This window comes from Rhodococcus rhodnii NBRC 100604 (genome assembly GCF_001894925.1).
Taxonomy (GTDB): domain Bacteria; phylum Actinomycetota; class Actinomycetes; order Mycobacteriales; family Mycobacteriaceae; genus Rhodococcus_F; species Rhodococcus_F rhodnii.
The window spans coordinates 1-44,905 of record NZ_BCXD01000029.1; the positions used below are offsets into that span (position 1 = coordinate 1).

The window sequence follows — 44,905 nt, forward strand, 5'->3', positions numbered from 1 at the left end:
GTTACCCAACTGGCCCTCGATCGACGCCAACGACGACAACTTGAACAGATTCCGCACACCCGTCGCGTTCTCCGCGACCATCGTCATGTGCGTGTACGCACCACTACCCGACACATCGTCCGACTTCTGCCCCGGATCACCCCACTTGACCCGCTTCGACGAGAACCGCGACTCCGGCGCCACATACGCCTCGATCCCGATGATCGGCTTGATCCCGTGCTTCGTCGCGACGTTGTAGAACTCGCTCGCCCCGTACATGTTGCCGTGATCGGTCATCCCGACCGCCGACATCCCCAACCGCTCCGCCTCCGCGAACAACGGCCCCACCTTCGCCGCACCATCGAGCATCGAATACTCGGTGTGATTGTGAAGATGCACGAACGATGCCGGTGTCATCACCATCACCCACCTCTGAAGTCGCCATCGGTTGTCCCATCGAGCTCCGGTCCGGTACGTATACGAGCAGCTGAAGTGGCCTCCAGTCGAACAAACGACACGGCGGCCACGACAACCAACAGATGTCGGTGGAGGTAGTCGTAGTGGATCTCGATCTGTCTGCGGTACGTGCGATGGTCGCCGTCAGCGACGAGGGGCAATTCGGGCTGGCGGCCGAAGCACTCGGAGTCAGCCAGCAGGCCGTCTCCAAGCGGATCTCGAAGCTGGAAAGCCAGCTCGGTTCTCGGCTCTTCGAGAGAGGGGTGGGCGCAAGCGTCGTCACTCCACACGGCGCACGGTTCTTGCCTCACGCACGCTCGCTGCTCGCGACTGCGGACGCCGCCGTCGACGCGGTGCGCGATTCTCGAACACTCCGGGTTGCGGTCCACGGTAACCAGATCGCCGATGCGAATCTGATGCGGTTCTACGTGGACAAGCACCCGGACGCCGAGGTCGAGCTCGTCATGATGGGTCCCACGAGAACGTCGAGGAATGCAGTGATCGAGGGGCGGATCGAGGTCGCGTTCGCACGTGCGAGTTGGCCCGCCCATCCGCTACCTACCGATGTCGTCGCCGTACCCGCATACCTCGACGCATTGCATCTCCTGGTGGGGGAAGGCAATCCTCTGGCGCGCCGCGATCACGTCGGTATGCACGAGCTCGCCGGTCTCACGGCATGGGTTCCGGGAGCGGGATTCGACTCCGAGGTGGCCGACTTCTACGAGCGGCTCAGCGCTGATTGGGGGATCACCATCACGATCGAACGTCCCCCCGGCGGAATCGGTTTCGCAAGCATCGTCGATCGCATCGCCGCCTCGACTTCGCTGGTTACGTTCGGAGGCGAGGGGACCACGACGCCGTGGCACCCGCGGCTTCGCCGTGTTCCCGTCGTCGATCCGACTCCCGCCTATCCGATGGCGCTGCTGTGGCGAGAGTCGATCGGCGATCATGGCCAGCTCGACCGTCTCGTCGACTTCGTCACCGCCGGCTACGAGCAGCGCCCCGCCGCCTCGATGTGGATACCGGAACCGGATCGAATCCTGTTCCACGAGTAGCCACGACACTCTCGCTCGGCAACGGTGGACTGCGGACGATCGCCGTGGTTCCAGCCGCCGCGTCTGGACGTCCGACCGCACTCACCCCACGGTGTTGCGTTCGGCGAGCACGGCACGGACGGGGTCGTCCGGGCCGATGTCGTAGGTGCACTCGAGCGGCCGCGGATCGGGGACGAAGGCCCACAGCAGTGCGCCGGCCGCGCCCGCCGCACGCTGGCCGTCGATCTTGGCGGCGATGTCGGCAGCACGTTGCTCGGCCGTGCCGCACGGCCCGCCCGCGTATTGGCCGATCTCCGCCACCAGCAACGGCTTTCCCACTGCACGCGCCTGCTCGAGCCGGACGGCGAGGCCGTCGAACTCGTTGCCGGGCAGCGGGATTCCGTCGGCGCCGTAGTCGTGGTACTGCAGGACGTCGAGATACGGAGACTCGGCGAGGCGACGGAACTCGGGCCCGGCCGTCCCGCACTGCCCGCCGCCGATCGTGCCGAGCGACAACGGATGCACCGGATCGATCCCGCGCGCGAGGGCGCCGACGTCGTCGGCGAAGCGGCGCAACACCGTCGCCGCATCACGGGGACACGTGCCGCCGAGTCCGCCGACGAGGGGCTCGGGTTCGCCCAGTAGATCCCACATCGCGAGGGCGGGCGAGTCCTTCCACCGCGTGAGCGCGGTCTCGAGCCACGCTGCGTAACTCGGCATCTCGGTGACGACGGTCTCTCCGGCGGGAGGGGGTGACGGCCGCCGCCAGCCGTCGGCGTACCACGAGTACTCCTTGAACACCTCGTCCTCGCACGCGCCGTCGAACGAGGACAGGACCGGCATGACGAACTGGCCGTGCCGTTCGGCCGCCGCGAACACCGCGTCGATCGGCCGGAAGTCGCGCGCGCCCGTGACGCGGTCGGTCGCGAGCGTCGCGAAGGCGTTGAATCGCGTGAGCGAGTTCGGCGGGAGGGATGCGAAGAAGGCGTCGAGATCGACCTCGGCCCCGCAACCCGAGTTGATCGACCAGTCGGTCGCGAGCTGATAGGCGTCGAGTCCGGCGGGCCACCAGCGCCGTCCGTCGAGCGTCAGCGACTCGCCGTCCGTCGCGACGCGCGGGTGTGCGCTCGCCGGTGTCACGTTGGCAACCAGCGTCAGAACTGCGGCCGTCGCCACCATCCAGGACAGCTTCCGTCGTGATCGCATGGCACGAGCGTGCCAGTATTGCGCGCGGCGGCGCAGCACTTCCTCGATTCCCGCTCCGTTCCGATTGTCCGAAAACGGTACTCGGACAATTCAGATGTAACGAAACTCATTCCAGCACAATAGGTTCGGTTTTCGGTAGCGTTACGACATGCGATCCTCATCGCATCCGGGCTTCGCCGAGTGAAATCCACTGAGCGCCATGCTTTACTCGTCCCACGGCATCCGGCCGGAGCAGTCGGACGCTGGGCCGCAGCGACATCCGCTCGGCCACCGCGGTGCCCCGGCCGTTCCCCCTCATCGGGCCGGGGCACCGCTCCTTCGTGTCGAGCACATCCACCTCGACGAACCACCTCGGCGAATCACCCGAGCATCATCCCCGCTCGGGCGACCCCGCAGTGTCCCAGGAGAACGAACGCATGAAGATCCCGCGCCGCGTCGGCTCGTACGCACTCGTGGCCGTCGCGCTGACGCTCGTGGTGGGTGCCGCGTCCGGACGGCTGTTCGCGAGCATCGACGCCCACGGCGACGCGCCGGCCGAGCCGTACCCGCTCGTGGCGTGCGCGACCCGGTTCACGCTGGCAGAGGAGTTGTTGTGCGTCCCGGGCGTGGGCGAGGCGGCCGTTTTCGCGCCCGCGGTGCCCGCCGACGCCGTGGTCGACCCCGGCCCACCCGTCGCCGTCACCTACCGGATCGGCGAGACGTGGCTGTCGTCCCATCTGGTGACGTACACGACGCCCGCGAGCGGTCTCGTTCCCGCGGCACGACACACTCACGTCCTCACGACGAATCTCGCTACGGGACACCGACTGTCGGATGTTCCCGTATCGCCCGAAGCCACCGCCCTCGTGCCCGCACCCGACGTCGGGCTCGTGCTCGCCGGAGCGACGCCGGAGCACACCGCTCTCGGCGACGGCGGCGCGCCGGACACCGTCGCGATCGATCCGCTCACGTCCGACGTCCGCTGGGTCGCGGCGGGAACGTCTCTTCCGGCGACGGGCACGGCCGCATTCGCCGCACCGACGGGGACGACGGGCGTCGCGCTCACCGCTCCGCCGGAGAGCGGCGGCAAGGGATGCACCGTGCGCGCCCTCGACCTGGCGACCGGCACCGAACTCTGGCGCACCTCGCTCGCGGCCCTCGCCACTCCCGGGGAGTGCGACGTGCTGCTGCATGCGGCGCCGGGATCGCCGCTCGTCGGTGTGACGGAACCCGGCGACCGGCCGAGCGCCTTCCTCACCCTCGATGCCGAGACGGGCGACCGGCTCGACGGGTCGCTCGCGTCGAGCCCCGTGCTGGCCGTGCGCAGCGATTCGTCGAGCGACGAGACGCTCGTGACGGTCCGCTCGGGACGCGACGATCGCCGGCACGTCGTCGTGCGCCCCGATCTGTCGGTGGTATTCGACCTCGATCAGGCGCAGCTGGACGCCGTGGGCGCCCGCGTCGAGGCGTTCGAGGGGTCCCGCATCTACGCGAGCGGTCCCACCGGGTACTTCTCGCTCGATCCGCATTCGCCGGCGCTCACGAGCGAACCCGCGATCGGATACCCGGTGCGCTCCGTCAACGGGTGGACGCTGTGGAACGGTGAGACCGCCCGCTACGTCCGCGAGTAGTCAGGACGGCACCGCCTCGCCGCCGAACGCCCGCTCGAGCGCGGCCTGATCGAGCCGCTTCATCGTCATCATGGCCGCGGTCATCCGGTTCACGGCGTCGCGGTCGGGCATCCGCATGAGCTCGTAGAGGCGTTCGGGCACGACCTGCCACGACACTCCCCAGCGATCCTTCAGCCAGCCGCACTGGGATTCGACGCCGCCGCCGGCGAGGAACGCGTCCCAGTAGCGGTCGACCTCGGCCTGGCCGTCGCACAGGATCTCGAAGGACACCGCCTCCGAGAACGTGAACGCCGGTCCGCCGTTGAGGCCGATGAAGGGACTCCCACGCAGCTCGAACGACACCGTCATCACCTCCCCCTCGGCGCCGCCGGGAGTGCCCGAGGGGTAGCGGTCGACGTGGGTGATCCACGAGTCGTCGAACAGGTCGGTGTAGAAGGTGGCCGCGGCCTCGGCGTCGCCGTCGAACCACAGGCACGGGGTGATCGGTTTCATGATGGGCCTCCCTCTCGGAATGTGTCCGGTCGAGGTGTCGACCGTCCGGGCGCGCGGAAGTCACCGCTCACCACCGAGTTCGGCGGGTTTCGCCGACGCCGCCCGATTTGCGGTACTTCGTGTTCTGATGAACGGCATACCCCGCGGGATGTTCCCGCATGCGCAGAGGCGACAACCGGAGGCGCACCACATGACCTTGGCACCCGACCGACCCGACGGCGTGCACGACGAACCACCCGGCGGCTCGGCACCGGACGCTCCGGTCTCCGTCACCGCACGCGCGGTCGCGATCCTCGCGGCGGCCCGCCGCGAATCCGCCGATCAGGCGTTCGACGCTCTGCTCGATCTCTCGATCCGCCACCAGGTGGACCTCCAGCGGATCGGCGCCGCACTGTGCGCGCTCGTCGAGGGGCGTGGAGCGGGGACGTCGCGCGCGGATCGCGTCGTCGCCGGGCTGTGGGGCTCGGTCGTCCGGAGGTCGCGGTAGATTTCTCGCGGCGAGCAATCGACGTGCAGAAAGGCCAGCAGTGCCCTCATCAGGACCTCGAGCGGCCCGGCACCGGCATGTCGCGGCGCGGATTCGGCAGCGCATCATGGACGGCACGTACGGGGTCGGCACGTCGCTGCCCAGCGAGAGCGCGCTGTGCACGGAGTTCGACGTCTCGCGCGGGCCCGTCCGGCAGGCGCTCGCCACGTTGCGTACCGAAGGTCTGATCGTGCTGTCGCAAGGGCGCCCCGCGACCGTCCGCAGCCGTGACGTCGCGCAGACGCTCGACACCTTCACGCCGTTCTCGCAGTGGGCGCAGCGCACGGGGCGCACGCCGGGCAGTCGCACGATCGAGATCGCGCGCCGCCGCGCGTCCGGTGCCGCCGCCGACGCGCTCGGCCTCTCACCCGACGACCACGTCGTCCAGATCCTGCGCGTGCGCTTTCTCGACGACGAGCCGACGATGATCGAGCGCAGCACCTACATCGACGAGGTCGGATCGCTGCTGTTCGGTTTCGACACCGACTCCGGGTCGATGACGGACTACCTGACGTCGCGGGGAGTGAAGTTCGACGCGATGGAACACGTGCTCGACGCCGTCGCCGCGGACGCCACCGACGCCGACGCCCTCGCGATCGCGCAGGGCGCACCGCTGCTGCGCGAGCGCCGGACGTCGCGCACCGACGCGGGCGAGCCGTTCGAGTACGCGGACGATCGGTATCGTCCCGATCTCGTGACGTTCTCGATCGTCAACTCCCGCACGGCGGAGCCGCGAACCCTAGCGTGAGCCGTCCTCAGCGCGGCGCCGCCGGTGTGGGTGAGCCGGGCCCGGCGCCGAGCGGACGCTGCATCCATTCGACGTCGCGCCACTCGCCGTGCTTGAACCCGATGCGGCGGAACGTCCCGACGGGCTCGAACCCGAGCGCGGTGTGCAGCCCGATGCTCGGCTCGTTGGGGACGGTGATCACGGCGACGGCGACGAGGAAGCCGCGCTCCTCGAGCCGAGCGAAGAGCGCCTCGTACAGCGCGCGGCCCGCACCCGTCCGCCGCAGTCCGCGTTCGAGATAGACGCTGACCTCGCACGACCAGCGGTACGCGACCCGCTCCTTGAACGGACCGGCGTACGCGTAGCCGACGATCTTGCCCCCGCCGTCCGTCCCGCCGTCGTCCTCCGCGACGAGCCATGCGTGCCGATGCTGTGCCCGGGTGATCCGCTCGCCCATCTCCGCGTCGGTGGGCGGGACGTCCTCGAAGGTGATCGCGGTGTCGACGACGTACGGGCGGTACACGTCCGCGCACGCGGCGGCGTCCGTTGCGCGGGCGTCTCGGATGCGGATCATCCGGCACATTCTGCCGCAGCGCGTTCAGCTGCGGGGCATCCGGTTCCAGTGCGGTGCGAGCAGCAGCATCGCGACGAACGCGGCGACGGCGAACCCGTAGAACAGCGTCGTCGTACCGAGATAGCCGGGCAGCAGCCCGCCGAGGATCGCGCCGACCGAGCCGCAGCCGTTGACGATGCCCGTCGCGGTCCCGGCGCGCTCGGAGGTGCCGAAGTCGACGGCGGCGACGCACGAGATCATCGCGTCGGCGCCGTAGATCGAGAGACCGATGACGGCAAGAACGCCCACCATGATCCACACGTTGCCGGTCGCGGTGAGCGGCGTGAACAGCGCGAGGACGACGACGAGCACCCCGAGCGAGAGGACCGACGCCGGGACCCGCCGAGCATGGAAGACGCGGTCGGAGACGCGGCCGAGCAGGATGGGTGCGATCACTCCCGCGATGCCGAAGGCGATGGGCACGACGACGGCCTGCAGGTGGTTGCCGTTGGCGAGCTTCTCGGCGACGATCACGGGTCCCCAGAGCAGGATCGCGTATCGCGCGGGCTTGAGCAGGAAGTACGCGAGGCCCAGCGTGACGATCATGCGGTCGCGCAGCACTGCGCGCACCGACTCGAGCGGCGTCGCGCGCGGGGCAGCGTCGGGTTCCGCCGCGTCGGGTTCGGCCGCGTCGGGTTCGGCCGCGCCGGGTTCGGTGATCGGCGGCAGTCCGACGTCGGTGGGGCGGTTGCGCTGGAAGACGAGGAAGGCGACGAAGACGACTCCGACGACGACCGCACCGGCGAAGAACGCGACGCGCCAGCTGTCGAAGACGCTGTAGGCGATCCAGCCGAGAATCGGGGCAGCCGCGAGTCCGCCGAACGCGTAGTTGGTGCTCCAGAGCCCGAGAATGCGACCTCGTTCTCGAATCGTGAAGAACTGCGCCATGTTTCCGAGCAGTCCCGACCATCCGGTCGACTGCGCGAGCCCCTGCACGATCATGAGCGGGACGAGGAACACGAGGGCCGGCAACAGTCCCATGAAGACCGTCGCGACGGCCGAGATGGCGAGTCCGCCCGCCACCACGACCCGGGGGCCGTAGCGGTCGGAGAGCGACCCCCACGTGAACTGGCCGAGGGCATAGGCGGCGAGGTAGATCGCGTCGAGATTCGCGAGATCGGTTCGCGTGAGCGCGGTGTCGACGAGCGGATCCTCGAGGATCCCGAGCTTGGCGACGGAGAACGCCTGCCGCGTGAAGTAGAACCCGGCGTACGCGATCCACGTGATCGCGAAGATCCGGATGCGCCAGTGCGCCATCGTCGCGGCCGGCGCGGGCGAGCCCGGAGTTCGATGCGGTCCGAGCAGAGACGAGCCGAGGGTGGGGAGTGCCATGGAGGGCCTCGTATCCGGTAGGCCGCTCGGGGAGAGCGGGTTTCGGGCACGACCGACCGCCCGCCGTCCCGAGGGGTGCTCGGGACGGCGGTTCGGGCGAGTGTCGTGGAAAGGAAGGTCAGCGCACGGCCTCGTCGTCGAGCGCTGTGATCAGAGCGGGGATCTCGGCGACGCTGCCGAGCACGTGCGTCGCTCCCGCGGCGACGAAGCGATCGCGATCGTGTGCGCCCGTGAGCACGCCGACGCTCGCGCGGGCTCCCGCCCGGACGCCACTGACGATGTCCGACGCACTGTCACCGACGACGATCATCGAGGAGACGGACTCGGTCTCGGTGCGCAGCAGGGCCGTGAGCGGCATGTCGGGATGCGGACGTCCGCGCACGCCGTCGCCGGGGCACAGCGCGACGTCGGCGATCTCCCGCCAGCCGAGCGCGTCGAGAATCGCGTTCTGGGTGTCGCGCGCGAAACCCGTCGTCAGCGCGATCTTCACGTGCCGCGCGCGGAGCTCGGCGAAGGTGTCGAGCGCACCGGGCATCGCGGAGACCTCGCCGCCGGCGACCATCGCGGCGTACGCGGCCTCGAACGCCGCGTTCGCCGCCTGTGCCGTGGCCTCGTCGCCGTGCGCGAGGTGCCGGAAGACGGTGATCTTCGACTGGCCCATCGTGACGTCGACGTAGTCGAGCATCTCGGCGCGCTCGGCGTCGGTCGCGGCGAGGCCCGCATGCTCGTCGGCCGCGACGAACGCCCTGCGGACGAGGCCGCCGTCCTCGACGGTCGTCCCGGCCATGTCGAAGACGACCAGGGAGATCCGCGACGGCTCCGCGGTCGACGACTGTGCTGTCGCCGACGACTGTGCTGCTGTGGGGGATTCGGCTGTGACGGGGGACATGGCTGTGCCTCTCATGCGGTGACGGACTCGGTGATGCGCGCGATCGTCGACTCGCCGAGGCCCATCGACGTGGTCATGCCGATACCCGTGGTGACGGTGACGATGTGGACGCGGTCGATCGGCTCGGTGAGCAGGAATTCGTCGCCCGAACCGGAGGTGTACATCCCCTGCCAGCGTTCGAGCACCTCGACGTCGTCCACGCCGAACAGCGTTCGCGTCTCGGTGAGCAGTGCCTCGAATCCGGCCTCGGGCTGGAAGGGGATCGCGGAGACGGCGCGGTCGTGGGTGTCGCCGATGAGGACGGTGCCGTCGGGCTGCGGCGTGTACATCTGATGCAGGTCCATTGCGACGTAGTCGGGCGTCTCGCGCCGCAGCCGCTCGGCGAGTGCCGGTGTGCTGGGCAGGTTCTCGAAGCCCGAGTACCGCACGAGCGACCACGCGGTGAACAGCGGCCCCGGCAGCGGCTGCGCCAGCGGGATGCGCGCCTTGACCATGTGGAGCCGGCAGCGCAGCAGATCGTCGGCGGGCTCGGGGAAGAGCCGGTCGACGTCGCAACCCACGGCGACGACGACGTGCTCGGCGGCGAGGGTGCCGCGCGAGGTGCGTACGACGCCCGGCTCGAATCCCAGTGCGGCGGTACGCCAGTGGAAGTCGACGCCCTCGCTCTCGAGCCAGCGCGCGATGCCGGGCGCGGCCGCGCGCGGTTCGACCTGGAGGTCGTTCGGCAGATACATGCCGCCGATCGCGTCCGGCACCGGGACGGCGCTGCGGAACTCGTCGGCGCCGAGCAGACGCACCTCGTCGTCGCCACGTTCTGCGGCGAACTCGGCCATCACGGCGAGTTCGTCGTCGCGGCGGGCGACGCACCAGGTGCCGGGCTGCGCGGCCCAGAAACCGGCGGCGCGAGCGAGGTCGAGCCAGTGACGTCGGCCCGCGAGGGCGTACTCGCGGGCCGCACCGGACTGCGCGGTGATGCACGCGTGCCCGAAGTTCTGGACCGACGCGCCGACGACGCCGTCGTTCTGCTCGACGACCGCGACCCGCAGGCCACGGCGGTGAGCGTGATACGCGTGGGCCAGACCGATGATGCCCGCACCGACGACCACGATGTCGTAGTGCGGGGTGGAGGTGTGTGCTGCCATGCGACGAGCATGACCGGACATCCTCAACTTATCAATACAAGTTCGATCTGTTTACGTCCCGTATATATATGTGGCGGTGTCGTTCACCTTCCCGCAACCCGGGGCCCAGCCTCCATGTCACAACGCCCGCCCCTCAGAACCCCCGCCCGGGATTGAGGATGCCGCGCGGATCGAACACCCGCTTGATACCGGCCATGAGCTCCCGTTCGGTCTCGCCGACCTGACGGCAAAGGTACGGACGCTTGAGGACGCCGACCCCGTGCTCGCCCGTGATGGTGCCACCGAGCGCGAGACACGCGTCGACCATCGCGTCGAACGCGGCGCGCGCCCGCGCGGTCTGCTCGTCGTCGGCGGCATCGAACACGACCGTGGGGTGCAGGTTGCCGTCGGCGGCGTGGCCGAAGCATCCGATCGTCACCCCCGTGCGCAGTGCGATCGCCTCGATCTCGCGGAGCATCGCGGGGAGCGCCGGGACGGGCACGGCGAGGTCGTCGAGCAGCGTCGAGCCGAGGCGCTCGAGCGCGGGCAGCGCGGCATAACGGGCCGCCATGAACTGCTCACCCTCCTCCGGATCGTCCGTCGCGTACACCTCACGGGCGCTCGCGCACGCCGCGACGACGTCGGCCGCCTCGCCGGACGCGTCGCGACCGTCGCACTGGACGAGGAGCAGGCCCGCGGCCTCGGTGTCGAGCCCCATCCGCGTCATCTCCTCGACGGCGCGCACCGTCGTGCGATCGAGGAACTCGACGGCACGGGGCGTCGTGCGGGCAACGATCGTGCCGACCGCGTCGATCGCCTCGGCCGTCGTACCGAACGCGGCGACGACCGTCGACGCCGTGCCCGGTGCACTGCGTAGTCGCATCGTGGCGCCCACGACGACGGCCAGCGTGCCCTCCGAGCCGACGAGCAGCTGCGCGAGATTCAGGCCCGCGACGTTCTTGCGCGTCTCGCTGCCGACGTGGATGCGTCGGCCGTCGGCGAGGACGGCGTCGATCGTCGCGACGTGATCGAGGGTGACGCCGTACTTGGCGCAGCACATGCCGCCCGCGTTGGTCGCGAGGTTGCCGCCGATCGTCGAGATGGCCCGGCTACCCGGATCGGGGACGTACCACAGGCCGTGTTCCGCGGCGGCGGCCGCGAGGTCCGCGTTGATCACGCCCGGCTCGACCGTCGCCGTCCGCGCTGCCACGTCGATCGAGACGATGCGGTTCATCCGTTCGAGCGACAGCACGATCGCGCCGTCGAGCGCGTTCGCTCCGCCCGCGAGCCCCGTCCCCGCGCCGCGCGGCACGACCGGGATCGCGTGCTCGTACGCGAACTCGAGTGTCGCGACGACGTCGTCGACACTCGAGGCCCGCACCACCGCGGCGGGCGTGCCCGCCGCGGTGAGCATCGACTGGTCGTGGCGGTACGCGAGCATCGCGTCGGGATCGGCGACGACCGAGCCGGTGAGCCGCGGGGCGAGCGCGGCTGCCGGATTCGCCGGTGCGGACCTCGTCGTCGTCCCGGTCGTCGTGCCGGTGTCGGTCTCGGTCACGGCACCATCCAGCCGAGGACGTCGGTGGACTGCAGGTAGACGATCGCGGTGAGAAACACGAGCAGGCCGAGGCTCCAGCCGATGAGCTTGCGCAGCAACGTCCCCTCGGCTCCGGCGAGCCCGACGGCCGCCACGGCGACCGAGAGATTCTGCGGCGAGAGCATCTTGCCGAGCACACCCGCCGACGAGTTGGTCGCGGCCATGAGGACGGGGGCGAGGCCCGCCTGCTGGGCGGCCGTCACCTGGAGCACGCCGAACAGCGAGTTGGACGACGTGTCCGAGCCGGTGATCGCGACACCGAGCCAGCCGACGACGGGCGAGAGCAGCGCGAAGAAGCCGCCCGTCGACGCGAGCGCCATGCCCATCGACCCGGTCTGGCCCGAGATGTTCATGACGAACGCGAGGGCGAGGACGGCCATGACGGTGACGATCGTCCAGCGCAACTGAACGAGGGTGTCCTTGTAGGCGCGGACGATGCCCCCGATCCTGATCCGGTAGAGCGCGGCCGTCACGAGGCCCGAGAGCAGTAGCAGCGTTCCGGTGGCCTTGAGATGGTCGAGCGTGAAGTTCATCTGCGACAGGGGCTTTCCGCTCGTATCCACGGCGTCGAGGCCGGGCCATGCGAACTTGACGCTGCCGACGTCGACCAGCCACGCCTTGACGGCGGGGATCTGCGCGATCGAGAAGATCACGATGATGATCAGGTACGGCGCGAACGCCATGAACGCGCGTCGCCGGGTGCTCAGATGCGCGAAGCGAGGATCGTCGTCACCGGTCGTGGCATCGCTGGTGGTGTCGCCGCTTCTCGGATTACCCACGCCGACACCGGCTCCCGCACCCACCGGGCTGGTGAGCGGCGATGCGGGGGCGGTCTCGGCGCGGCCCGGCTGCCAGAACCGCAGCATGCCCAGCACGACGGCGACGGTCGCGATCGCCGCGACGACGTCGGTCAGCTCGACGGTGAGGTAGTTCGACGTCACGAACTGCGCGATACCGAACGAGACGCCCGCGACGATCGCGACCGGCCACGTCTGCCGCACACCGCGCTTGCCGTCGACGAGGAAGACCAGCAGCAGCGGGACGACGGCGGCGATGAACGGCGTCTGCCGTCCTGCCATCGAGGAGAGCTCGTGCAGCGGAAGCCCGGTGACCCCCGCGAGCGCGAGGACCGGGGCGCCCATCGCACCGAACGCGACCGGCGCCGTGTTCGCGAGCAGCGCGACGATCGCCGACTTCATCGGGCCCATACCTGCGGCCATCATCATCGCCGCCGTGATCGCCACGGGCGCACCGAAACCAGCGAGCGACTCGAGCAGCGCACCGAAACAGAACGCGATGAGGATCGCGAGGATGCGCATGTCGTCCGAGATCGAGCGGATCACCCGACCGAGTTCGTCGAACCAGCCGGTCGCGACGGTGAGCTTGTAGACGAACAGCGCGTTGATGAGGATCCAGAGGATCGGGAAGAACCCGTAGAACGCGCCTTCCGCGGCGGCGCTCGCGGTCTGGCCGATCGGCATTCCCCAGATCGCGACGGCCGAGACGGCCGACAGCGCGAGCCCGACGAGACCGGCTATGTGGGCGCGCACGCGAAAGACGCCGAGCAGCACGAACATGACGACGAGCGGTACGGCCGCCGCGAGCGCGGACCAGCCGAGCGACCCGGCGAGCGGGTCGAGAGTCTGCTGATACATGGGCTTCCCTGAGAGGTGGAGGGGCTGGAAGGGTGCTGGGGTGATGCGGTTACCGGACGAGCACGACGTCGAGGGTTCTCGGGCCGTGGACTCCCTCGACGCGATCGAGCTCGATGTCGCTCGTCGCGCTGGGACCACTGACGAAGGTCAGCGGCCGGTCTGCGGTGAGGATCGCGAACGCCTGCGGAACGGTGTCGACGATCTGGTCGGCGCGCACGATGCACACGTGGTGGTCCGGGACCAGGGTGATGGCGCGTCGTCCCTGATCGGGGCCCGCGTCGAGCACGATCGTGCCGGTGCGCGCGATGCCGAGCCGGGCGCCGGTGACGACGCAGTCGATCTCGTCGAGCTCGAGGGCGGTCAGGGTGTGCGGGTCGCCGTCGATCACGAGGTCGGCGAGGTCGGCCCACCACGCGGGCGCCAGCCCGGCCGGGACGACGACGCGGGCACCGGGCCCGGCGAGCTCGGCCACCGTCGCCGCGACGGCATCGGCGTCGACGCGATGCACGCGGGCGCGGTAGTCCTCGACGGCCTCGGCGAAGCCGTCGACGTCGGGTGCACCGGTGAGCGGCGCGCGGTCGTAGTCGCGGGGCACGACGACGGTCTCGGCGCCGGTGTTCGCTGCGGCGATCCTGGCGAGCATCTCCTCGCGTGAGCTCACTTGCCGTCCTCCCTCGTGCGCGACCACCATTCGCGGAAGGTCTCCTTCGGTGGCACGGGGAGATCGCGGCTGCGGGTCCACGCCGACGCCGGGTAGGGCAGCGCGGTGATCCGGCCCGAACGACCGCCGAGCACTCGGCCGGTGCGCGAGAGCTTCTCCGCCGCCGCGAATCTCGTGGGCGAGTCCATGACCCAACGGGCCGCCTTCATCGCAGCGGCCGTTCCGCGACCGGCGGCGCCGGTCTCCGCGGCACGTGCTCGCAGGTGCACGAGCATCGACGGAATGTCGATGCGGACCGGGCACGCGTCGAAGCACGCGCCGCACAGCGACGACGCGTACGGCAGCGACGAGTTGGGGTCGTCGTGGTCGGTGGTGGCCGTGAGCTGCGGGCTCAGCACAGCACCGATCGGGCCGGGATACACCGAGCCGTACGCGTGACCGCCGGTGCGTTCGTAGACCGGGCACACGTTGAGGCACGCGCTGCACCGGATGCAGTGCAGCGCACTGCGTCCCGACTCGTCGGCGAGGACGTTGGTCCGCCCGTTGTCGAGCAGCACCAGATGGAACTCCTGCGGTCCGTCGCCGTCGTGCACACCCGTCCACATCGACGTGTACGGGTTCATCCGTTCGGCCGTCGACGAGCGGGGCAGGAGCTGCATGAAGACGTCGAGATCGGTGAAGGTCGGCACGACCTTCTCGATTCCCATGACGGTGATGAGCGTCTGCGGCAGGGTCAGACACATCCGGCCGTTGCCCTCGGACTCGACGACGGCGAGCGTGCCGGTGTCGGCCACGCCGAAGTTCGCTCCGCTGATCGCGACCCGCGCCGAGAGGAACTTGCGGCGTAGGTGAGCGCGCGCTGCCATCGCGAGAACCCGTGGCTCGTCGGTCAGTTCGACGTCCGGGTCCGGCATGGCGGTGCGGAAGATCTCGCGGATCTCGGAACGGTTCCGGTGGATCGCGGGAACGAGGATATGGCTCGGCTTGTCGTTGCCGAGCTGCACGATGAGCTCCGCGAGATCGGTCTCGATCGCCGCGATGCCGCGCTCCTCGAGGTACTCGTTGAGCCCGATCTCCTGCGTCGCCATCGACTTGACCTTGACGACCTCGTCGGCGCCCGTCTCCCGCACGAGCCGCTCGACGATGGCGTTGGCCTCGTCCGCGTCACGGGCCCAGTGCACGACGCCGCCGCGTGCGGTCACGTTCGCTTCCAGCTGCGTGAGCAACTCGGGGAGCCGCGCCATGACGTCTTCCTTGATCGCGCTGCCCGCGAGCCGCAGCTCCTCCCAGTCCGGGCACTCCGCGACGGCGCGCAGCCGCTTCCCCCGGATCGTGCGCGTCGCGTGGCCGACGTTGGCACGCAACTGCGTGTTCGCGAGGGCGCGTTCGGCGGCGACCGGGAACTGCTCACTGCCCCGGAGGTTTCCGCGGCCGGGAATCGCGGGTATCGGGGTTCCGAGGAAGGTCGTCATGCCGCCACCGCCTCGGTGCTCGCGAGAATCTCGGCGAGGTGGACGGTGCCGACGCCCGTACGCAGCCGGCTGAGCCCACCGCCGATGTGCATGAGGCACGACGAATCACCGGCCGTGCACATCTGAGCGCGCGTCGACATGACGTTGCGCGCCTTGTCCGCGAGCATCGCCGTCGAGACCTGGGAGTTCTTGAGCGCGAACGTGCCACCGAAGCCGCAGCACGAATCCGCGTCGGGCAGTTCGACGAGAGTCATGGCGCGCACCTCGCGCAGCAGCTGCAGCGGCTTGTCGCCCACCCGCAGCATGCGCAGCGAGTGGCACGTCGGGTGATAGGTGACGCGGTGCGGGTAGTAGGCGCCGACGTCGGTGACACCGAGGACGTCGACGAGCAGTTCGGAGAGTTCGTACGTCCGCGAGGCGACGTCCTCGGCGCGGCCGGCGAGATCGTCGTCCCCGACGTGGCGGGCGACCATCGCGTGCTGATGCCGTACCGATCCGACACACGAGCCCGACGGCGCGACGGCGACGTCCCACGACGTCTCCTCGAACGCCTGCACGTGGCGCCGGACGAGGGGCGCGGCGTCGTCGAGAAAGCCGGTGTTGATGTGCATCTGGCCGCAGCACGTCTGGCCCGCGGGGAAGACGACGTCGTGTCCGAGTCGTTCCAGGAGCCGGACCGTCGCCTTGGCGGCCTCGGGGAACAGACCGTCGGCGAGACACGTCGCGAAGAGAGCGATCTTCACGCCGTCGCCCCCGGACGTCGGTGTCCCTGCGGGTGGTTCATCGTGCCTCCGTCGCCGGATGTGTGGTCCGCGTGTGGTCGGACCACTGTGGTCGGACCACACGTTAGCGTATGACCCACTCCGAATCCAGAGGTTTTTGTGATCTGGATCATTCCCATCGACGGCGGCGACGAGCGAACGGGACGAACCAGACATGCGGCAGCCCGGATACACTGGACCGATGCGTGCCCACGAGATCGTGCTCGAACGGATCGAGAGCGATCTGGCGGCGGGAAGACTGTCGGTCGGCAACCGGTTGCCCGGGGAGCGCGCGCTCGCCGAGGAACTCGGCATCAGCCGATCCTCCGTCCGCGAAGCGATTCGCGTCCTCGAGGCGATGGGAATGATCCGCACCGCGGTCGGCTCGGGGCCGCGTGCCGGCGCGATCATCGCTGCCGATCCCGCGGCGTCCATGACGACGGCGCTGCGCTTGCACGTTGCGGCACAGACGTTTCCGGTGCAGGACGTCGTCCGCACCCGCATCCTGCTCGAGACCTGGGCGGTCGACGCGGCGGCGCGGCAGGAGGCCGTCGACCTCTCCGACGTCGAAGCACTGCTCGACGAGATGGACGAGCCCGGCGTCGAACCGGACCGATTCCATCGGCTCGACGCCGAGATGCACGCCAAACTCGCCGCGCATGCCGGCAACGCCGTGGTGCGCGAGATGATGGCGTCGCTACGCGGCTCGATCCACGGCTACGTCATGGCCGCGGTGCCCCTGCTCGACGACTGGAAAGCCGTCGCCGACAACCTGCGTGCCGAGCATCGCGGCATCGTCGCGGCGGTGCAGGCAGGTCACCCCTCCAAGGCTTCTCGACTCGTCCGCGAACACATCGAGGGATTCCACGGCCTCACCGCCGAAACCGATTCGGTCACGCGACGACGCTGATCGGCCTGCGGGACGCGCGCGCAGCAGCTGTCGTGGCGGCGGTCGTCATTGATCGACCTCATCGACGAGGGCCCTCCCGACACGGAGGCCGGCGGGTGTCGATACGGCCCAGAATTCGCATTTGTCGTCGGCATCGGCCATCGTGCGGAGCTCGCGGAGTCGGGCAGCCATCCCTTCGATGCCACCGGGCCAGGGGGCGAAGTCCACAACAGGTACATCCGTCCGCAACCTGTCCTGGCGCTGCAATGCCTCGTCCACGGGCTCCAGGGTGCCGAGCAGCACGAGCCCGAGCCGCAGGAGACGCTCGAACGCAGCGTGCACGCGTAGCGCTGCTCCCTGTTCGTCGTCGATCACCTCGTGTGCCGCACCGAGTGCATGAATCCCATATACCTCGTCGCTGTACCCGTCGATGAGGATGTAGATCTCTGTTTCGTTGTACCGGTCGCCGATCTGTCCCACCCCCGCCTCCGTACTCGTCGGTCGATCAAGGCTCGAAAGGAGAGTCAGTCGTTCTCGGCGAGCCGAGTTCCGATCTCGGTCGCCCAGTCGAGCCCGTTCGTGCCGATGGTGAATCGCGTGGTCGGGGTGTGGACGAAGATGTCGGCGAGACCACCGGGTACGGCGGTCGGTTCGCTGTCGTCGCGGGTGACCGCGGCTGCGCCGATCGCGCGCAGTCGCTCTGTGTCGACGACGACGTAGTCCGGTGGAATGTCGTCGTCGTACTTCCGTCCTTCGCGAACGTCGATCACGCCATTCTCACCGATCTCGTCGGGGTAGACCCCGCCCCAGATCCACCGGGTGGAGTTCTCGTTCATCCACATACACGCCACCCATTCGGGGTCGTCCTGCGGTGCGACTGTCATGTGCGACAGCGAGAACCCGGTGATGTAGTCGGTGATCAGCGACTCGATTCGTGAGCAATCCCACGCGTTTCGACCGTTCCCCATGACGTGTGCCCCCCCTGTGTCGGTTGCCGAACGGGCTCGGCGAAGCAGCAGAGCGCAGCCCACCGGCGGGGGTGGGCTGCTCCCTGATCACGCGACGACGTTCACCATCTTTCCGGGTACGACGATGACCTTGCGCGGAGCGTTGCCTCCCAGCAGCGCGGTGATCTTCTCGTCCGCCAGCGCGGCCTTCTCGACGGCCTCGCGGTCGGCGTCGGCGGGGACGCGAATCCTGCTGCGCACCTTGCCGTTCACCTGGATCGGGTACTCGACGCTCTCGTCGACCAGCCAGCGCTCGTCGGCCTGCGGGAACGGGCCGTGCGCGAGCGAGTCGTCGTGCCCGAACAGCGCCCACAGTTCCTCCGCGACGTGCGGTGCGACGGGCGCGACCATGAGCACGAGTGGCTCGACGGCCGCACGCGGCGCACCGTCCGGGAACGTCTTGGTGAGGTGATTCGTGTACTCGATGAGCTTCGCGATCGCGGTGTTGTCGCGCAGGTTCGCGTAGTCGTCGCGCACGCCGGCGACGGTGCGGTTCAGTGCGCGCAGCGTCTCCTCGGGCAGTTCCGCGTCCGTGGTCCGCAGCGCGCCCGTCTCCTCGTCGACGGCGAGCCGCCACACGCGCTGCAGGAAGCGATGCGCACCGACGACGTCCTTGGTCGCCCACGGGCGGGACGTGTCCAGCGGACCCATCGCCATCTCGTACACGCGGAGGGTGTCGGCGCCGTACTCGTCGCAGATCGCATCGGGCGCAACGGCATTCTTGAGCGACTTGCCCATCTTGCCGTACTCCTGGCGCACGGGCTCGTCGGCGTAGAAGAACCCACCGTCGCGCTCGACGACATCCTCGGCCGGGACGTAGACCCCGCGCGCGTCGGTGTACGCGTACGCCTGGATGTAGCCCTGGTTGAACAGCCGCCGGTACGGCTCGCTCGACGTCACGTACCCGAGGTCGAAGAGCACCTTGTGCCAGAACCGCGAGTACAGCAGGTGCAGCACGGCGTGCTCGACGCCGCCGACGTAGAGATCGACGCCGCCGGGATCGTTCGGCCCGTGGACGTCGGGGCGCGGACCCGTCCAGTAGCGCTCGTTCTCGATGTCGCAGAATGCATCCTGGTTGGTGGGGTCGATGTAGCGCAGTTGGTACCACGAGCTGCCGGCCCACTGCGGCATCACGTTGGTGTCGCGCGTGTAGTGCTGCAGACCGTCGCCGAGATCCAGCTCGACGTTCACCCAGTCGATCGCCTTCTTCAGCGGCGCCGACGGCTCCGAGTCCGCGTCCTCGGGATCGAACGAGACCGGCGCGTAGTCCTCGACCTCCGGAAGTTCCACGGGCAGGGTGGATTCCGGGAGCGGATGCGCGTTGCCCGAATCGTCGTACACGATGGGAAAGGGCTCGCCCCAGTACCGCTGACGCGCGAAGAGCCAGTCGCGCAGCTTGTACTGGATGGTGCCGTGGCCGGTCCCGTCCTCCTCGAGCTTCGCGGTGATCGCCGGCTTCGCGTCGGGGACGCTCATGCCGTCGAGGAAGCCGGAGTTCACCAGCACGCCGTCGCCGGTGTACGCCGCCTCGGTGATGTCGCCGCCCGAGATCACCTCCCGAACAGGCAGTCCGAACTCACGCGCGAACTCCCAGTCACGCTGGTCGTGCCCCGGCACGGCCATGATGGCGCCCGTGCCGTAGCCCGTCAGGACGTAGTCGGCGACGAAGACCGGCAGCTTCTCGCCGTTCACGGGGTTCACCGCATACGCGCCGAGGAAGACGCCTGTCTTCTCCTTGTTCTCCTGCCGCTCCAGATCGGACTTGGCCGCGATCGCCCTGCGGTACGCACCGACCGCCGCGATCGGGTCGGCCGCGCCCGCCGTCCAGCGGTCGTCCGTACCCGAGGGCCACGCGTCCGCCACGATGGTGTCGACGAGGTCGTGCTCGGGGGCCAGGACGACGTAGGACGCGCCGAAGAGGGTGTCGGGCCGGGTCGTGAACACCTCGACGCCCTCGTCGGTCCCGTCGACCGCGAAGGTGACGCGCGCGCCGTGCGAGCGGCCGATCCAGTTGCGCTGCATCGACACGACCTTCTCGGGCCAGTCGAGATGCTCGAGGTCGTCGACGAGGCGGTCGGCGTACGCGGTGATCCGCATCATCCACTGTTCGAGGCTCTTGCGAAACACCGGGAAGTTGCCGCGCTCGCTGCGGCCGTCGGCGGTGACCTCCTCGTTCGCGAGGACCGTGCCCAGCCCGGGGCACCAGTTGACCTGCGAGCGCGAGCGGTACACCAGCCGGTACGAGTCGATCAGCTCGATGCGCTCGTCGCGGCCGAGCTCGTCCCACGTGCGGTCGCCGGGGACGGCGCGGGCGCCCGATGCGAACTCCTCGATCAGTTCGTCGATACGACGCGCACGGCCCTGCTCGGTGTCGAACCACGCGCCGTGGATCTGCAGGAAGATCCACTGCGTCCAGCGGTAGAAGTCGACGTCGGTCGTCGCGATCGCACGACGCTCGTCGTGGCCGAGACCCAGCCGCCCCAGCTGGCGCTTCATGTTCGCGATGTTCGACTCGGTGGTGGTGCGCGGGTGGGTGCCCGTCTGCACCGCGTACTGCTCGGCGGGCAGGCCGAAGGCGTCGTAGCCGAGCGCGTGCAGGACGTTGCGGCCCAGCATGCGGTGATAGCGCGCGTAGACGTCGGTCGCGATGTAGCCGAGCGGGTGCCCGACGTGCAACCCCGCGCCGGACGGATACGGGAACATGTCCTGGACGAACAGCTTGTCCGCGGGGACGTCGCCGGCGAGCGGGCCGACGGGGTTCGGCGCCTCGAACGTTCCGGCGGCGGACCACGAGCGCTGCCACTTCTCCTCGATCCGCCCTGCGAGCGCCGCGCCGTAGCGGTGCGGCGCGGCGGTGGGCGCGTCTGTCGATGCCTGCGGATGCACTGACTCGGTCACGGTGAGAAGTCGCTATCTACTGGTCGGGCGGAACTGTCGGCCCTCTCAGGGTAGAGCGTGGGGACGGCCGGGTTCACCCCGGTTTCACCGAGGAGACGGGGTGCGCCGTATCCTGAACGACGTGCTGGTGGTGTCCGTGTTGCTGTTCGTCCTGGCCGTGGCAGTGGGCACGGTCGCCGTCCTCGGGCTCACGGGGCGCCTGCCACGCAATCGCTGGGCAGGGGTCCGCACTCCCGCAGCCCTCGCGAGCGACGACGCGTTCTCGCTCGCCAACAAGGTCGCGGCACCCACTCTCCTCGCCGGATCGCTGCTGCTCGTGCTGGGCGGACTCGGCGGCATCCTCATCGGCGGCGGCTTCGGCATCGCGGTCGTCGTCGTCGGAATCCTGGGCGCACTGCTCACCACGGCCGCGGGCGGAACGATCGGCGCGAAGGCCTCGGCGGCACTGCCCGCCGAGGACTCGAGCTGTGGCCCCGACGCCTGCGGTTCGTGCTCGCTCAAGGGTGCGTGCTCTCCGTCCTGACGGACGCCCTCCCGCAATCCCGGCCTTCCTGTCGGTGGTCCGTCGTACCGTCGATTCGTTCGATCTCACCGAATGAGCACGGTCACACGAAGCGGAGTCCGTCATGGCCACAGCACCGAACTGGAAGCTCGAACTCGTCCCGATTCCCGTCGCCGACATCGATCGCGCGAAGGCGTTCTACGTCGATCGGGTCGGCTTCCACGACGACCACGATCACACCGTGAGCGACGAACTGCGCTTCGTCCAGCTCACTCCGCCCGGGTCGGCGTGCTCGATCGTCCTGGACCTGAACATGACGCCGATGGCCGCGGGCTCGGTGCGGGGTGTGCAGATCGTCGTCGAGGACGCGGATGCCGCCCGCGCGCACCTGCTCGCGAACGGTGTCGACGCATCGCCCGTCGAGGTCTTCCCGTGGGGCCGGTTCACCGGATTCGCCGATCCCGACGGCAACACGTGGTCGATCCAGGAGCTCCCGCCCCGCGACTGATCAGGACGCCGCGGCCAGCGCACTCTCGGACGCCACGCAGGCACAACCGTCGAGATCGGTGCACCCGGCGACGAGCGGGTGACGGTCGGCGTCGAGGTCGTAGCACGCCGGGTCGGTGCACTCGTCGGGCGCGAGGACGTGGCGGACGAGGGTGCCGTGGCAGTGGTCGAGCTCCGCGGCACACGACCCGCACGTCACGGGGGTGTTCGCTGCGTCGTTCCGGATGGCCATGTTCCCGTTGTATCACCGCGGTCCGACGGGCTTTCGCACCCGTCCGGGGTGTGTCGCGTGCCGTCGGTCAGTTCCGCGAGACGTCGATCGGGTGCGACGCGAGCAGCGCGAGGGGGAGCGGCTGGCGCCGCAGGACCTGCGACCACAGGTCGGTGGTGGGCGGCGCGACGACGTCGCTCGCGAGCGCCGAGATGACGACCCAGTCACCGCGGGCGACCTCGCCGTCCAGCTGCCCGGCCGTCCACCCCGCGTAGCCCGCGAAGATGCGGATGCCGTCGACCGCGGGCGCGACGGCTCCGGGATCGCTGTCGAGGTCGACCATCGCGACGCGGCCGTCCACGCGGCGCAGACCCGGCACCGTCGACACGTCGACTCCGGTGCGCGTCGTCGCGAGGCACAGCGCGGAGTCGCGGCGCACCGGGCCACCCACGTGCAGGGTCGCGGGGCGCACCGACAGCGGTGCCCATCGCGGAAAGACGCCGTGCACGGCGGTGTCGCTGGGCCGGTTGATGACGACGCCGAAGCTGCCGGAGTCGTTGTGTTCGATCATGTAGACGACCGTGCGCCGGAACGCCGGCTCGACGAGTTCGACCGACGACACGAGGAGGCTGCCCGGCCGCACCGCCGCATCCGTCGCCGCTGCCCGCTCGTCCGGTTCGTCTGCGTGTGTCACGCCGCTCATCTTCGCACCGCTCCCGACGGCGGGCACCGCCACGCCGGGGTGGCGCGCGGTTACTCGCCGGGCGGCCGGAGACCTGCCTGTTCCGCGAGCAGAGCGACGTGTGCGGCGAACAGTTCGTCGTTCGCCGTGAAGGTTCCCGCGCCGTACTGGCCGAACACCTCGAAGCCGATGCGGCCGAACAGCGACGACCACACGAGCATGCACCGCGCGAACGTACCGTCGGTCATGGTGGTGCCGAATTCGGCGGCGATGCGGGCGAAGTCGTCGTGAAGTGCCGGAGGGAGGGGGGTGTCGTCGGCAGTGAGCCGGCCGGTCCGCTGGGCGTCCTCGACGATGCCGACGATCCGCAGGACGACGCGGGTGCCGGGGGTCGTCGTCCGCTCGCCGGGTGCGGCGTAGCCGGGAACCGGCGTGCCGTAGAGGAGGGCGTAGCGCGCGGGCTCGCGCGTCGCCCACGCGCGCACGGCGTCGCCCAGTGCGACGAACCGCCGATAGGGGTCGGGGCCCGCAGCGACGACGGCGGCGTCCACCTCGTCGCCGAGTTCGTCGTAGGCGTCGACGACGAGGAGGGTGAGCAACTCGTCGCGGCTCGCGACGTAGCGGTAGACGGCGGACGACACGACGCCGAGTTCGCGTGCGACGCCGCGCAGCGAGAGTCCGGCCGCACCGACCTCGGTGAGCTGGCGGCGGCCGATGCGGGTGATGTCGTCGAGCGTCCGCTCGCGGGCGCGGTCGCGTGGGGTGCGGCTCGGCATGGCGTCAGACTGCCATTCGAGACGGGTGCGCACAAATGAGAGCACTGCTCTTGACATGGGCCGTCGGCCGGTTCACCCTGAAACGAGAGCAGTGCTCTCTCTTCGCCCGTCCTTCGTCCTCCAGGAGTCCGTCATGACCGTCGTCGTCACCGGTTCCGGCCCCGTCGGCCGCACCGTCGCAGAGACCTTCGCCGCCCAGGGCGAGCACGTCCGCGTCCTCACCCGGTCGGGCACCGGCCCGGAGCACCCGAACATCGAGCTCGTCACCGCCGACGTGTCCGATCCCGCGTCGCTCGGCGCGGCGATCCCGGCCGGCACGACCGCGGTCGTCCACTGCACGCACGGGTCGGCGTATCGCGCCGACGTGTGGCGCCGCGAGCTGCCCGCTCACGAGGCCGTGGTGCTCGACGCCGCCGAGCGCGTCGGTGCCGTCGTCGTCTTCCCCGAGAGCCTCTACTCGTACGACGCGAGCACGATGCCCTTCACCGAGGACACGCCGCGGAACGCGACGGAGGGCAAGTGCGGTGTCCGCACCGAGCTGCTCGCGGCGCGCGCGGCAGCGGCCGCACCGACGGCGAGCGTCGTCGCATCCGACTACTTCGGGCCGTACGCGCTCGCCGACGTGCATGCGGGCGAGCGCATGATCGCGCCGCTGCTGCAGGGAAAGACGGTCCGCCCGCTCGGCAGTGTCGACGTCGCGCACTCGTTCACGTTCCTGCCCGACTACGCGGCCGCGATGGTCGCCGTCGCGCAGCGGCCCGACCTCTGGAACGCCGTGTGGCACGCACCGACCGCGCCCGCGCCGACGCAGCGCGAGATGATCGAACGGTTCGCCGATGCAGCCGGGCTCGCGGTGCCCCGTGTCGCTCCGCTGCCGGGATGGACGGTGCGTATCGGCGGGTACCTCTCACGCGACATGCGCGAACTCGCCGAGATGCTGTACCAGTTCGAGCGGCCGTTCGAGATGAGCTCGGCCGCGAGCGAGGCGGCACTCGACCTCCGGCCCACCGATCTGCAGGAGGCTGCCGAGACGACGATCGCGTGGTGGCGGAGCCGGACGGCCACAGCTGCTCGTTAGAGTGGCCGGGTGGCGGCGCGGCGACGATCGGGACGGATGCGGCGGGCCACGCGAACCCTCCGCGAGTCGCCGGGCCTCGCTCGCCTCGTCACCGTCCGCTTCGCCGCACAGTGCGGCGACGGCATGTTCCAGGCCGCGCTGGGCGGCGCGATCCTCTTCAATCCCGAACGGCAGACCGAGCCGGCGGCGATCGCCGCCGGGTTCGCCGTCCTGCTGTTGCCGTATTCCGTCGTCGGGCCCTACGCGGGTGCGTTGCTCGACCGCTGGGACCGGCGACTCGTGCTGCTGTGGGCCAACGCGCTGCGCGCCGTCCTCATCCTCGCGACGGCGACGGCGCTCGCCCTCGGAGCCGACGAGGCGCCGATCATGCTGCTCGCTCTCACGACCGTCGGCGTGAGCCGGTTCGTGTTGAGTGGTGTCTCCGCGTCGCTCCCGCACGTCGTCAGGCCGGGGTGGCTCGTCGCGACGAATTCTGTTCTCGCGACGGTCGGTTCGGGATTCTCGGCGGCCGGTGCCGCGAGCGCCGTCGCGGTGATCGGGCTCGTCGGAGCCGGGGACCGCGGCTCGGCCGCCGCCGTGACGGTGGCAGCGCTCGGGTCTGTCGTCGCCGCTGTCGCGGCGGCGCGATTCGGGCCGCAGGCACTCGGACCGGGGCCGGGCGCGCCACGCGCTCCCGTCGTGCGGACGGTGCTCTCAGGGCTGGTCACCGGTGCGCGCACCGTGTGGCGCGCCCCGGGTGTCACGACCGCGATGATCGGAATCGGCGCCCATCGCATCGTCTTCGGCATCGACACACTGATTCTGGTGTTGGTGCTCCGCGAGCCCACCGAGGCGGGCGGCGCCGGCGGGCTGGTCGGCTTCGGCCTGGCGGTGAGCGCGACGGCGCTCGGCATGCTCGCCGCGGCCGTCACGACGCCGCTCGTGTTGCTCCGGGTCGGCCGCCCGCGGACGGTGGTCGCGGGCCTCGTCGTGGCGTTCGTCGTGCAGGTCACGCTCGTGCCGGGTTTCGACGACACGCGGCTGCTCGTGGCGGCGCTGCTGCTCGGCTTCGCCGGTCAGACCATCAAACTCACCGGGGACGCCGCGATGCAGCTCGAGATCCGCGATGCCGCCCGTGGCCGCGTGTTCGCGTTGCAGGACACGGTGTTCAACATCGCCTTCGTCGCAGCGGTCGCCGTCGCAGGAGCCGTCATCGCCCCCGACGGCCGCACCCCCGCGCTCGCCTTCGGCGCAGGTGCCGTCTACCTCGTCGGCCTCGTCGCCGTCGCCGCCAACTCGCGGCGACGACGCGCGACGTCGTGACGCGGCGCTCACAGCGGAATCGCGGCCGGCCACCATTCGGGCACGCCGGTAGGACAGAACGGCCCGGGGTAGTCGTCCGGGTGCATGACGGACATCGAGAGCCACACGACGACGACACAGAGAACGAGTGTCACAGCCATCGCGGCCCAGGGCCGCCGGCGTCCGAGCGTCCTGACGACGATCAACCCAATACCGGTGAGGACGGAGAACAGCACAGGCAAGTAGAAGATGGTCAGCAGCAGGAGGTTCGCGGAGACTATTCCCACATCGCAATCACTCCACACCCTGGCGAGCAGCCCAGCTCCGAGAATCGCTCCGGCCAGCGCCGATGTGAGCACGACGCCGATCTGAAGCCTGCGAAGGCCGACGTCACCCATCCGAACCGACCCGATCACGCGCGGTCACGGCCGTCGCACCGGATCCGACGAAATCCATCCACACCTGCAGCGACCCGAGGGAGTCCATCCACGTCGCCAGTGACGCCGGCGGAGCCGGGTCGCTGTTCGCGGCACGCCAAGCAGCCGCCCTCGTGATGGTGAACGGATTCGCCGCCCGACCTTCGTGTGGGTCGGGAGCGAACGCGACGACGGTCGACTGATAGTCGGCGTGCCCAGCGACGTCGCCCGTGTGCAGCATCCATCGATACTCCGGATGCCGCGCGATCGTGATCTCACCGAGCCAGAACGCGAGATCGCGTGCCAGCGAATCCCACTCGGGCGTCAGGGGCGCGTAACTGCGGCGCGGCGACACCGGTAGGCGCTCGGCATTCTCCACCAGCCACGCGCGCACTCGGCGCACATCGGTGTCGCTCGTGCCCGAAGGGAGCTGGTTGTGAGCGAAGAAGCCGCGCAATGTCTCCAGCCGCGCTTCCTTCGACTCGATCAGTCGCTCGTGCCGGATCCGCGCGGACTCCGCGTCGAGATCGTCGTTCCGCCCCACCCCGTAGAGGGGATCGTTCAGGTCGTAATCCGACCAGTTCACACTCATTGCCTTCTTCTTTTCTTGGACAGTCACATTCGGATACGAGAGGATGACACTCGACCTACTCGAGATCCGGAAACGGAGCCGCTTCGATCATCGCGAGGAAGCTCTCCCAGTCGTCGGCCTGGCGGACCATGATCTCTTCGGAGTACTCGTCCTCGGCGACAAGATTCATGGCCCCCTCAAAATCTGCCCAGTACACTGCGCCAGCAGTCGAGCCCTCCACCTCTATGCAGTACGCCCCGCCAGCACCGGTGCTCACACAGAGATAATGCGGCGGAACGCATGTCGCAAGCCCGAATCGGTAGCCTTCTGCGGCGCCCTTCGGCCCGTGGAATCCATCCACCATGGCATCGCCATCGGGAAATGGAGCGTCCAGCATTGCCTCCAGCCGACCACCGCTCGTGTCCTTCAACCAAGTACGGTATTGCTCCGGGAGGCGATATCCCATTTCTCGCTCCAGCGAGAGGATTTCGCTCTCGGGCGACGATCCTCTGGTCACGATCTTCATGAGCCCACTGCTTTCGTCGATACACGCTGGTAGCCGGCCGCCGTAATGCGCTACAGCCCTGTGGATCAGCACCGCATGGGCCAGGAGAGCATGTCCGTTCTTCAGTAGGTGCAGCTCATCGGTCCCGGTACCTCTTGTACTTCTCCCACATATGCACTTCAGTCTCACTGACGAAGTCGCCCCAATCCGTCAGTCCGTCCTGCAGGATCGGATGCTTGCTCGCTGCCTGCCACGCCGTCGACCAGGTGAAGGGGAACGGGTCCTCCGCGGGCCCTTCGTGCACGACCGGGTCGAGTGCGAGAACCGTCGACTGATAGAAGACGTCCTGCACCAGGCCACCGGTCTGCAACGCCCACCGATACTCCGGATGCCGCGCGATCCTGATCTCACCGAGCCAGAACGCCAGATCCCGCATCAACGACAACCACTGCTCACAGATGCACCCAAGTTTGAGGACTGGTTCAGAAGTCAGGAATGGGAATGCTATCGATGATGCGCAGAAACGAGTTCCAGTCATCTGCTTGACGAGACATGATTTGTTCACAATATTCGTCGTCGTCACCTACGATTTCGGCGCCGCCATAAAAATCTGCCCAATATACCGCCCCTCGATCGTTTCCTCCCAGTTCGATACAAACGGATCCGCCAGCGCCTGCGCTGACGGGAAAGTAATGGGGAGGTATCCACTCCCCGAACCCAGATCGATAAAAACCTGTTATTTCTTTCGGGGTCATGAATTCTGCCAATGTCCCGTAAATTCCAGGGAACGGCACGTCTATTTCCTTCTCGAGTTTGCCGCCACCTGTTGCCCTCAGCCAAATTCGATACTGCTCAGGGATGCTACTTGCCAAACGGGACTCCAGTGCAGCAATCTCCGCCATGGGCGCTGACCCAAACTCCGCGATTCGCATTATCCCCCTCATTTTCCAGAGCCTCCCGAACTCGAAGTACGCCGGCGAACACAGGTCCAACGGCAGTTGCCCGTCGACCAGGTCGCCTACCTGCACCGATGGATTCCCTCGGCCGCCATCCGCGACTACACCACCCTCGCGACCTGACACCCAGTCGGTGCCTGGCGAAGGTGCGGGCTACCGGCCCTTCTCCTCGAGTAGCGCGTCGCCGATCCGCTTACCCTCGGGGGTGGTGACAGCCCAGAAACCGCATCGACTCTCGGCATCGGGCTCGGTCAGGAGTTCGTGGAGCCGCGTAGACATCCCCTCGATTCCACCCGGCCACGGCACGAAGACCATGTCGTAGCCTTCCGGATCGATCCCCTGCGCCGCCGCCTCGTCTGCGCGCAGCAAGTCCCCGAGTTGCAGCAACTCGAGACGGAGGAGGCGTTCGAACGCGGCATGGGTGTGCAGTGCCGCCTGGTCGATGTCCTCGATCTCTTCACGCGTGGCGGAGAGCGCGGCGATCCCGAACACGCTGTCGTCCCAGCCGTCCTCGAGTATGTAGATCTCGGTTTCGTTGTACTGATCTGCGAGCTTCCCCATGTTCGCCTCCATGGTCGTCATTCGATGTGACCCTTCCCCCGACAACGCGGCGATCCTCCGATATCTCGAATCGGTTGTGCCACAGCCTGATACCTATCAGGTGAAGTACCCGTACGCTGCAACGGACGTCGCGAACGCACCCGGCTCACGTAGCGCCATCTCGATCTGCCGGTCGTAGCCTTCGAGGCCGGTGAGCCGCTCGATGATCTCCGCTGTACGGAAGACCGCGGAGATTCGGGTCACCGGGCTCGGATCGGGGCCGAAGGTCGTGCTGATGCTGACGCCTTCCCAGTGGTACTCCAGCAGGACACGTGTCGCCGGGTCGTAGATGTCGATACCGGGGCGGCCGGTATCGACTTTCGCGTCCGGGCCGATCATCTCGACCACCGCGCGACGCACCTCGTCGGCCGCCGCGATGACCAGCGGGTCCTCGCAACTGATCCCCTCGCTCGCCGCGATCTGCCGTTCCTCGTCCGCCTCGAGAGCGTCATCGAAGGACTGTCCGGGCTCACGCCGGAGGAACAGAATGTCGTAACTCACTGGTTCTTCCGATATCTCTTGTTCTCTTCCCACAGTTGCACTTGCGTCCGGTTCACGAAGTCCACCCAATCCGTCAGTCCGTCCTGCATGCTCGGGTCGTTGTTGGCTGCCTGCCACGCCGTCGACCGGGCGAAGGGGAACGGGTTCGCTGCGGGTCCCTCGTGCACGACCGGGTCGAGTGCGAGAACCGTCGACTGATAGTCGATGTCCTGCACCAGGCCGCCGGTCTGCAACGCCCACCGGTACTCCGGATGCCGCGCGATCTTGATCTCACCGAGCCAGAACGCCAGATCCCGCACCAACGACAACCACTGCGGCGTCAGATCCGCGTACTTCCGGCCCTCGGGAACCGGCACGCGCTCGGCGTTCGCGAGTACCCAATCGTGCACCTGCTGCACCTCGGCGTCGCTCGTGCCCGTCGGCAGACCGTTGCGAACGAAGAACTCCCGCAACACCTCCAACCGCGCATCCTTCGACGCCATCAACCGCTCGTGTCGGATCCGTGCCGATGCCGCATCCAACTCGTCGTTGTCACCGTTTCCGTAGAGCGGCTCGTTCAACGGGTAGTCAGTCCAGTCCACTGCCATCGGTCGGTGCCCCCCATCCTTCGAAGCTGTCTCGACGCCGCCCAACTCGAACGGCGCCCCGTGCTCCCGAATCGGAACCGCGTCGATCATTGCCAGGAAGCTGTCCCAGTCGTCGGCCTGACGAATCATGATCTCTTCGGAGAACTCGTCATCGGCGATATCGAGATCGGCGGACTTGTCGAAGTCGGCCCAGTACACGGCGCCCGCGTCTGCTCCCGCGAGGTCTATACACAACGAACCACCAGCAACGTCGCTGATGCTGAGGTAGTGCGGCGGAATCCACTCCGTGAATCCGAATCGATAGAACTGTGCAGCTTCGTCGGGCGTCGAGAACACTTCCAGAACCCCGTTGCGCCCGTCGGGGAAAGGCATGGCCAACCCGGCCGTCAGGCACCCACCGCCGGTGGCTTTCAGCCACCGGCGGTACTGATCGGGTAGCGCGTATCCGATATGCGTTTCGAGTTCGACGATCGCCGACTCCGTAGCCGGCTGACACACAATGAGTTTCGTTTTGGAGCCGCTCGCGACATGATCCGACTTCAGCTGCGAGGAGGCGAGGTAGTCCGTCGACTTCCTCCGCCCCTGCGGCGGGACGGGACGATCGTTGGCTGCTTGCCACGCCGATGATGCAGACAGGCCCAACGGATCGCTGACCGGGCCGTAGTGACGCACACGGTCGATCGCCAGAATCGTCGCCTGATGATGGATGCTGTTCACCGGCCCCCCTGCGTGCAGGGCCCATCGATACTCCGGATGCCGTGCGATCTTGATCTCGCCGAGCCAGAAACCGAGATCCCGTGCCAACGACTCCCACCGCGTCGTCAACGGCGCAACCTCGTGGCAATAGGGAATCAGCTGGCGCTCGGCATTCGCGAGGACCCAATCCTGCACTCGCTGGACCTCGATATCGCCAGTGCCCGTGGGTAGCTGGTTGCGGACGAAGAACTCCCGCAACACCTCCAAACGCCCATCCTTCGTCGCCATCAGCCGCTCGTGACGGATCCGCGCAGACTCCCCGTCGAGCTCGTTGTCGTGCCCGTCTCCGAAAAGCGGGCCGTTCACGATGTAGTTCGTCCAATCGACGCTCGTTCGTCGACCCCCGACTCGATTCCCATAGGCGCTCATGACGACCCGGCCCGCGGGCTTCGGCTTCGTCGCCCCCGTCCCTGCGCCTGGGCCGCGCCGGAACTGCCATTCGACGCGCTCGATCGAGGTATCGGGATCGGTACGCAGCCAGGCGTCCTTCGCGAGTTGGTTGCGGGTGGCTGCAGTGGCCCCGACGCCCCCGACCTTCCATTCGATCGCGAGTCCCTCCAACGGCAGGTACACATCGACCAGACGACCACCGGGGAGGGCCGGCTCTCCGTGGATCGGGAAGTACGTGTCCCTTCTGACGATGAAACCCACGGAAGTCCACTGCCGGACAGCGGCGTCGCGGTCTTCGGAGTTGCGTTCGCGGATGTGCCTGATCCTGGCGCGGGGACCTCGCCGGCTCTTCGCGTCGCCATCGAGATCGCCCTCGGGAACCATCGCCGTGCCGGGCAGCGGGCGTTCCGGCTTCCTTCTCCGTGTCCGCCAGGTCGCAACGATCAACAGCCCCACTGCGACGGCCATCGAGGGCGCCAACGTCAGCAGGTTGCTGGACGCACTCTCATCACCGGACGCGGCGATCGCAGCGTGCGAACCGGCGGACGTCGCGTAGGTCGCCGTAGCGGTGGACACCGACGGCACATCGGTGACCGATGCGCTGTCCGTCACCGAACTGCACATCGCCGCCGACCCGCCGGTCGCGACCATGACACCGATCGCCACCGTCCACACCGTCCGAGTCGCCCGGCCTGGCCTTGCTCGACGATTCATCGCCCCGCCCGACTGCCCGCCGCGGCGTCCTCACCCTTGTTCGCGCTGAGCCCCGAACTCACTACCCACCCCAGTATTCGCTACGCGTTTGCTCCGGAACTGTAATGCACCAGCCCGACACTCTCCATGTCGAGGAATCCAGACAGCGCCGTACCGCTGAACGATCAGCTGGCCGCATGCTGGTTCTGTGACGCCGCAGCTCACCCGCCCCGCCGCGACTAGAGTCCGTGGGCCCGCTTCGGCCGGAGACTACGGCACCGGCTCACTCAGAGAGTGAGACGCTTCGCACTCCAGACCAACCCAGCGGATCCCATCACCTCGACGTGGGCGTGCGCACGAAATATCGCCGCGGCGACGAGGATTTCGTCCTGACCCACAGGATTTCAGCCCCGCAGTGGCTGCCGACTTCGGTGGGCTCGCCGGAGCGCGAACGTCAGCGTCGCGACCAGAAGCGCGACCGCCGATCCCGCCCTGACGACGGTCCATGAATCCCAGGCCTCGGCCACGAATCCACCATCGCGCGACGACGGCGATCGAAGCGACGAGTGACACTGCGAGGTATATCGAACAGCTCCCGGAATCCCCCTCAGACCGGAGGGCGGAGTCGCTGCTCGGTTGCGACGCGGTGCATCACACAGTGCACGCCGTCGTCTGCAGCGACCGGTGCGCATCCGGCATCCGGCAGCGGAGTGGCGCGTTCAGGCACATCGCCCGTGCGGGGTACGGACTGCGGATTCGTATGCTGCTCGGGCGCCGCCGACGGCACGAGCGGCGGCACCTCGTGATTCCACGTGCCCAGGCCGGTCGGGTCGGTGAACAACCGCGGACTCTCGCTGCCGTCCCACTCGCTGCCGTCCCACAGATCGGCGTCGAGGATCGAGTGATCCGCGATGCCGTCGCCGTCGGAATCCCACATCATGTCGTCGAGCAGACCGTCGCCGTCGAAGTCGAGGCGCACGGCCGGGAAGCCTGCGAACTCCGTATCGGCAGGGGAGTGCCACACGGTGGGCTCACCGATCCCGGTTCCGAACGCGTACTCGACGATGTGGGGGTCCATACCCTCCTTCGACGCAGTGACGACCGAATCGGTTCCCCGGTCACCCCGCCGCAGGATGAACCGCGACCTCCGTCGCCTTGACCGAGAGCCAGACCTGCGCCTCGGGGACGAGTTCGAGTTCGGTCGCCGCCGCAGCCGTGACCTCGGCCGCGATCTCACCGATGCCGTCGACCGTGCTGCGGATCGTGACGAATCCCGCGTGCGTCGTCACGCTGCGCACGCTCGCCGCGAACACGTTGCGCGGACTGCCGTGCGGCGCATCGCGATACACCGACACCGCACGCGGCGCGAACACCGCGACCGCCTGCTCGCCGGGCCCCGGTGCGCGGCTCGTGTCGCCCACCACCTCACCACCGGCGACCGCCCGCACCCCTGTCTCCGTCGCGACGCCTTCCACGAGGTCGAGTCCCGCGAGGCTCGCCGCGAATCCGCTGCGCGGCGCGGTGAGGACGTCGTGCACCGAACCGCGCTCGACGACGCGCCCGCCGTCGATCACCGCGACCTCGTCGGCCAGGGCGAGCGCATCGAGCACGTCGTGCGTCACGACGACAGCCATCCGCTGCTCACGCCGCAGCACCGACGCGAGCAGCGTGCGCAGCATCGGCGCCGTCTCGACGTCGAGAGCCGCCATCGGTTCGTCGAGCAGCAGCAGGTGCGGGTCCGCGGCGAGAGCGCGCGCGAGCGCGACCCGCGCGGCCTGCCCACCGGACAGCGCGCTGGGACGACGGGTCGCGAACTCCGCCGCATCCACCGCATCGAGCAGACGATCGGCGATCCCGCGGGCCTCACGCCGCGACCGTCCCGCACTACGCGGTGCGAACTCGACGTTCGCGCGCACGTCGAGATGAGGGAACAGCAGCGGATCCTGCGCGAGCAACGCCACGCGCCGGCGATGCGCCGGAACGACGACACCCGACGCAGTGTCGGTCAGGACCCGGCTGCCCACCCGGACGTAGGCCTCCTCCGGACGCAGAACACCCGAGATGCCGCCGAGCACAGTCGATTTGCCCGCGCCGTTGGGTCCGAACACGGCGAGCACCCGGCCGGGCGCGAGATCGAGACTCACGTCGACGCCGCGCTCGGGCACGACGATCCGCGCCTGCAAGCCGTCACCGCTCTCGGGCTCGCCCCGCGACGCGGCCGTCACGACCGCTCCGGCGCGAAAGCACGCGAGAACACGACGATCACGGCCGCGACCACCACCAGCAGCAGCGACAACGCCACCGCCGCATCGGGATCCGTCTCACGCTGCAGATAGATCTCGAGCGGCAGCGTGCGAGTGACGCCCTGCAGACTGCCGGCGAACGTCAGCGTCGCGCCGAACTCGCCGAGCGAGCGCGCGAACGCGAGCACGGCGCCCGAAACGAGACCCGGCAGGACGAGCGGCACCGTGACCCGCCGGAACACCGTCGTCGGCGACGCTCCCAGCGTCGCGGCGACGACGTCGTAACGGCGACCGGCCGTCCGCAACGCACCCTCGAGACTCAGCACAAGGAACGGCAACGACACGAACGACTGCGCGAGAACCACTGCGACGGTGGTGAACGCGATGGAGATGCCCGCGGCCTCGAGGTGCTCGCCGACGAGCCCGCGCCGTCCGAACGTGTAGAGCAGCGCGATACCGCCGACGACCGGCGGCAACACGAGCGGCAGCAGCACGAGCGATCGCACCACCGACATGCCTCGACGCTGCGACCGCGCGAGGACGGACGCGAGCGGAACACCGAACACGATGCATACGACCGTGCTGGCGAGCGCCGTCCGCACACTCAACACCAGTGCGTCCAGCGAACTGTCGCTCGTGACGAGTTCACCGAACCGGCTCCAGTCCACCGTCGCGAGCATCGCGACGAGCGGCAGAATCACGAACAGCGCCGCCACCGCGGCGGGCACGTACACCCACCGCGGCAGTCCCGACGGCACCACCGCAGCCACTACGGCGCCGCGAATCCGGCTTCGTCCAGGACGGCACGACCCTCCGAGCCGTTCACGAGATCGACGAACTGCTGCGCGAGTTCGGCATCCGCAGCGTCCGAGAGCGTCGCGATCGGGTAGACGTTGACTGCGTTCGACGACTCGGGGAACGGAACCTCCGTCACGGCGTCGCCCGCGCCCGCGGCGTCGGTGACGTACACCAGCCCTGCGTCGGCCTGCCCGCTCGTGACCTTGCCCAGCACATCGGTGACCGCGGATTCCTCGCTCACCGGAGACAGTTCGACGCCGGTTCCTTCCTCGACCTTCTGGGTCGCCGAGCCGCACGGAACCTGCGGCGCGCACGTCACGACGAGCAGGCCGTCGCGCTGCAGATCCGCGAACGACGCGATGCCCTCGGGATTGCCCGGTGCCGTCACGATGGTGAGGGTGTTCGACGCGAACGCGACCGGTTCGCCCGAGACGAGCCCGGCATCGGTCACCTTCGCCATGTTCTTCTCGTCGGCCGACGCGAAGACGTCGGCGGGCGCGCCCTGCTGGATCTGCGCCGCGAGATCGGACGATCCCGCGAACGACAGTTGGACGTCGACGCCCTCGTGCTGGGCCTCGAACGTCTGCTCGAGTTCGGTGAACGTATCGGTGAGCGACGCCGCCGCGAAGACCGTCAGCACGCGGGTGCCGTCGCCCTCGGCGGCCGGCTCGGCCTCACCGCCACCCCCGCACGCCGCGAGCAGCAGGGCTGCTCCGGCCAGGGGGACGAGTGCTGCGCGGCGATGCGCCATCGGTCTTTCTCCTCGGTTGGTGAAGCGTCGGTGTGCGAGTGGATGTTCAGCTGGGGGTCTCGACGATGACGGTGGTCGACTTGACGACCGCGACGGCGACGCTGCCCGGCTCGAGCCCGAGCTCGCGGACCGCCTCGCTGCTCATGAGCGAGACGATGCGGTGCGGTCCGCACTGCATCTCGACCTGGGCCATGACGGTGTCGGCCACGACGTCGGTCACGATCCCCGTCAGCCGGTTGCGTGCCGAACTCGCCGCGCCGATCAGGTCGGGCGCGGCCGGTGCGTTCGCGCGCGCGAACGCCGCGAGCGCCGCGCCGTCGACGACCTTGCGGCCCGACTCGTCCTTGTCGGCGTGCAGGCTGCCCTGATCGACCCATCGGCGCACGGTGTCGTCGCTGACGCCCAGCAGGCGGGCGGCATCACGAATCCGTATCTGCGTCACATCGAGCACTATAGGTCAGTAGACGCGGTTACGCTCCTCTTGTTCGCCCGCTCGTGCGGTTCAATAGACGTCGCGCACGTACCGGTGCTCGGCGGCGAGCTGCTCGACGTATCGTGCCGCTTCGTCGGGGCTGCGGCGCCCGTGCGTGCTCACGATCTCGACGAGCGTGTCGTCCACATCGCGTGCCATGCGCGCCGCGTCACCGCACACGTAGACGTGCGCGCCCTGGTCGATCCACGACCAGAACCGGGACCCGTTCTCCCGCATCCGATCCTGGACGTACACCTTGCGACGGCCGTCCCGCGAGAAGGCGGTGTCGAGCCGCGCGAGCGAGCCGTCGCCGAGCATCTCGTGCAGTTCGTCACGGTAGTAGAAGTCGGTCGCCTCGTGCTGCTCGCCGAAGAACAGCCAGTTGCGGCCGCGATGACCGCGCGCCCGCCGATCGTGGAGGAACGCCCGGAACGGCGCGACACCCGTCCCCGGCCCGATCATGATCGTCGGCGTGGCCGACTCCGCGGGCGGAACGAAGTGCTTCGTGGGGGTGACGAACACCGGAACGTCCCCGCAGACGCGGTCGGCGAGATAGCTCGACGCCACACCGCCCCGGCGGCGGCCATCGTGCTCGAAGCGCACGACCGAGACCGTGACCTCGACGTTCCGGGGATCCGTGCGGGGGCTCGACGAGATCGAGTACATGCGCGGCGTCAGCGCGGGCAGCACCGCCAGCCACTCCTCGAGCTCCGCACGGACGCGATGCTCGCGCAGGACGTCCATCGCCTGCCGGCCCCACAGCCACGCGTCGAGGGCCGTCGTGTTGCCGCGCCGCAGCAGGCGGCCAAGCGTCTCGTCGCCCGTCCGCTCCTGAACGAACCGCAGCAGCGCGGGCGTGACGCGCGTGATGTCGAGACGCTCTGCGAGGACCTCCCGCAACGGGCGGTCGTGCTCTGCGACGGCGGATCCGCCGTCGAGACCCGTGACGCCCAGCCACTCGTCGACCACCTCGGGACAGTTACTCGGCAGCACGCCCAGAGCGTCGCCTGCGGCGTACTCGACGTCGTCGCCGAACCGGAATGCGAAGCGTCGTACATCCTTCGCCGACCCCGAACCGCTGAGCCGCGACGACGCGACGAGCTGTGCGCGTGCGGGATTCGTGCGGCTGCCGAGCCGGGCAGGCGCGGTGGGCGCGTCTGCGAGCGACGGCGCATCGACCGTTCCGAGGGCGGACAGGACGTCGGTGAGCCAGCGCGACGCCGTGTGCTCGTGGTCGGGTTCGCAGTCGGCCCGCTCGGCGAGCCGCGTCGCGCCCAGTTCCGCGAGCCGGGCATCGACCCGCCGGCCGTGCCCGCAGAAGTTGGTGTAACTCGAATCACCCAGCGCAAGAGTCGAATACCGCAGTTCCGTGAGATCGGGTGCGCCGTCGGCGGCCAGCGAACGCCAGAGCGCCGCACCGTTGTCGGGAGCGTCGCCCGTCCCGAAGGTACTCGTGACGACGAGAAGCGTCCCGCGCGCGGACAGTTCGTTCGCGCCGAGTTCCGCCATGTCCACCGCCGCGGCCGAGTGTCCCGCACCGGTGAGCACGGCCGCACACCGCTGCGCGAGCTGCTCCGCCGTCCCCGTCTGCGACGCCCATGCGACCGTCACCTCGGGGAGCGACTCCCGCACGGTGGCCGGAGCCGCTGTCCGCGGCGCCTTCTCGACCAGCCGCACCCCGACGGCGCACACCTTGAACTCGGGCTGCAGCGACTGCGGGTCGACGGCGTCGTTCGTGACGGCGTTGATCGCCGTGTACTCGCCGAACGAGTCGTTCCAGTGCATCGGCGCGAAGATCGTTCCCTCACGCATCCGGTCGGTGACGACGGCAGGCAGCACGGCGCGCCCACGGCGGGACGCGACCTCGACCCGATCGCCCTCCTCGATGCCGTGGCGCTCGGCGTCGACGGGGGAGATCTCGACGAACGGCCCAGGAGCGAGCTTCTCGAGCTTCGCGACGCGGCCGGTCTTGGTACGCGTGTGCCACTGGTGCTGGACGCGTCCCGTGTCGAGGACGAGGGGGAAGTCGTCGTCCGGCAGCTCCGCGGACGGCAGGTGGGGACGCGGGTGGAATCGCGCCCGTCCGCTCGGCGTCGCGAACGCGAGCGCGGGCCGCGAGCCGTCCTCGCGCGTCACCCGCGTGCGACTCACGCCGTCGTTGCGATACCGAATCGGGTTGCGCGCAGCGCCGTCCGGTGCCACCGGCCACTGCACGGGGCCACCGCGCAGGCGGTCGTACGATGCGCCGCGCAGGTCGTAGCCCGTCGCCGGATTGTGTGCCCGCGCGAGCTTGTCGAAGACGGCCGATGCGTCGGGGTGACCGAACCCGGCGTCGTACCCCATCTCGCGCGCCACTCGGGCGATGATCTCCCAGTCGGGCAGCGCATCGCCCGGCGGCGGAACCGCCCTAGGCAACAGCGACAGCGACCGCTCCGAATTGATCGACACCCCTTCGGCTTCCGACCACATCGCCGCCGGAAGCACCACGTCGGCGTAGTGCGTCGTCTCCGTCTCCCGGTACGCGTCCTGCACGACGACGAACTCCGCCGCCTCGAGACCTTCGATCACGGTCGACCTATTCGCCACGCTCGCCACCGGATTGGTGCAGATCACCCACACCGCCTTGACGACGCCGTCGCGCAACTTCTCGAACAACTCGACGGTGCCGCCACCCGCCTGCGTCCCGATGGTGCCCGGCGGCAGCTCCCACAGGTCCTCGACGAACACGCGATCGTCGGCGTCGAGGACCGAACGTTGGCCCGGCAGGCCCGGCCCCATGTACCCCATCTCGCGGCCGCCCATGGCGTTCGGCTGCCCCGTCAGCGAGAGCGGACCGCTGCCGCGGCGGCAGATCGCGCCCGTCGCGAGATGCAGGTTCACCAGCGCGTTCGTGTTCCACGTCCCGTGCGTGCTCTGGTTGAGGCCCATCGTCCAGCACGACGTCCACTCGCCCGCGGTGCCGATCCACTCGGCCGCCGTCCTGATGTCGTCGGCCGACAGTCCCGTGACCGCTGCCACCGCCTCCGGCGTGTAGTCGGCGAGGAACTCGGGCATGCCGTCCCAGCCCTCGGTGTGCTCCGCGACGAAGTCGTCGTCGACGTGACCGTTCGCGACGATCTGCTGCAGCAGCGCGTTGAGCAGTGCCAGATCCGTGCCCGGCGCGATCTGCAGAAACAGATCGGCCTTCTCCGCCGTCGCCGTGCGGCGCGGATCCACGACGACCAGCTTCGCACCCTGTGCGACCCGATCCATCATGCGCAGGAACAGAATCGGATGGCAGTCCGCCATGTTCGAGCCGATCACGAAGAACACGTCGGCATGATCGAGATCGTCGTACGAACCGGGCGGCGCGTCCGACCCGAGCGACTGCTTGTATCCCGTGCCCGCACTCGCCATGCACAGCCGCGAGTTGGATTCGATCCAAGGCGTCCGCACGAAACCCTTCGCGAGCTTCGTGACGAGGTACTGCGCCTCGAGAGTCATCTGGCCCGACACGTAGAAGGCGACGGCCTCCGGCCCGTGCTCGTCGACGATCGCCCGCAGCCGCGATCCTGTCTCCGCGATCGCGGCGTCGAGTGGCACCGGCCGGGGTTCCTCCCCGCGTTCGGCGCGCCGCAGCGCCGTCGTCGCGCGGCCGTCGCCCGCCAGCATCTCCGCGCTCGTCGCGCCCTTCGTGCAGAGCCGGCCCCGGTTCGCCGGGTGCTCCGTATCACCTCGTACGCCCAGGACGCGGCGCACGCCGTCCCGCACGCCGACGTCGAGAAGCATTCCGCACCCGACACCGCAGTACGAGCAGGCCGTGCGTACCACCTCGGTCCGTTCCACCGCAGTCACACACCCCATCGTGCGGGGGACACGTTTCGCATCGGATGACACGCCGTGACACCGCGGTGACACCTCCCTCACGGCAGTGCCGAGCCGACGGTGAGGCGGCAGGTCACGGTGTTCGGCGAACCGGTCACACGGCCTCTACCGGCCCGTTACCGTCGATTCCGAGGAAGGGAGAGCACGCCATGACCACCATGAAGGCAGCCGTCGTCCACGCATTCACCGACCCCCTCGCCATCGACGACATCGACGTACCCGAACCGGGACCGCACGAAGCGCTCGTCAAGGTCGACTACACGGGCGTGTGCCACACCGACCTCCACGCCGCCCACGGCGACTGGCCCGTCAAGCCGAGCCCGCCGTTCGTCCCGGGACACGAGGGCGTCGGGACCGTCGTCGCCGTCGGACCCGAGGTCACGCGGGTCAAGGAGGGCGATCTCGTCGGCAACGCGTGGCTGTGGAGCGCATGCGGCGAATGCGAATGGTGCGAGACGGGGTGGGAGACGCTCTGTCCCTTCCAGAAGAACGGCGGCTACTCCGTCGACGGATCGTTCGGCCAGTACATGCTCGTCGACTCCCGCTACTGCCCGATCATCCCCGACGGCGTCGAGGAAGCGGCCGTCGGACCCATCCTGTGCGCGGGTGTCACCGTCTACAAGGGAATCAAGGTCACCGACACCAAACCCGGTGAGTGGGTGCTCATCTCGGGTATCGGCGGACTCGGCCACATCGCCGTCCAGTACGCCGTCGCGATGGGCAGGCGCGTCGCGGCCGTCGACGTCGAGGACGACAAGCTCGACCTCGCGCGCCGTCACGGCGCCGAGGTGACCGTCAACGCCCGCACCTCCGCCGACGCCGCCGAAGAACTGAAGGAGAAGACCGGCGGCGGCGTCCACGGCGCACTGGTCACCGCCGTCAACGCACACGCTTTCCCGCAGGCCGTCGGAGCACTGCGCCGCGGCGGCACCGTCTCGCTCGTCGGCCTGCCGCCCGACCAGTTCCCGCTCGACATCTTCACGACGGTCCTGTTCGGCCTCACCATCCGCGGGTCCATCGTCGGCACCCGCAAGGACATGCAGGAGGCACTCGAGTTCTTCGCGCGCGGCAAGATCTCGCCGACCTACCAGGTCCGCCCACTCGCCGACATCAACGAGATCTTCACCGAGATGGAGAAGGGCGAAATCGAAGGACGCATGGTCATGGACATGAAGAGCTGAGCGTCAGAAGGCGTCGGCCGCAACGCGCCGGTCGCCACCTCCTCGCATCACACTGTTCGCCTGTGGATGTTGCGTTGATTCGTGTACGCGCGGCATCCGCGGGCGCATGCTCATCCTGATCCAGGGCAACACCGGGCCGCCATCGGTACAACGCGGATCATGGCAGTGCGAACCGGTGGCCCTACGGTGGGCACAATCGACCAGAAACTGTCCCGGTACGGCATATCGATGGTTCGACGAGGAGAGCCGAGTCTCGAGCCTGGCCCCGGAGATGACTGCCGCTTTCCGGTGTTGGAATTGTTCTATCCCAACACGTTCAAACGATCTCAACCACTTCCGTTTTCGACCTTCGTCGCGCAGGTCTCCGCCAGGCGAGGATGGGCTTTGCAGGGGTTTCTGATCGTGGCGGCCACGTCGTCGTGTCCTATGCCCTGTGGCCCCTGGTCTTCGCGTGGGCGATCGGGGTACTTCTCGCTGCTCAGGGCGAGGCGCCTCATCGCTGCACTGACCTCTGAGGTGATCATTCCACGCAGGAAGGGCGACCGTCCGCGGGCTGATGCGGCCGATTCGGGATCAATGTAAACGACAGACGGTCGGCCTGCCGCGCGTGGGGGACTGCTCGCGTAGGGGTTCCGCGGCCGAGTCCTGCACCACCGACGCGTCCGGTCCAGAACGCCTGGCCATCGTGAGGGGTGCGGCCGGCAACTGACGGCGGTGGCATCTCAGCGAGGGTCCGTCGTTGCGGAGACGGCGCCATCTCCGGACCGTAGGCGCACCGGTATGCCGGCGGGATCTTGCGGCACCTCGATGGTGCTTGTGCCCGTCGCCGAGAAGGCGTCCACCGCGTAATCGCCCGGGCCTGTGACCAGCGTGACGTCACCGTAGCGGGAGTTCAGATCGACGGGGGCACGGGTATCGTTCACCGTCAGATCGCCGAAATGCGAATTCCCCTGGACGGCAGTCCCGTACGGGACGGCGATCTCGTACAGGGCGACGCAGGTGGGGCGGCCGACGGCGAATCTGTCGGGGCAACTCGCGCTGATCGTCAGACCGGACCCGTTGGTGTCGATGCGTTCATCGGGCTCGTCGCCGTCGGTGAACTCGAAGGAGCGCCGTACCTCGATGTCGTCGCGGTCGGAGCCGATCACCCTCGCGCTCAGGGCCGCGGTGGTCACACCGACCTGTTTTGCTCCCACGTCATCGAAATCGAGTGTCACGACCGTGGTGCCACTGTAGCTGTCGTTCCGCTGTTCGTGACTCGTGGAATCGGCAGTGCAGCCGGCGAGCGCCACGGACGAGAGTGCCAGTGCCGCAACGCTGACGGAGAGGCGGAACTTCCGGGGTGCGGTTTCAACGACGGGCATGGCGAATCTCCTGAACGAGTGCGGTGGCGGCGATCAGCGCGGCGCCGACACCGAAGGACAACAGTGGGGGCGGGCCGGCGAGCGACTCATCGGTGCGGAGCGCGCCCATGACGTCGACCGCTGCGACCCCGTTGAGCACGGCGTACCAGATCACCAGGTAGACAGCCTGGAACACGCGTGCGCTCCGGCCGATCGACCCGATCAGCAGCGCAAGGGCAGGAATCGCCGTCGCGCCCGCAACCCACGCGGCGACGCCGGTCGCGTCCGCTGCAAGCAGCATTTTCACCAGCGGGCCGACGCCCGCGATGGCCGCGATGAGCACGCCTGCACCCCACTCGGCGACGAGTCTGATACGAGGCGAGACGCTGCACTGCACAAGGGGAGCGACGCCCTGTTCAAACGTGAGTGTTCCGAGGCGTGACCACACCAGCACTGGCAACAACCATGCGAAGAGAAGTACGGTGCCGACGCGATCAGCGGGAACGGCGAGGGCCGCGATCGTCACGATCGCGAGCGTGAGCCACCACCACCGGGACACGCTTCCCAGATGAATGCGCACCTCGCCGAGCAGCAACCCCGGGAACGACTGTCCACGCTCGCCCGGTGGCAGGGTTCGCGGACCCTGTGAGAACGCCGGTGCGACGGGAGGCTCGGTTGCAGGTACGGCAGACGGATGCGAGGGAGTGCGTTGTCGCCGTGACGGGTCGAACCGGCCGAACCAGAGGGAGGGAAGGAAGGCGACGAGCGTGGCGGCGGCAATCAACCCTGCACTCGCGGCGACGAGCGTCGTGTCGATGTCGATCCCGGACCACGTGAACTGCCCGAGTGCGCCCGGTTCCGCTGTGAGCCCGATCGAGATCTCGTCATCCGTTCCGGGGTGCTGCGCCGCCAGGTCTGCCTGGAACCCTGCGGTAACCGATCCGTAGACCAGTGGAATCCCGGCGAGAAACATCGACGGATACACGAAGAACCACAGTATGTTTCCCGCACCACCTCGCAAGAACGGGACGGTTTCGAAGACGACGGCGGCTGCGGCGGCCACGGCCAGGACAGGAAGACAGAACAGCACGAGCGGAAGCCAGAGCGTCGTCAAGTCGAGGCTCGTGGATTCCCCGCGGAGAAGCTGCATCACGGGTGCGATCAGGGCGAGTGCGGCTGCCATCGCCGCGAGCACCATCAGGTTGCTCAGGTACTTGCCCACCAGATACATCGGCGTGCGCAACGGGGAGGCGGACAGCATTTCGCCTACGCCGGTGGAGATGTCGCGCGCGATGCGGCCGCGGACGACGTAGAAGCCGAACAGCGGCAACCACAGGCTGCCGATCATGGCGAGCAACATGCCGATGTATGCGCTGTCGTAGAGTCCCCGGAACGATCCGACCTTGACCATTGCGTAGGTTGCAGAGACCGGCGGGACGGCAACATAGCCGAGTGCGACAGCACCGAGCACCGTCACCAGGAACGCGGGACGCCGCGAACGATCCCGGAAGTCGGCCATCGCGACGGCAGCGACGGCGCCTGTCATCCGGTCACCCCGGCGGGCGCCGTCGGGCTGTGGACCGCGTCGACGTACGCGTCTTCGAGATCGGGTTCGACAGGACGAGCCCCCGGCATCGGAGGTGTTTCGGCGACGGCACGGACACGCACGCCCTGTGTTGTTCGGACCGTGCGGGTTATCGTCGCTCGTTGCCGGATCTCGGGCACGACATCGACCGGGACCGTCGCTTCCCACACCCGACCGTCCGCGGAACGGAGAAGTTCCTCGGGCGTGCCACGCCGACGTAGTTCGCCGGCCGCGAGGATCGCGATGTCGTCGGCGATCGCTTCGATGTCCGACACGATATGGGTGGACAGGATGACGATCCGGTCGTTCGCGAGATCCCCGAGCAGGTTGCGGAACCGCATGCGTTCCTCGGGGTCCAGCCCGACCGTCGGTTCGTCGACGACGAGAAGTTCGGGGTCGCCCAGGAGTGCCTGCGCGATACCGACACGCTGGCGCATGCCGCCGGAGAACGTACCCACCGGACGCGAGCCCGTGTCCGTCAGATTGACGAGTTCGAGCAGCTCGTCGACCCGCTCCCTGGCCGACCGCGCAGTCAGACCTTTGACCGCGGCGAGATACCGGAGGAACTCCCCGGCACCGAGATTCGGGTAGACACCGAAATCCTGCGGGAGGTAACCGAGGACGCGTCGGAGCGGCTCCGGCCGAGCGACGATGTCGGTACCGTTCCACGTGACCGTACCGGTGGTGGGGCGGGTGATCGTGGCGAGAATGCGCATCAGCGACGACTTACT

General features: G+C 68.7%; 45 protein-coding genes. 10 read left to right on the top strand and 35 right to left on the bottom strand.

The window, feature by feature from the left end:
• Positions 1–402 (bottom strand): PHP domain-containing protein (locus RR1_RS18045; protein ID WP_040775372.1); only part of this gene is annotated, 402 nt, incomplete at its 3' end.
• A gap of 137 nt (positions 403–539) precedes the next feature.
• On the opposite strand from RR1_RS18045, the gene RR1_RS18050 reads away from it, so the two are divergent.
• Entirely contained in the window at positions 540–1,490 is a 951-nt protein-coding gene (locus RR1_RS18050) for a LysR family transcriptional regulator (protein ID WP_238559090.1), read from the top strand.
• Positions 1,491–1,571: 81 nt separating this feature from the next.
• Here RR1_RS18050 and RR1_RS18055 read toward each other — a convergent pair whose 3' ends face one another.
• Entirely contained in the window at positions 1,572–2,675 is a 1,104-nt protein-coding gene (locus RR1_RS18055; RefSeq protein WP_010840174.1) for a putative lipoprotein, read from the bottom strand.
• Positions 2,676–2,995: 320 nt separating this feature from the next.
• Between RR1_RS18055 and RR1_RS18060 the strand changes: the two genes are divergently transcribed.
• Positions 2,996–4,285 (top strand): hypothetical protein, encoded by a 1,290-nt coding sequence (locus tag RR1_RS18060; protein WP_010840173.1) that lies wholly within the window; start codon positions 2,996–2,998, stop codon positions 4,283–4,285.
• Here RR1_RS18060 and RR1_RS18065 read toward each other — a convergent pair whose 3' ends face one another.
• The gene (locus tag RR1_RS18065; RefSeq protein ID WP_010840172.1) at positions 4,286–4,777 is read right to left on the bottom strand and encodes a VOC family protein; all 492 of its coding nucleotides are present in this window, start codon (positions 4,775–4,777) and stop codon (positions 4,286–4,288) included.
• Positions 4,778–4,967: 190 nt separating this feature from the next.
• Here RR1_RS18065 and RR1_RS18070 point away from each other — a divergent pair, with 190 nt between their 5' ends.
• Positions 4,968–5,264, top strand: coding sequence for a hypothetical protein (locus tag RR1_RS18070; RefSeq protein WP_040775370.1), 297 nt, complete (start codon positions 4,968–4,970; stop codon positions 5,262–5,264).
• A 40-nt stretch (positions 5,265–5,304) separates the two neighbouring features.
• Positions 5,305–6,051: a GntR family transcriptional regulator gene (locus tag RR1_RS18075; protein WP_040775368.1), complete on the top strand. Its 747-nt coding sequence runs from the start codon at positions 5,305–5,307 to the stop codon at positions 6,049–6,051.
• A 7-nt stretch (positions 6,052–6,058) separates the two neighbouring features.
• Here the strand turns inward: RR1_RS18075 and RR1_RS18080 are convergent, their stop codons facing one another.
• The 9 genes from RR1_RS18080 to RR1_RS18120 all read right to left on the bottom strand — a co-directional run bounded on the left by RR1_RS18080 (position 6,059) and on the right by RR1_RS18120 (position 16,113).
• Positions 6,059–6,601 carry a GNAT family N-acetyltransferase gene (locus RR1_RS18080; protein WP_197736993.1) on the bottom strand — a complete coding sequence of 181 codons (543 nt, stop codon included), beginning with the start codon at positions 6,599–6,601 and terminating at the stop codon, positions 6,059–6,061.
• 27 nt (positions 6,602–6,628) lie between these two features.
• Positions 6,629–7,975, bottom strand: coding sequence for an MFS transporter (locus tag RR1_RS18085; protein ID WP_010840168.1), 1,347 nt, complete (start codon positions 7,973–7,975; stop codon positions 6,629–6,631).
• Positions 7,976–8,093: 118 nt separating this feature from the next.
• Complete coding sequence (locus tag RR1_RS18090; RefSeq protein WP_010840167.1) at positions 8,094–8,864, bottom strand: phosphonatase-like hydrolase; 771 nt, start codon at positions 8,862–8,864, stop codon at positions 8,094–8,096.
• An 11-nt stretch (positions 8,865–8,875) separates the two neighbouring features.
• Complete coding sequence (locus RR1_RS18095) at positions 8,876–10,006, bottom strand: TIGR03364 family FAD-dependent oxidoreductase (RefSeq protein WP_040775366.1); 1,131 nt, start codon at positions 10,004–10,006, stop codon at positions 8,876–8,878.
• A 133-nt stretch (positions 10,007–10,139) separates the two neighbouring features.
• A complete protein-coding gene (locus RR1_RS18100; RefSeq protein WP_010840165.1) occupies positions 10,140–11,543 on the bottom strand; it encodes an FAD-binding oxidoreductase in 1,404 nt (467 codons plus the stop codon).
• On the bottom strand, positions 11,540–13,237 hold the full coding sequence (locus RR1_RS18105) for an L-lactate permease (protein ID WP_010840164.1): 1,698 nt from the start codon (positions 13,235–13,237) through the stop codon (positions 11,540–11,542). The genes RR1_RS18100 and RR1_RS18105 overlap by 4 nt, the downstream gene beginning before the upstream one ends.
• Before the next feature lie 49 nt (positions 13,238–13,286).
• On the bottom strand, positions 13,287–13,898 hold the full coding sequence (locus tag RR1_RS18110; protein WP_238559089.1) for a LutC/YkgG family protein: 612 nt from the start codon (positions 13,896–13,898) through the stop codon (positions 13,287–13,289).
• On the bottom strand, positions 13,895–15,370 hold the full coding sequence (locus RR1_RS18115) for a LutB/LldF family L-lactate oxidation iron-sulfur protein (protein ID WP_010840162.1): 1,476 nt from the start codon (positions 15,368–15,370) through the stop codon (positions 13,895–13,897). The genes RR1_RS18110 and RR1_RS18115 overlap by 4 nt, the downstream gene beginning before the upstream one ends.
• Positions 15,367–16,113 carry a (Fe-S)-binding protein gene (locus RR1_RS18120; protein WP_010840161.1) on the bottom strand — a complete coding sequence of 249 codons (747 nt, stop codon included), beginning with the start codon at positions 16,111–16,113 and terminating at the stop codon, positions 15,367–15,369. Before RR1_RS18120 ends, RR1_RS18115 begins: the two co-directional genes overlap by 4 nt.
• Before the next feature lie 220 nt (positions 16,114–16,333).
• Between RR1_RS18120 and RR1_RS18125 the strand changes: the two genes are divergently transcribed.
• Positions 16,334–17,041 (top strand): FadR/GntR family transcriptional regulator, encoded by a 708-nt coding sequence (locus RR1_RS18125; RefSeq protein WP_010840160.1) that lies wholly within the window; start codon positions 16,334–16,336, stop codon positions 17,039–17,041.
• Between the two features lie 45 nt (positions 17,042–17,086).
• Here RR1_RS18125 and RR1_RS18130 read toward each other — a convergent pair whose 3' ends face one another.
• From RR1_RS18130 to leuS, 3 genes are all read right to left on the bottom strand, one after another.
• A complete protein-coding gene (locus RR1_RS18130; protein ID WP_010840159.1) occupies positions 17,087–17,500 on the bottom strand; it encodes a hypothetical protein in 414 nt (137 codons plus the stop codon).
• A gap of 44 nt (positions 17,501–17,544) precedes the next feature.
• Positions 17,545–17,988: a hypothetical protein gene (locus RR1_RS18135; protein WP_010840158.1), complete on the bottom strand. Its 444-nt coding sequence runs from the start codon at positions 17,986–17,988 to the stop codon at positions 17,545–17,547.
• Positions 17,989–18,075: 87 nt separating this feature from the next.
• Entirely contained in the window at positions 18,076–20,925 is a 2,850-nt protein-coding gene (gene leuS, locus RR1_RS18140; protein WP_040775363.1) for a leucine--tRNA ligase, read from the bottom strand.
• Between the two features lie 121 nt (positions 20,926–21,046).
• On the opposite strand from leuS, the gene RR1_RS18145 reads away from it, so the two are divergent.
• Positions 21,047–21,448, top strand: a complete 402-nt coding sequence (locus RR1_RS18145) for an SdpI family protein (protein ID WP_040775392.1) — start codon at positions 21,047–21,049, stop codon at positions 21,446–21,448.
• Positions 21,449–21,551: 103 nt separating this feature from the next.
• On the top strand, positions 21,552–21,935 hold the full coding sequence (locus tag RR1_RS18150) for a VOC family protein (RefSeq protein ID WP_010840154.1): 384 nt from the start codon (positions 21,552–21,554) through the stop codon (positions 21,933–21,935).
• Here the strand turns inward: RR1_RS18150 and RR1_RS18155 are convergent, their stop codons facing one another.
• The 3 genes from RR1_RS18155 to RR1_RS18165 form a co-directional block, all read right to left on the bottom strand.
• Entirely contained in the window at positions 21,936–22,166 is a 231-nt protein-coding gene (locus tag RR1_RS18155; RefSeq protein ID WP_010840153.1) for a hypothetical protein, read from the bottom strand. It lies immediately after the preceding gene.
• Positions 22,167–22,233: 67 nt separating this feature from the next.
• The gene (locus tag RR1_RS18160; RefSeq protein WP_071990789.1) at positions 22,234–22,839 is read right to left on the bottom strand and encodes a YqgE/AlgH family protein; all 606 of its coding nucleotides are present in this window, start codon (positions 22,837–22,839) and stop codon (positions 22,234–22,236) included.
• 59 nt (positions 22,840–22,898) lie between these two features.
• Entirely contained in the window at positions 22,899–23,603 is a 705-nt protein-coding gene (locus RR1_RS18165; protein WP_010840151.1) for a TetR/AcrR family transcriptional regulator, read from the bottom strand.
• 133 nt (positions 23,604–23,736) lie between these two features.
• Here RR1_RS18165 and RR1_RS18170 point away from each other — a divergent pair, with 133 nt between their 5' ends.
• Complete coding sequence (locus RR1_RS18170) at positions 23,737–24,681, top strand: NAD-dependent epimerase/dehydratase family protein (protein WP_010840150.1); 945 nt, start codon at positions 23,737–23,739, stop codon at positions 24,679–24,681.
• Positions 24,682–24,717: 36 nt separating this feature from the next.
• Positions 24,718–25,983 (top strand): MFS transporter, encoded by a 1,266-nt coding sequence (locus RR1_RS18175; RefSeq protein ID WP_040775360.1) that lies wholly within the window; start codon positions 24,718–24,720, stop codon positions 25,981–25,983.
• A gap of 8 nt (positions 25,984–25,991) precedes the next feature.
• Here the strand turns inward: RR1_RS18175 and RR1_RS18180 are convergent, their stop codons facing one another.
• The 14 genes from RR1_RS18180 to RR1_RS18245 all read right to left on the bottom strand — a co-directional run bounded on the left by RR1_RS18180 (position 25,992) and on the right by RR1_RS18245 (position 40,026).
• Positions 25,992–26,249: a hypothetical protein gene (locus RR1_RS18180; RefSeq protein WP_143153917.1), complete on the bottom strand. Its 258-nt coding sequence runs from the start codon at positions 26,247–26,249 to the stop codon at positions 25,992–25,994.
• Positions 26,250–26,352: 103 nt separating this feature from the next.
• Complete coding sequence (locus RR1_RS18185) at positions 26,353–26,970, bottom strand: hypothetical protein (protein ID WP_010840147.1); 618 nt, start codon at positions 26,968–26,970, stop codon at positions 26,353–26,355.
• Positions 26,971–27,025: 55 nt separating this feature from the next.
• The gene (locus tag RR1_RS18190) at positions 27,026–27,475 is read right to left on the bottom strand and encodes an SMI1/KNR4 family protein (protein ID WP_040775355.1); all 450 of its coding nucleotides are present in this window, start codon (positions 27,473–27,475) and stop codon (positions 27,026–27,028) included.
• Between the two features lie 115 nt (positions 27,476–27,590).
• Entirely contained in the window at positions 27,591–27,890 is a 300-nt protein-coding gene (locus RR1_RS18195) for a hypothetical protein (RefSeq protein WP_010840145.1), read from the bottom strand.
• Between the two features lie 46 nt (positions 27,891–27,936).
• Positions 27,937–28,356, bottom strand: a complete 420-nt coding sequence (locus tag RR1_RS18200) for an SMI1/KNR4 family protein (protein ID WP_169847065.1) — start codon at positions 28,354–28,356, stop codon at positions 27,937–27,939.
• Positions 28,357–28,563: 207 nt separating this feature from the next.
• Positions 28,564–28,971 (bottom strand): hypothetical protein, encoded by a 408-nt coding sequence (locus tag RR1_RS18205; RefSeq protein ID WP_143153918.1) that lies wholly within the window; start codon positions 28,969–28,971, stop codon positions 28,564–28,566.
• A 96-nt stretch (positions 28,972–29,067) separates the two neighbouring features.
• A complete protein-coding gene (locus RR1_RS18210) occupies positions 29,068–29,511 on the bottom strand; it encodes a hypothetical protein (protein ID WP_010840143.1) in 444 nt (147 codons plus the stop codon).
• A complete protein-coding gene (locus RR1_RS18215; RefSeq protein ID WP_169847066.1) occupies positions 29,508–31,910 on the bottom strand; it encodes an SMI1/KNR4 family protein in 2,403 nt (800 codons plus the stop codon). The genes RR1_RS18210 and RR1_RS18215 overlap by 4 nt, the downstream gene beginning before the upstream one ends.
• Positions 31,911–32,544: 634 nt before the next feature.
• Complete coding sequence (locus tag RR1_RS22080) at positions 32,545–33,015, bottom strand: hypothetical protein (RefSeq protein WP_010840138.1); 471 nt, start codon at positions 33,013–33,015, stop codon at positions 32,545–32,547.
• A gap of 40 nt (positions 33,016–33,055) precedes the next feature.
• A complete protein-coding gene (locus RR1_RS18225; protein ID WP_010840137.1) occupies positions 33,056–34,162 on the bottom strand; it encodes a sulfate/molybdate ABC transporter ATP-binding protein in 1,107 nt (368 codons plus the stop codon).
• Entirely contained in the window at positions 34,159–34,941 is a 783-nt protein-coding gene (locus RR1_RS18230) for an ABC transporter permease (protein WP_371836794.1), read from the bottom strand. The genes RR1_RS18225 and RR1_RS18230 overlap by 4 nt, the downstream gene beginning before the upstream one ends.
• A gap of 8 nt (positions 34,942–34,949) precedes the next feature.
• Positions 34,950–35,729 carry a molybdate ABC transporter substrate-binding protein gene (gene modA / locus RR1_RS18235; RefSeq protein ID WP_010840135.1) on the bottom strand — a complete coding sequence of 260 codons (780 nt, stop codon included), beginning with the start codon at positions 35,727–35,729 and terminating at the stop codon, positions 34,950–34,952.
• 46 nt (positions 35,730–35,775) lie between these two features.
• Complete coding sequence (locus RR1_RS18240) at positions 35,776–36,171, bottom strand: TOBE domain-containing protein (RefSeq protein ID WP_040775346.1); 396 nt, start codon at positions 36,169–36,171, stop codon at positions 35,776–35,778.
• A 60-nt stretch (positions 36,172–36,231) separates the two neighbouring features.
• Positions 36,232–40,026 (bottom strand): bifunctional nitrate reductase/sulfite reductase flavoprotein subunit alpha, encoded by a 3,795-nt coding sequence (locus RR1_RS18245; RefSeq protein WP_010840133.1) that lies wholly within the window; start codon positions 40,024–40,026, stop codon positions 36,232–36,234.
• Between the two features lie 188 nt (positions 40,027–40,214).
• Here RR1_RS18245 and adhP point away from each other — a divergent pair, with 188 nt between their 5' ends.
• A complete protein-coding gene (adhP, locus tag RR1_RS18250; protein WP_010840132.1) occupies positions 40,215–41,246 on the top strand; it encodes an alcohol dehydrogenase AdhP in 1,032 nt (343 codons plus the stop codon).
• A 722-nt stretch (positions 41,247–41,968) separates the two neighbouring features.
• On the opposite strand, the gene RR1_RS18255 is transcribed toward adhP, so the two are convergent.
• From RR1_RS18255 to RR1_RS18265, 3 genes are all read right to left on the bottom strand, one after another.
• Entirely contained in the window at positions 41,969–42,463 is a 495-nt protein-coding gene (locus RR1_RS18255) for a hypothetical protein (RefSeq protein WP_143153919.1), read from the bottom strand.
• Positions 42,464–42,596: 133 nt separating this feature from the next.
• Complete coding sequence (locus RR1_RS18260; RefSeq protein ID WP_010840130.1) at positions 42,597–44,135, bottom strand: hypothetical protein; 1,539 nt, start codon at positions 44,133–44,135, stop codon at positions 42,597–42,599.
• Positions 44,132–44,905 (bottom strand): ATP-binding cassette domain-containing protein (locus RR1_RS18265; protein WP_083581036.1); only part of this gene is annotated, 774 nt, incomplete at its 5' end. The genes RR1_RS18265 and RR1_RS18260, both read right to left, overlap by 4 nt.

Coding starts and splice junctions, on each gene's coding strand:
- RR1_RS18055 (WP_010840174.1), bottom strand. CDS start 2,675: ATGCGATCACGACGGAAGCTGTCCTGGATGGTGGCGACGGCCGCAGTT.
- RR1_RS18065 (WP_010840172.1), bottom strand. CDS start 4,777: ATGAAACCGATCACCCCGTGCCTGTGGTTCGACGGCGACGCCGAGGCC.
- RR1_RS18070 (WP_040775370.1), top strand. CDS start 4,968: ATGACCTTGGCACCCGACCGACCCGACGGCGTGCACGACGAACCACCC.
- RR1_RS18085 (WP_010840168.1), bottom strand. CDS start 7,975: ATGGCACTCCCCACCCTCGGCTCGTCTCTGCTCGGACCGCATCGAACT.
- RR1_RS18090 (WP_010840167.1), bottom strand. CDS start 8,864: ATGTCCCCCGTCACAGCCGAATCCCCCACAGCAGCACAGTCGTCGGCG.
- RR1_RS18095 (WP_040775366.1), bottom strand. CDS start 10,006: ATGGCAGCACACACCTCCACCCCGCACTACGACATCGTGGTCGTCGGT.
- RR1_RS18105 (WP_010840164.1), bottom strand. CDS start 13,237: ATGTATCAGCAGACTCTCGACCCGCTCGCCGGGTCGCTCGGCTGGTCC.
- RR1_RS18115 (WP_010840162.1), bottom strand. CDS start 15,370: ATGACGACCTTCCTCGGAACCCCGATACCCGCGATTCCCGGCCGCGGA.
- RR1_RS18125 (WP_010840160.1), top strand. CDS start 16,334: ATGCGTGCCCACGAGATCGTGCTCGAACGGATCGAGAGCGATCTGGCG.
- RR1_RS18135 (WP_010840158.1), bottom strand. CDS start 17,988: ATGGGGAACGGTCGAAACGCGTGGGATTGCTCACGAATCGAGTCGCTG.
- RR1_RS18150 (WP_010840154.1), top strand. CDS start 21,552: ATGGCCACAGCACCGAACTGGAAGCTCGAACTCGTCCCGATTCCCGTC.
- RR1_RS18155 (WP_010840153.1), bottom strand. CDS start 22,166: ATGGCCATCCGGAACGACGCAGCGAACACCCCCGTGACGTGCGGGTCG.
- RR1_RS18165 (WP_010840151.1), bottom strand. CDS start 23,603: ATGCCGAGCCGCACCCCACGCGACCGCGCCCGCGAGCGGACGCTCGAC.
- RR1_RS18170 (WP_010840150.1), top strand. CDS start 23,737: ATGACCGTCGTCGTCACCGGTTCCGGCCCCGTCGGCCGCACCGTCGCA.
- RR1_RS18175 (WP_040775360.1), top strand. CDS start 24,718: ATGCGGCGGGCCACGCGAACCCTCCGCGAGTCGCCGGGCCTCGCTCGC.
- RR1_RS18185 (WP_010840147.1), bottom strand. CDS start 26,970: ATGAGTGTGAACTGGTCGGATTACGACCTGAACGATCCCCTCTACGGG.
- RR1_RS18190 (WP_040775355.1), bottom strand. CDS start 27,475: ATGAAGATCGTGACCAGAGGATCGTCGCCCGAGAGCGAAATCCTCTCG.
- RR1_RS18195 (WP_010840145.1), bottom strand. CDS start 27,890: ATGCGGGATCTGGCGTTCTGGCTCGGTGAGATCAGGATCGCGCGGCAT.
- RR1_RS18200 (WP_169847065.1), bottom strand. CDS start 28,356: ATGGCGGAGATTGCTGCACTGGAGTCCCGTTTGGCAAGTAGCATCCCT.
- RR1_RS18205 (WP_143153918.1), bottom strand. CDS start 28,971: ATGGGGAAGCTCGCAGATCAGTACAACGAAACCGAGATCTACATACTC.
- RR1_RS22080 (WP_010840138.1), bottom strand. CDS start 33,015: ATGGACCCCCACATCGTCGAGTACGCGTTCGGAACCGGGATCGGTGAG.
- modA (WP_010840135.1), bottom strand. CDS start 35,729: ATGGCGCATCGCCGCGCAGCACTCGTCCCCCTGGCCGGAGCAGCCCTG.
- adhP (WP_010840132.1), top strand. CDS start 40,215: ATGACCACCATGAAGGCAGCCGTCGTCCACGCATTCACCGACCCCCTC.
- RR1_RS18260 (WP_010840130.1), bottom strand. CDS start 44,135: ATGACAGGCGCCGTCGCTGCCGTCGCGATGGCCGACTTCCGGGATCGT.